This window comes from Pseudomonas sp. 2995-3, from assembly GCF_002742565.1.
GTDB classification, from domain to species: domain Bacteria; phylum Pseudomonadota; class Gammaproteobacteria; order Pseudomonadales; family Pseudomonadaceae; genus Aquipseudomonas; species Aquipseudomonas edaphica.
In genome coordinates, this window is sequence record NZ_LJSB01000178.1 from 57672 (window position 1) to 112469 (window position 54798).

Here is a 54798-nt window from a genome sequence, read left to right on the forward strand (position 1 = left end):
AGTCGCGCAAGTTGCAGATCGCCGAGTAACCTCCCTGCAGGAGCTGGTTCGCCAGCTCCTGCTGCTATATGCCTCGCTGACACCACTTGCGCCAGGTAAACCGCAACTGCAGCACCGCCGCCCTGGCCATCTCCCGATCCTGCTCCGTCAACCCCGACGGCTGCTCAAGTGCTTGAAGCAGTGCAGCACTTGGCCCATCCAGCATCCCCGCCGTTGCCAAGCCTGGCCCCGCGTGCCTGAGTATCACCGCCAACTGCCGCAGATAATCATCACGCTCGCCAGCCAAGGCGCCCTGGCTGCCCGCAAGGCTTGCACGCAACTCCAGCAACTCATCACCCAGGTCCAACCCGAGCAGGCCATTATCCCAATGAGTACGACGCTCGGCGGGCAAGGTTTGGCTGTAGCGTGACAGGCGAATCAAGCGATCGGCCATGCGCCCGCCAAACCAGCTCTCGGCTTGCTCCAGAGGGCGCGAAGTCAACTGCGCCAAATCGAACAACGAAGCCTTGAACATACGCCGGTAGTGTCGCTCGCCAGGGTTGAGCTGGATCAGGCGAAACACCAGCACTGCAATGCCGACGCCCACCAGGGTCGCGATAGCTTTGTTGAGAAAGGCGGCGATGTCGTAGCTCATGAGGTTGCTGGGCCCGACGTTGTTGACGAAAAAGATGCAAAACGCCGAGGCTGTGGCGGCCAGCTTTACCCGGCTCATGCACAGCGAGGCGAAAAACAACGGCACGCCCAACGCCACGCATAACAGCGCGAAAGCATCAAACCCGGGCAACAAGGCAAAGCGCACAAAGCCGGCTATCGGGATCGACAGCGCAATGCCCTTGAGAAAATTGAGGCCCGACGCAGAAGGGTTTTCCCGCGCGGCAAACAGGCTCAAGACCACGCCGCTGATCGACACTGCACCCAGGCCCGACGGCCAGTCGGTAAAAATCCAGAATGCCGCAACGGCCAGAAACGCCAAGGCACTGCGCAGCCCACCGAGCACGCCTTGCTCGATATCCCGATGCCAGGACAGGGCGCCTGGCGCACCGGGCGGCACCCTGCCAGCTTCGACGGCCGCCAGGGTCAATGCGCCCACATCGATCAAGCGCAGCACCTCGGCCAATTGCACCAGGCAAAAGTGCGCCTCCGCGCTCAAACCTGGATCACCCAGCGCCAACCTCAGGCGCTGCGAGAGTGCAGGCAGCGCATCGGGCCGCTCTTGCTGTAGCGTCGCGGCCACCTCGTCCACCCAAGGCGCCACGCGGGTCGCATCTTCCAGCATCAGTCGCTGCCGTGCCACGCCGCGGGCCGCGCGCAAGAGTCCCAGCAAGTCCCGGCTCAGCACCCGCAGCGCCTGGGATCTGCGCCGGCCCTTGGGGCCTTCGAACCAGGCATGGTCACGCTGGGCATCAACTGCAACCAAACGGCCCAGTGCTTCGAGCAACCCCTTGCGCTGATCGGTGCCCAGCAGCTCCGACGCCGCGGCGCGCAGGCCCGCCTGCCAGGCCGCACGGCCTTGAACCGCCAGCGTCTGCTCAACCCGGCGCGGCCATAAAATCGTGCTGGCGATAGACGCGCAGAGAATCCCCAGGCTGATTTCCTGGCAACGGGCTACCGCCTCATCGAAAACCCCAAGCGGCGCCGCAGTCGCAGGCAGCGCGATAATCGCCGTGGTGTAGCCCGCCAGCACAAACCCATAAGAGGCGTGATTGCGCAGCAACGACGCGCCTGTGGTGCAAAACGCCAACCACAACGCCATGCACAGTAGAAACAACAAAGGCGCTTGGCCGAAGACAGCAATCATCACCACCGAAGCCGCCGCGCCCACAAACGTGCCCAGTAACCGATAGGCACCCTTGGCCAAGACCATGCCGCTGGTGGACTGGCCGACGATAAATACCGTGGTCAGCGCCCATTGCGGCTGCTGCAAGTCCAAGCAAAAGGCCAGATACAACGCGACCCCGCCGGCGATCATGTTGCGCAACGCAAACAGCAGATCGTCCCGCGAGGGCGCCAGGGTGGCTTGCCAGAAGTCAGGCAGTTGAAACGTGGAAAGCTTCATTCAGCGAACACATAGATAGCTAGCTAATGATTAGCATAGTATCTATATGCCCGCCGAATGCCAATCTAGCGTTTCAGCGCGCGCCACACTTTGCCTACCAGTGAAACCACGGCCAGCACCAGCGCCCCGGCAATAATCCCGGCCACTGCGTTGAGCAACGTAGGCATCAACCACGCCGCCGCGCCGACACTCTGGCTGAGCGTCTCGATCCAGTGATGCACCGCCGGCACGCCATGGGTGAGTATGCCGCCGCCGACCATGAACATCGCCGCTGTGCCGATCACCGACAGACTTTTCATCATGTAAGGCGCGGCGCGCAAGATCGCCCCACCGATACTGCGAGCCGCCTGGCCGGGCTTTTGCGTCAGCCACAGACCCAGGTCATCGAGCTTGACGATACCGGCCACCAGCCCGTACACGCCAATGGTCATGACAATGGCGATGCCCGACAGCACTATCACTTGCTGCATCAAAGGCGCATCCGCAACGGTACCCAGGGTGATGGCGATGATTTCCGCCGAGAGGATGAAATCGGTGCGAATTGCACCTTTGATCTTGTCCTTCTCAAATGCCACCAAGTCAGTCGCCGGATCAGCCACGGCTTCAACCAGGTGAGCCTGTTCTTCGGTGCGTTTATGCAAGAAGGTGTGCGCAAGCTTCTCAAAGCCTTCAAAACACAAATAGGCGCCGCCGAGCATCAACAGCGGCGTGACCGCCCACGGCGCAAAGGCGCTGATCAGCAATGCCGCCGGCACCAGGATCAGTTTGTTGACAAACGACCCCTTGGCCACCGCCCACACCACAGGGATTTCCCGCTCGGCGCGCACGCCGGAAACCTGCTGGGCGTTAAGTGCCAAGTCATCGCCCAGCACGCCGGCGGTCTTCTTGGCGGCCATTTTGGTCATCAGCGCAACGTCATCGAGTACGGCGGCGATATCGTCGATCAATACCAACAAGCTGCTTCCTGCCATCAATCGGGCTTCCATAAGAATGAGAAACGCCGAGCATAGCGCGGCGCAAAGCTTTACGGGCGCATTCTTGAGGCTCGCGGATAGCCGGTGCTACCATGCACAACCGCCGATCTGGCAAGGAAACTCCTGGTTTATGAGCACCATTCGCGAGCGCAATAAAGAAAAGATCCTGCGGGCGGCCAGCGAGGAGTTTGCCGACAAGGGCTTCGCCGCGACCAAAACCAGCGACATCGCCGCCAAGGCCGGGCTGCCCAAGCCCAACGTCTATTACTACTTCAGGTCCAAGGACAACCTCTACCGAGAGGTGCTCGAAAGCATTATCGAGCCGATCCTGGCCGCCTCCACACCGTTCAACCCCGAGGGCGAGCCGTCGGTGGTGCTGAGCAACTACATCCGCTCGAAAATCCGCATCTCCCGCGATTTGCCGTTTGCGTCCAAGGTGTTTGCCAGCGAAATCATGCACGGCGCCCCGCACCTGAGCCCCGAGCAGATCGAGCAGCTCAACGCCCAGGCCAAGCACAACATCAACTGCATCCAAAGCTGGGTAGATCGCGGCCTGATCGCCGCCATAGACCCCAACCACCTGATGTTCAGCATCTGGGCGGCGACGCAGACGTATGCCGATTTTGACTGGCAGATATCGGCGGTGACCGGCAAAGCCAAGCTGGATGAGGCGGATTATGAGGCGGCGGCGCAGACGATTATTCGGTTGGTGTTGAAGGGGTGTGAGTTGGGTTGATGGGCCGAGGTGCCGGTGCTATTCGCGAGCAAGCCCGCTCCCACATTTTGATCCGCGCGAGACATAAATTGTATTAACACCGCAGACCCCATGTGGGAGCGGGCTTGCTCGCGAAAGCGCCCATCCAGACACATCCTGCCAAAAGCCTGCCGATCAGCGTCAGCCACCGAGATCTAGCCTCTCAGAACCCATCTGAAGAGAGGCCATGGAATGCCTGATCTAGCGACTTCACACCGCCTGCGCATCGGGCGGTTCAGCGAACCGAACCGCGTCTACCTGATCACCACCAACACCCAGGAGCGAGTCCCACTATTCGGCGACTTTCACCTCGGCCGCCTGGTTGTCTGGCAGTTCAGACTGGCCCAATACCAAGGCCTGGCTAATTCATTGGCCTGGGTGGTGATGCCAGACCATTTCCACTGGCTGATCGAACTGCAAAAAGGCTCGTTGGGGGATTTGATGTGTCAGGTGAAATCCAAAAGTACGCGATCGGTGAATGGTGCAACCGGGCGCAAGGGCCGGCTTTGGCAAACCGGTTTTCATGATCGGGCACTGCGCAGGGAGGATGATTTGGTAAAAATGGCCAGGTATGTGGTGGCCAATCCACTGCGAGCAGGGTTGGTAGAGCGGATTGGCGACTATCCGTTGTGGGATGCGATTTGGGTTTAAAGCCAAGACCGGGTCGCCGCCTTCGCGAGCAAGCCCGCTCCCACACTTGACCGAGTTCCACCTTTGGAATGCAGCCAAGTGTGGGAGCGGGCTTGCTCGCGAAGAGGCCCTTACAGTCACCACAGAATCAAGCAGAAACCCCCGCATCCGCCAACAACCCCACCCCCTCAATCGCCGTAATCGCGCACTGCTCATCGATATCCGAGGTATCTCCGCTGATCCCGATCGCCCCCAGCACTACCCCATCCTGATTCCGTATCAACACACCACCCGGTGCCGGCACCACGCTGCCCTGCCCCAGGCTGTTCAACGCGGCGATAAACGCCGGGCGCTGCTGTGCGTCCAGCGCCAGCAGGCGCGAGCCCTTGCCCAGTGCAATCGCGCCCCAGGCCTTGCCGATGGCGATTTGTGGGCGCAGCAGGCTGGCGCCGTCTTCGCGTTGCAGGGTGATCAAGTGGCCGCCGCTGTCGAGCACCGCGATGGTCAGCGGCGCAGCCGAGATCGTGCGGCCTGCGGTGAGGGCCTGGCTGGCGAGTTGGGTGGCAAGTTTCAAGGTTAAAGCGCTCATGGTGCCGTCCTTCTTTTGTTATTGGGAATGCGGTGGAGGTCTGTTTGATCAGATGCTCGATCAAACAAATAGAACACAATGACATTTATTTTTGTATACAATATTTTCGCCCAAAGGCTCCACACGTCGAAAAAAGTGCTTCCGACGAACGCCATGGCCACTTTGCAAAATGCATTGACCTTCGCCGCTCGCCGTGAATACACTTTGTCCAGACACCACTTGTATACAATTACAAAACGCAAGAGGCACCAAAACCATGAGCAAAATGAGAGCAATCGAAGCCGCCGTCCTGGTCATGCGCCGTGAAGGCGTGGACACCGCCTTCGGTATCCCGGGCGCCGCGATCAACCCGCTGTATTCGGCCTTGCAGAAGGTCGGTGGCATCGATCACGTCCTTGCTCGCCACGTTGAAGGCGCCTCGCACATGGCCGAGGGCTACACCCGCACCAAGGCCGGCAATATCGGCGTGTGCATCGGTACTTCCGGCCCGGCGGGCACCGACATGGTCACCGGCCTGTACAGCGCCTCGGCCGACTCGATCCCGATTCTGTGCATCACCGGCCAGGCCCCACGTGCACGGATGCACAAGGAAGACTTCCAGGCCGTGGATATCACCAGCATCGTCAAGCCGGTGACCAAGTGGGCGACCACTGTTCTGGAGCCCGGCCAAGTGCCCTACGCGTTCCAGAAAGCCTTTTATGAAATGCGCTCCGGCCGCCCTGGCCCGGTGCTGATCGACCTGCCGTTCGACGTGCAGATGGCCGAGATCGAATTCGATATCGACGCCTACCAGCCACTGCCGCTGGCCAAGCCCTTGGCTACGCGCATCCAGGTGGAAAAAGCCCTGGCGCTGCTGGATGCGGCCGAACGTCCCTTGCTGGTCAGCGGTGGCGGCGTGATCAATGCCGACGCCAGCGAGCTGCTGGTTGAATTTGCTGAACTCACCGGCATCCCGGTGATCCCGACCCTGATGGGCTGGGGCACGATCCCGGACGATCACCCGCTGATGGTGGGCATGGTCGGCCTGCAAACCTCGCACCGCTATGGCAACGCAACGATGCTCAAGTCGGACGTGGTGCTGGGCATCGGCAACCGCTGGGCCAACCGCCACACTGGTTCGGTGGAGGTATACACCGAAGGCCGCACGTTCATTCACGTCGACATCGAACCGACGCAGATTGGCCGCGTGTTCACGCCGGACCTGGGCATAGTGTCCGACGCCGGTTCTGCGCTGACGATGTTCATTGAAGTGGCCCGCGAGTGGAAAGCCGCCGGCAAGCTCAAGGATCGCAGCGCCTGGCTGCATGACTGCCAGCAGCGCAAGGCCACCCTGCACCGCAAGACCCACTTCGACAACGTGCCGGTCAAGCCGCAACGCGTGTACGAAGAGATGAACCAGGTGTTCGGCAAAGACACCTGCTACGTCAGCACCATCGGCCTGTCGCAGATTGCCGGCGCGCAATTCCTGCATGTGTACAAGCCACGCCACTGGATCAACTGCGGCCAGGCCGGTCCCTTGGGCTGGACCATTCCGGCGGCACTCGGGGTGGTCAAGGCCGACCCGAGCCGCAAAGTGGTGGCGTTGTCGGGCGACTATGACTTCCAGTTCATGATCGAAGAGCTGGCGGTGGGCGCGCAGTTCAAGCTGCCGTACATCCACGTAGTGGTGAACAACTCCTACCTGGGCCTGATTCGCCAGGCCCAGCGCGGGTTTGAGATGGACTACTGCGTGCAGCTGTCCTTCGACAACCTCAACGCGCCGGAACTCAACGGGTATGGCGTCGACCACGTCGCTGTCGCCGAAGGCTTGGGTTGCAAGGCGCTGCGCGTATTCGAGCCGGGCCAGATCCAGCCGGCGTTGCGCAAGGCGCAGGAAATGATCGAAGAATTCAAGGTTCCGGTGATTGTTGAGATTATTCTGGAACGCGTGACCAATATTTCCATGGGCACCGAGATCAACGCCGTCAACGAATTCGAAGATCTGGCCCTGGTCGGCAACGACGCGCCGACTGCCATTTCCCTGCTCGATTAAGGAGAACCCTATGCCGCGTTTTGCCGCCAACCTGTCCATGCTGTTTACCGAGCAGGACTTTCTCGCCCGTTTCAAAGCGGCCGCCGACGCCGGCTTCCAGGGTGTGGAATACCTGTTCCCGTACGAGTTCAGCTCCGCCGAGATCAAGGCGCAGTTGGATGCCAACGGCCTGACCCAAGTGCTGTTCAACCTGCCGGCCGGTGACTGGGCCAAGGGCGAGCGCGGTTTGGCGTGCCACCCGGATCGGGTCGAGGAGTTCCGTGCCGGGGTCAAGCTGGCCATCGCCTACGCCCAGGTGCTGGGCAATACCCAGATCAACTGCCTGGCCGGGATTCGCCCCGCCGGTGTGGATGACGAAACCGTAGAAAAGACCTTTGTCGCCAACCTCAAGTACGCCGCCGACAAGCTGCAAGCGGCGGGCATCAAGCTGGTGATGGAGATGATCAACACCCGCGACATCCCGGGTTTCTACCTGAACAACACGGCGCAGGCCCTGTCGATTCGCGAGCAGGTCGGCAGTGCCAACCTGTTCCTGCAATACGACATCTACCACATGCAAATCATGGAAGGCGACCTGGCCCGAACCATGGCCGCGCACCTGGGTGAGATCAACCACATCCAGTTGGCCGACAACCCTGGGCGTAACGAGCCGGGGACCGGGGAGATCAACTATCGCTTCCTGTTCGAGCATCTGGATCGGATTGGTTATGCCGGTTGGGTCGGTTGCGAGTACAAGCCGCTGACCACCACCGAGGCGGGACTGGGTTGGCTCAAAACCCATAACGCCATCTGACTGACACAACACAACAACACAACAGAATGTGGGAGCTGGCTTGCCTGCGATGCGGACACTGCGGTGTATCAGGCAAAACCGGGTGATGCCATCGCAGGCAAGCCAGCTCCCACATTTGGATCTTCAGTGTTTGGTGGACCGTGTCCGCCCTGCACCTAGAATAAAAAGAGGATGTTGATCATGGCTAAAATCGGATTTATCGGCACCGGCATCATGGGCCAACCCATGGCCGCCAACCTGCAAAAGGCCGGCCACCAACTGTTTCTGTCCGAGCATCACGGCAAGGCGCCCGAAGCCCTGATCGCGGCCGGCGCGGTGGCCTTGGCCAACCCGCAGCAAGTCGCCCAGGAAGCCGAGTTCATCATTGTGATGGTGCCCGACACCCCACAGGTGGATGACGTGCTGTTCCGCGCCGACGGTGTTGCCGCCGGCCTGTCGCCCAACAAAGTAGTGATCGACATGAGTTCGATCTCGCCCACCGCCACCAAGGCGTTCGCCGCGAAGATCAACCAGACCGGCGCGCAATACCTCGACGCGCCCGTGTCCGGCGGTGAGGTCGGCGCCAAGGCTGGCACCTTGAGCATCATGATCGGTGGCGAGCCGCAGACGTTCGAACGCGCCCTGCCGCTGTTCCAGGCCATGGGCAAGAACATCACCCTGGTCGGCGGCAATGGCGATGGCCAGACCGCCAAGGTGGCGAATCAGATCATCGTCGCGCTGAACATCCAGGCAGTGGCCGAAGCACTGCTGTTCGCATCGAAGAACGGCGCCGACCCGGCCAAGGTGCGCGAAGCGCTGATGGGCGGGTTTGCTTCGTCGAAGATCCTGGAAGTGCATGGCGAGCGCATGATCAAGGGCACCTTTGATCCGGGCTTCCGCATCAACCTGCACCAGAAAGACCTCAACCTGGCGCTGGCCGGGGCCAAGGAGCTGGGGATCAACCTGCCGAACACGGCTGGCACGCAGCAGGTGTTCAGCACGTGCACGGCGATTGGTGGCGGTAATTGGGACCACTCGGCGCTGATCAAAGGGTTGGAGCATATGGCGAATTTTTCGATTCGCGATAAGTAATTCGATTTGAAATGCAGGCCAATGTGGGAGCTGGCTTGCCTGCGATAGCGGTCTTTCAGTTAGACATTCATTGCCTGGTACACCGCTATCGCAGGCAAGCCAGCTCCCACATTTTGATCCCGTTTCAAGTCTTAACTCTAATAACAAGAATCCCCCCGGGAGCCCGCTTATGTCGGTCGATCCGCAACACCTGCTTCGCGAGCTGTTTGCCACAGCCATCGACGCCGCCCACCCCCGGCAAGTCCTTGAACCTTATCTGCCCGCCGACCGCAGCGGCCGTGTAATCGTGATCGGCGCCGGCAAAGCCGCGGCCGCCATGGCGCTGGTGGTCGAGAACTGCTGGCAGGGCGAAGTCTCGGGCCTGGTGGTCACCCGTTACGGCCACGGCGCACCGTGCAAGAAAATCGAAGTGGTCGAGGCCGCACACCCGGTGCCCGATGCGGCCGGCCTGGCCGTCGCCAAGCGTGTGCTGGAACTGATCAGCAACCTCACCGAAGACGACCGCGTGATCTTCCTGCTCTCCGGCGGTGGTTCGGCCTTGCTGGCCCTGCCCGCCGAGGGCATCACCCTGGCCGACAAACAAACCATTAACAAAGCCTTGCTCAAATCCGGCGCGACCATTGGCGAGATGAATTGCGTGCGCAAGCACCTCTCGGCCATCAAGGGCGGCCGGTTGGCCAAGGCCGCATGGCCGGCGACGGTGTACACCTACGCCATCTCGGATGTGCCGGGCGACCAGGCCACAGTGATCGCCTCCGGCCCCACCGTCGGCGACCCGAGCACCTCGCAGCAAGCCCTGGCGATTCTCAAGCGCTACGGCATTGAGGCGTCGGCATCGGTGCGCAGCTGGTTGCAGAACCCCGCCTCGGAAACCGTCAAACCCGGCGACCCGGTGCTCGCCCGCAGCCACTTCCAATTGATCGCCCGCCCGCAGCAATCGCTGGAAGCGGTAGCGGTGAAAGTTCGCCAGGCCGGGTTCAGCCCGTTGATCCTCGGTGACCTCGAAGGTGAAGCACGCGACGTGGCCAAGGTACACGCCGGTATCGCCCGGCAGATCGTGCAGCATGGCCAGCCCTTGGCGGCGCCGTGCGTGATTCTCTCGGGCGGTGAAACCACCGTCACCGTGCGCGGCAATGGCCGTGGCGGGCGTAATGCTGAATTCCTGCTGAGCCTGACCGACAGCCTCAAAGGCCTGCCCGGCGTGTACGCACTGGCCGGTGACACCGACGGCATCGACGGCTCCGAAGACAACGCCGGCGCAATCATGACCCCGTGCAGCTACCGCCGCGCCGAAGCCCTGGGCCTTAGCGCCAGCGACGAGCTGGACAACAACAATGGCTATGGCTACTTCGCCGCACTCGACGGTTTGATCGTCACCGAGCCGACCCGCACCAATGTCAATGACTTGCGCGCCATCCTGATTCTTGAGACTGCCAAACATGACGCCTGACAAGAAAGTCAAAATCCTCGCCACCCTCGGCCCGGCCACTGACGGCATCGATGACATCCGCGAGCTGGTGGAAGCCGGGGTGAATATCTTCCGGCTGAACTTCAGCCACGGCGAGCATGCCGACCACGCCCAGCGCTACCAGTGGATTCGCCAGGTGGAGCGCCAGCTCAACTACCCGCTGGGCATCCTTATGGACCTGCAAGGGCCGAAGCTGCGGGTCGGGCGCTTTGCCGAGGGCAAAGTGCAACTGGTGCGCGGCCAGGCGCTGCGCCTGGACCTGGACCCGACCCCGGGCGATCAGCGCCGGGTCAACCTGCCCCATCCCGAGATTATCGCGGCGCTGGAGCCGGGCATGGACCTGCTGCTGGACGACGGCAAATTGCGCCTGCGCGTGATCACCAAACATGCCGACGCCATCGACACCACCGTGCTCAATGGCGGCGAGCTGTCCGACCGTAAAGGCGTGAATGTGCCGCAAGCGCTGCTGGAACTCAGCCCGCTGACCGCCAAGGACCGCCGCGACCTGAGCTTCGGCCTGGAGCTGGGCGTGGATTGGGTGGCGCTGTCGTTTGTGCAACGTCCGGAAGATATCCGCGAAGCCCGCGAACTGATCGGCGACAAAGCCTTCCTGATGGCCAAGATCGAAAAACCCTCAGCCGTGCTGCGCTTGCAGGAGATCGCCGAACTGAGCGACGCGATCATGGTTGCAAGAGGCGACCTGGGTGTGGAAGTGCCCGCCGAGAGCGTGCCGCAGATCCAGAAAGACATCATCAGCACCTGCCGCCAATTGGGTAAACCGGTGGTAGTAGCCACGCAGATGCTCGAATCCATGCGCTTCTCACCGGCACCGACCCGCGCCGAAGTGACCGACGTGGCCAACGCCGTGGCCGAAGGCGCGGACGCGGTGATGCTCTCGGCCGAAACCGCCTCGGGCGAATACCCACTGGAAGCCGTACAGATGATGAGCAAGATCATCCGCCAAGTGGAAAACGGCCCGGATTACCAGGCGCAACTGGACGTGAGCCGGCCCAAGGCGGATGCCACGGTGTCGGACGCCATCAGCTGCGCGATCCGGCGCATCAGCAGCATCCTGCCAGTGGCGGTTCTGGTGAACTACAGCGAGTCCGGCAGTTCCAGCCTGCGCGCGGCGCGGGAACGGCCGGTGGCGCCGATCCTCAACCTCACGCCGAACCTGTCCACGGCGCGGCGGCTGAGTGTGGCCTGGGGCGTGCATTCGGTGGTCAATGACCGGCTGCGCCAGGTGGACGAGGTGTGCTCGACGGCGCTGGAGATTGCCCAGGCGCAGGGCATGGCGCAGCGCGGGGACACCCTGGTGATTACCGCGGGGGTGCCGTTCGGGCAGCCGGGGTCGACCAATTCGTTGCGTATCGAGACGTTGATTTAGCGTCTGTAAGGGCCTCATCGCGGGCAAGCCCGGCTCCCACAGTTGATTGGGTTCGCACCTCTTTATGTGTGAACACAGCCAACTGTGGGAGCTGGCTTGCCTGCGATAAGGGCAACTCGGTCTCACTGACTAACCACCATGCACAACCCAACCTGCCCCGACTGGGCCGAAGCCCTGCTCAACGGCTTCAGCCAGATATTCCTGCAGCGCCAGCCGTTGTGCGGCCTGCTGTGCCTGTTGGCCATCCTGATCGGCGCCCCGGCCTTGCTCGGCGGAGCGTTGCTGGGCGGCCTCGCCGGTTTGCTCACGGCCCAGCGCCGGGGTTATCCCAAGGCAGAGCGCCAGGCCGGCCTGTATAGCTACAACGGCGTGCTGCTGGGTGTGTTGATCAGCCAGCACTTCGCCTGGTCGGCGTTGTTGCCGCCGTTGATCCTGGCGTGCGGCGGCCTGAGTGCGATGCTCACGCGGCTATGGTTGAAACATACCCATCACCCGGATGACTTGTCCGCGTACACCGCGCCCTTTGTCGGCCTGGGTTGGCTGTTGATCGGCAGCGCGCCTCAGCCTACGTTTGCCTTGGTCGAGCCCAACTTCTTTGCGATTGTCAGCGCGCCCTTTATTGGCCTTGCGCAAGTCATGCTGCTGGACCAACCACTGGCGGGAGTCTTGATTGCCGTCGGCTTGTTGTTGGCCAACCGTCGCGCCGCCCTGTGGGCCTTGGTCGGTGCCACTGCTGGCGTGCTGGTGGCTCTACTACTCGACGAACCCGCCAGCGCCCTCCTCGGCCTGCACAGCTACAACCCGGCGCTGGCGGCACTGGCCTTGAGCCAGTCACGACGCCAGCCGTGGCTGCCACTGCTGGGCATCCTGCTGGCGATTATCCTCACACCCGGTTTTGCCATCCTGCACCTGCCCGCGTTGACTGCGCCGTTTATCCTCGCCTGCTGGCTGGTGCGCGCCACGCAGCGGATGTTCAAAGCCCGCGTGGACAGCCCGTTCGAATCCCCCTAGGCTTGCTCGATATTCGATTCAGGCGGGTTTTATGAACAGCAACAGCGACTGGCGCCAGCGCCTCTATGTCATGGTATTCCAGAGCGACACCGCAGCCGGGCGGCGCTTTGACGGCATCCTGCTACTGATCATTCTTGCCAGCATTGTGATCGTGATGCTCGACAGCATCGACGAAATCCACCAGAACTACGCCGATGTGCTGGCCTATATCGAATGGGGCTTCACGCTGATCTTCGCCATCGAGTACGGCTTGCGGCTGTACTGCTCGCCCAAACCCTTGCGCTACGCCTTCAGCTTTTATGGCTTGGTGGACTTGCTGGCCATCGTGCCCGGCATCCTCGCGCTGTATTACAGCGATGCGCAATACCTGCTGATTATCCGCATCATTCGGATGCTGCGGATTTTCCGCGTGCTCAAGCTCAGCCCGTACCTCAAGCAAGCCAACTACCTGATGGCGGCGCTGCGCGGCAGCAAGCAGAAGATCGTGGTGTTCCTGGTCAGCGTGTGCACCCTGGTGACGGTATTCGGCACCCTGATGTATGTGATTGAAGGCCCGGAGCACGGGTTTACCAGCATTCCCAAGGGCATTTACTGGGCGATCGTGACCCTCACCACCGTAGGCTTTGGCGATATCGTGCCGAAGACGCCGCTGGGCCAGGTGATTTCGTCGCTGGTGATGATCACCGGTTACTCGATCATCGCCGTGCCCACCGGAATTTTTACCGCTGAACTGGCCAGCGCCATGCGCGGTGAGCAGCTGGAACACGATTGCCCGGTGTGCAAGAAAAACAGCCACGAACCCAACGCAGCGTTTTGCTCGCGCTGCGGCAGCAACCTGTTTCATAAAGTGGAATAAGCACAGTACGTTTTAATCTTTAAACGCCTATGCAGGCCCGGCTATAGTCGCTGGCAAATTGCCCCCACTCTTCTCTCGAACAACAAGGAATGAGCAGTGAAAAAAATCCTCAGCGCCTCTCTTCTGGCCGCGGGCCTGGCCCTGGCCGGTGCCGTGCAAGCCGCACCGGTCACACTGCTTAACGTCTCCTATGACGTGATGCGCGACTTCTACAAGGACTACAACGCCGCCTTCCAGAAGCACTGGGAAGCCGAGCATCCGAACGACAAGCTGACGTTGCAGATGTCCTTCGGCGGTTCCAGCAAACAAGCGCGCTCGGTGATCGACGGCCTGCCGGCCGATGTGATCACCATGAACATGGCCACCGACATCAATGCCCTGGCGGACAACGGCAAACTGGTGCCGGACAACTGGGTGACCCGCCTGCCGAACAACAGCGCGCCGTTCACCTCCGCCACCGTGTTTATCGTGCGCAAGGGCAACCCCAAAGCCCTGAAAGACTGGCCCGATCTGCTCAAAGATGGCGTGCAAGTAATCGTGCCCAACCCGAAGACCTCGGGTAATGGCCGCTACACCTACCTGTCGGCCTGGGGTTATGTGCTGAAAAATGGTGGTGATGAAGACAAGGCGAAGAAGTTCGTCGGTGAATTGTTCAAACATGCACCGGTGCTGGACACTGGCGGCCGTGCCGCTACCACCACCTTCATGACCAACCAGATCGGCGATGTGCTGGTGACCTTTGAGAACGAAGCCGAAATGATCGCCCGTGAATTCGGCCGTGATCAGTTCGAAGTGATCTACCCAAGCGTCTCCGCCGAAGCCGAGCCGCCGGTGTCGGTGGTCGACAAAGTGGTCGACAAGAAAGGCACCCGTGTAGCTGCCGAGGATTACCTGAAGTACCTGTGGTCGCCGGAAGGCCAGGAAATTGCCGCCAACAACTACCTGCGCCCACGTGACCCGAAAGTGCTGGCCAAGTACACCGACCGCTTCCCGAAAGTCGACTTCTTGTCGGTGGAGAAGACCTTTGGTGACTGGCGTACCGTGCAGAAAACTCACTTCAATGATGGCGGGATTTTTGACCAGATCTATTCGGGACAATAACTGAAGGTACGCGGTAAAAAATGTGGGAGCTGGCTTGCCTGCGATAGCATCCCCTCGGTGTGTCAGTTACACCGAGGGGATGCTATCGCAGGCAAGCCAGCTCCCACACAAGCCAGCTCCCACATTTGTTTTGTGTTGGGTCCGTTACATCGGCGGTGTCACGCCATCCTTGCCGGCCGAGATCGCCTGGGCCGTAATGGTCCCATCCGCGCCCTGCGCCGCAAACAACACCACCTTCACGCCCGCCTTGAGCAAGCTGCGATCGCCCGGCTCCAGGTTCACGATTGGCACATCATCCGGCACCACAATCTTCTGCTCGCCGCCTTTGTACTTCACGGTCAGGGTGCGCCCGTTGCTGACCACCAGGTCGCCAACCGTGCCGTTGGTCATGCTGCTGCCTTCTTTCAAATCAAACGCGCGGTGCCCGTCACCCGTGCCGGCCATGGCCGGTGGGAATACGTGGACTTCCAGCGCAGTCAGGGTGCCATCGGCGTTCGGCATGGCAGCCGAGCCAATGTAGCTGCCGGGCTTGATCTCATCGATCTTGGCCAGGGTAACGGCGCGTACCTGGGTGGCCGGCGTCAGATGCACCACAACCTCTTCGCCACTGTTGACCTTGACGTGCATCGCGTCACCGTCCATCGCAGTAATGGCGCCGCGTACGCCGACCCGTGGGGCCTCGGCGGCGTTGGCCAGCCCGATGGCCATGGCCGCAGCCAGGGTGGAGGCCAGGAGCATCTTGTTCAGCGTGATTTTCATCGCAGTGGATTTCCTGTTTCGACAGTTATGCCTGAATGTATCATTGGCGCTCGCCCCAAAAGTTAACGATTCAGTCATTAATTTGCGGCATGAGTGATATCAATGCGCGCGCTCTACACCGGCGCAGACGTTGTCTTTACTCTCGCCCGCTACCTTCCTTCGCTTGAATGAGAACACCATGACCGCTACCTCACACGCTTCAAGCACCATGACCCGAGGCATGGTGATGCTGTTTGCGTTCTGTTGCGGCGCCATTGTTGCCAACATCTACTACGCCCAGCCGATCATCGAGTTGATCGCGCCGGACATCGGCCTGCCCCCGCCACTGGCGAGCCTGATCGTCTCACTCACGCAAATCGGCTATGCCCTGGGCCTGTTCTTTCTGGTGCCGCTGGGCGACCTGCTGGAAAACCGCAAGCTGATGATCATCACCAACCTGGTGGCCATCGCCAGCCTACTGGGTGCGGCGTTTGCCGAGCAGCCGAATGTGTTCCTGCTTGTGTCGTTGCTGATCGGCTTCAGTTCCGTCTCGGTGCAGATTCTTATCCCGCTGGCCGCGCACCTGGCGCCCGCCGAGTCCCGAGGCCGTGTAGTCGGCAGCATCATGGGCGGCCTGTTGCTGGGCATCCTGCTGGCGCGGCCGGTGTCCAGCCTGGTGGCTGACCACTTTGGCTGGCGTGCGATGTTCATGGCGGCGGCCGCGGTGATGGTGTTTATCAGTGCCGTGCTGATGCTGACTATCCCCAAGCGCCAACCCGACCACAGCGCCAGTTACGGCCAACTGCTGGGCTCGCTGAGCACCTTGCTGCGCAAGCAACCGCTACTGCGTCAGCGCGCCTTCTACCAAGGCTGCATGTTCGCCACTTTCAGCCTGTTCTGGACCGCTGCACCGTTGGAGCTGGCGCGTAACCACGGCCTGAGCCAAAGCGAAATCGCCCTGTTTGCCCTGGTCGGCGCCCTGGGCGCCATCGCCGCGCCTATCGCCGGGCGCCTGGCCGATGCCGGGCACACGCACCGCGCTTCACTGCTGGCTATGCTGTTTGCCGCGTTGAGTTTTCTGCCAGCCTTTGTGCACCCGTTGTACAGCGTGATCGGCCTGGCGGTGACCGGCGTGGTCCTGGACTTCTGCGTGCAGATGAACATGGTCCTCGGCCAACGGACCATCTACGCCCTCGACGCCAACAGCCGCAGCCGCCTGAACGCGCTGTACATGACCAGCATCTTCATCGGCGGCGCCTTCGGCTCGGCGATTGCCAGCAGCGTGTATGAACACGGCGGCTGGCTGGGCGTGATGCTGGTGGGCAGTGCGTTCCCGCTGGTGGCGTTGTTGCGGTTCCTGGGTGCTTCGCGCCAGGCCGAGGTGGCTACCGCTTAAGAACGCACCAACTTCTCCAACGCCGCATCCGCCAGAAACGACGAGCGGCTTTTGACCTTGTGCTCGCGCACATAGCGGTCGATGCGCTGAATGACATAACCGGGCAAGGTCACATTGACCTTTTCGGTCTTGCCCAGATAGGGCGAGATATCCAACTCCAGCATCCCCCAGCCCATGCCTGCGTAATCTTCGTGGGCATGGTGGTTGGCCACGGACGTCGGCATCGGAATCACCCCGCCTTCGGCCGCGATCTCTTGCAGCAGGATGTGGGCGATCTCTACCGCTGCGTTATACGCCTCTTCAAAACTGTCCCCGGCAGTGACCGCGCCTGGAATATCGGGGATCTGGATACCGGTGGCGGTGAAGTCATCGCCCCATTCGATACACATTGGGTATTGCATGCATGCTCTCCTTAAAACTGAAACAGCCCGGCGCGCTTTCTGATGCTGCGGACCGTGCCCATAGGCAGGTCCTTTTTGGGATGAGGCACCGGGATCGTGTACGGGTTATAGCGGTGGGTAAAAACATGATGACTGCCCGTGACCCGATCCAGCACCCAACCCGCCTCTAGCTCCTTGATCAATAACCTGCTTTGCACCCCAGCCTCCTTGGCTTGGCCCGAACAAAAGCAACCCTAGAGTTATCTTTACTCAAGCACAGTTTTTGTCAGTCGGACTGCCGGGTGTTTTGCTGAATATTGAAATGCAGAAGGGTTACTGGCTTAGCGCCGCAGCGCTGAACCTGGGGATACGGCCGTTAAGCGAGGGCCAGTAGCTGAACCGGCCAGCGTCCGCCAGCAAGGCAGGCTGATGACGCAACAAACCCAACAGCGCTTGCGCGGCGATCGTCAACGCCATCTGTTGGCCTGGGCACTGATGGCGCCCGATACCAAAGCTGAACAGACGCCGTTGCGTGCGCTCCAATTGGAAGCTATCAGGATTGGGGTTGGCCTCAGCGTCCCGATTGGCCGACGCCAGCAGAACTAAAACACTCTCTCCCGCCGCCAACACCCGGTTGCCGATGGTGCAGCGCGCCGCCACGAATCGCCGTGTGTTTTGCACCGGTGAATCGTAACGCGCCACCTCCTCCACCAGCGCCGTGGCGAGGGCTGGCGTGCGCATAATCTGCGCAACCCGCTCAGGGTGCCGCGCGAGCATCACCAGTGAGTTGCCGATCAACCCGGCGCTGGCTTCGCAGGTCTGCGACAACAGGCCGATCAAATTGGCCGTCAATACCTGCGCACTTTCCCAGTTGCCACTGCGGATATGAGCCATCAGCGCTGTTTCTTCCAACACCGCACAAAACATCTGCTGCAGCTGCGACGCGCCGGCCTGCGCATTGCACAACTGCGCTTCACTGCTCAGCGGTGAAAGGCCGGCGACAAACGCCCGCGTTAGCCCGGCGACACATGCCAGCTGTGGCGCCGGGCATCCCAGCAGCGACGCGACCACCGAGACGGGCAAGGTAAACATCAGTGCATCCAGGGTCTGCACGCTGCCGATCAACCGAGCGACCCGTTCAGCAATGGCCGACGCCTCCACTGCCGCCAACGCGGGTTCAATCGCCGCCCGCGGGCATCGATGCGCCGGGCCTTCGTTCATGCGCATCAACCGCGCAAAAACCTGTCCTGCCGCGCCCTGTGCAAGCGCCTTGGGCACCGGCTCATGCAACGGGCGTACGCGACAATCCGGGTGTGTCAGCACCGCCTCCACCGTCTTGGCGCGGCTGGCAACCCACAGGCCCAGCTCGGCATCGAACAGCAGTTCTTCATGGCGCCGCAGGCTTGCGTAATACGGATAGGGATCAACATGGGTAGCGGCTTGCAGCGGTGTCATCCGGGACGTCCTGTGCTTAAAGAAGCGTTACTATCAGCCCTCCCACGCGGCAATGATTCGTTCAGGAACGAAATATGAACGCCTTTGATGATGACGCGGCACTCTCACAAATCGCCGGTGCGATAGCAGAGCCTGCGCGCACAAAAATGCTCTGCGCGCTGATGGATGGCCATGCGCGCACCAGTACCGAGATGGCCGTGATTGCCGGCGTCAGCACCTCGACGGCCAGCGCCCACTTGGCCAGGCTCAAGGACGATGGCCTGCTCAAGCTGCACACCCAGGGCCGACACCGCTACTACAGCCTCGCCGGCGCACACGTGGCCCAGGCCATCGAAGGGTTGATGGTGATCAGCCGCAACACCGCCCAGGCATTTGTCCCCAGCACGCCCAACCGCCTGCAGCTCGCACGCACCTGCTACGACCACATGGCCGGCACGCTGGCGGTGCACCTGCACGACCATTTCATTGCCTCTGGTTGGCTGGTTGGCGACGGCACCTATGCACTGACGGCCCCCGGCGAAACCGCAATGATCGCGTTGGGGCTGAATATGCCTGCGTTACGCGCGCAACGTCGGCGTTTCGCCTGTGCCTGCCTGGACTGGAGCATGCGCCGCCCGCATTTGGCCGGGGCATTGGGCGCAGGTTTTTTGCAATGCGTGATCCATCGCGGGTGGGTGACTCAGGATCTGGACAGCCGCGCGCTGGGGGTCACGGCCAAGGGGCGCAAGGCGTTTGCAGCGCGCTTTGGAGTCGAGTGGTTGAAGCAAGAGCCAGATCAAGTGCAAAGCAAAAGCCTATCTACCTGATGCAACACAGTCTAAATGTGGGAGCTGGCTTGCCTGCGATGCAGACACCTCTGCACATCAGGCACACCGAGTTGATGCCATCGCAGGCAAGCCAGCTCCCACAGGGTTATGCGGTGTTCAAATAATCCGGCCATCCCAGGCCACCGTCACATGCCGTGGCAACTCGCGTCGGTGTTCCAGCAACCAGGCATCCAAGGTGTGCCCTACATGGGTCAGCACGCCCAATTTCGCACCCGTCTCCTCAATGCCCTGCAACGCCAACGTCAGGTCATTGTGGTTACGCGGCGCTTGCGGCTGCGGCGGCATGGAGCAGTCGAGCACCAACACGTCCAACGGCTGCCGTTGCAACCAGGCCAGCGTGGCCGGCGGCAAACCCACCGTGTCGGTGAGGTAGGCGATGCGCCGTCCCTCGCCTTCCAGCAGATAACCCAAGGTCGGTTTTGAATGTTGCAACGGCAATGCAGTGACGCTCAGCTCACCAAACTGCCGTGTTTCAAACTCGGCAAACGGCTGGCTGAAATCGAGGATGCCCGGATGTTTGTAGAGGTCGGACAAACCCTCCGGGTCGGCGGGGCCGTGTACCGGAATGATCAAGCCCTGGCCCCAGCGCAGGTGCAACAAACCCTGCGCATGATCGGCGTGATAGTGCGTCTGCAAAATCCCGTTGAAGCTGCGTGGCGGGAAGCGTTCACAGAGGTCGGGCAAGCCGCTGTCGATCAACCAGCGCTGCTCGCCGCACTCGATCAACGCGCTGCACGGGCGGCGGCGCAGGCTGGCGTCGCTGCGCGCCAGACCGCACGCCGCGCACTCGCAGCCATACACCGGAACCTGCCGCGCATCACCGGTGCCCAGTAAGGTCAGGCGCATGCCGTGTGCCCGTGATCGAGGCAGCACAGCAAGCGCTCGACGGTGTTTTCCAGCGGGCCGGAATTGTCGAGCACAAACAACCCGGCGCCATTACCCGCGATCAAATCGGCGGTGAACCGCGCATTGCGCGCCAGGCGTTCCTCGATATCGGCCTGGGACTCGCGCCCGCGTGCCATCAGGCGCTGGCGCAATACGGCCTGATCCACCGTCAACAGCAATACCAGCAAGCCCGGATAGCGCTCGCGGGTTTGCGCCAGGTGCGCACGCGAACCATTGACCAGCACATCGTCCCCCGCCGCCAGCCATTCGTCGATGGCCTTGGGAATGCCATACCACAACCCATTGGCCTGCCAACTGAGGGCAAACGCGCCCTCGGCCTGCATCGCGGCGAACTGTTCCGGGCTCACCCCTTGTGCGGCCTCGCCCACCGCTTCCGGCGAGCGGGTGATCACCCGGCGCACAATGCGGCAGCCGCGCTCGGCCAAGCGTGGGCGTGCGGCATCCAGCAGGCTGTCCTTGCCCGAACCGGATGGCCCGATGAGATAGATCAACCTGCCTGCCATCAAAACACCCTCTTCGCTTGTCGCCAGACTTGTTGCACCACAGGAAGCCCCTCGCAGCGGCGGGCTTGCACCAAATCCGCTCGCAGGCCAATGGCAATTTCACCGCGATCATTGAGGCCCGCCGCTTGTGCAGGCGCCAGGCTGATCATCTTGACGGCCCGCGACAGGTCGCCGCCGTCCTGTTGATCGGCCAGCACAAACGCCGCCTGCAACAGGCTGGCCGGGTAGTAATCACTGGAAAGTATATCCAGCAATCCCTCGGCAGCCAGCCCGGCGGCGGCCACATTACCCGAGTGCGACCCGCCGCGCACCACGTTCGGCGCGCCCATCAGCACTTTCATGTTCAGCGCCTGGCAGCCCTTGGCCGCCTCCAGCGTGGTGGGGAATTCAGCAATGGTCATGCCATAGCCCGCCGACTCCTCCACATGCGCCAGCGTCGCGTCGTCATGGCTGGCCACCGACAGGCCGCGCTCCAGGCAATGCGCAACAATGGCCGCGCGATAGCGGTCGCTGTATTGCTTGGAATTGGCCATTTGCAGCACGATAAACGCGTCCATGGTTTCGTCGTTGAGGTGGTACTTGCCCATGTAGTACTCACGGTACTTGGATTCGAGCACGAACTGGCGCTGGCCCGGCGAATGGTCCATCACCGACACCAGGCGCACCAGCGGGTTTTCCACCAGGTCGCGGAACACGCTGAGGGTGTCCGGGTGGCACAGCTCGCAGCGCAGGTGCAGGTGGTGTTCGGCGCGGGTCAAGCCGGCGTCTTCAGCCTGGGCGATCGCGTCGAGCATCGCCGGCAGCTTTTTCATGCGGTTGCCCTTGGGGTTCACATCGCCGATGGACACCGCGTCGAACACTGTAGTGATCCCCGCCGCGATGATTTGCGCATCATGGCTGAGCACCGCCGAGATCGACGGCCAATCCACGCCTGGGCGCGGGGTCATGTGTTTTTCCAGGTTGTCGGTGTGCAGCTCCACCAGGCCCGGCAGCAGGCAATCGCCGCCCAGGTCCTGGGCCTGGGGCAACTGGCTGCGGCCTTCGGCGAGGTCGACAATCTTGCCGTCGCGCAGCACCACCGTGCCCTGGAACATGCGCTCCGCCGTGACGACCTGGGCATGGGTGAGGATCTGTTCAGCGGGCATGGGCGTATTCCTCTTGGGCGACGGGCGATGGGGTCATGTCGAAATGGCGGTCGGCGACCGCTTCACGGGCGGCGCGGTCGTGGAAGATGCCGATCAGCGCCGCGCCGGCGGCCTTGGCTTCGTTCATCAGTTCCAGCACCACCTGGCGGTTGTTGTCGTCCAGGGACGCGGTAGGTTCGTCCAGCAACATCACCGGCCAGGCGACCATGAAGCCCCGGGCGATGTTGACGCGCTGTTGCTCACCACCGGAGAACGTGCCGGGCGCCAGTTGCCACAAGCGCTGCGGGATGTTCAGGCGCGTAAGCAACTGTTCGGCGCGGGCTTGCGCATCGGCCTTGGCCCAGCCACGCGCCAGGGCCGGCTCCATCACCACGTCCAGGCAGGCCACGCGGGGGATGACGCGCAGAAACTGGCTGACGTAACCGAGGGTCTGCTGACGCACCTGAAGAATGTCACGCGGCTCGGCGCCGACCAGCTCCAGCCACTCACCGGCATGCTGCACACGAATACTGCCGCCCGCCGGCAGGTAGTTGCCGTACAGGGTGCGCAGCAAGGTGCTTTTACCCGCGCCGGACTGGCCATGCAGCACCAGGCACTCACCGCCCTGCACACTGAACGCCACACCGCGCAACACGTTAAGCACCACGCCGTGTTGCTGATGCAGGGTGAAGGTTTTAGAGAGGTCACGGACCTCGATCAAGGCATTCATCATGGCTGCAATACCGAAGACACCAGCAGTTGAGAGTAAGGGTGCTGTGGATCGTCGAGGATCTGGTCAGTGAGCCCGGTTTCCACCACATGGGAGCGGCGCATCACCATCAGGCGGTCGGCGAGCAAACGTGCAACGGCCAGGTCGTGGGTGACGATCACCACCGCCAGATCCAGCTCACGTACCAGGCCGCGCAACAGGTCGAGCAGGCGCGCTTGCACCGACACATCCAGGCCGCCGGTGGGTTCGTCCATGAATACCAGGCGCGGGCTGGAGACGAGGTTGCGGGCGATTTGCAGGCGCTGCTGCATGCCGCCCGAGAAGGTGCGCGGCAAATCGTCGATGCGCTGCGGGTCGATTTCCACCTGGCCGAGCCAATCCAGACCGGCGCCGCGCAGTTGCGCATAGTTGCGCAGGCCTTGGGCCATCAGGCGTTCGCCGATGTTGGCGCCGGCCGACACGCCCATGCGCAGGCCGTCCCGTGGGTTCTGCTCGACAAAGCCCCACTCGGTGCGCAGCAAGGTGCGGCGCTCGGCTTCGCTGGAGCTGTACAAATCCAGCCATTCGCCGTCCTTGCTGCGATAGCCGATGCTGCCCGCTTGCGGCGGTAAACGGCCGCTCAGCAGCGAGAGCAAGGTGGATTTACCTGAGCCGGATTCGCCGACAATCCCCAACACTTCACCCGGGTAAAGATCAAAGCTGACGCCCTGGCAGCCCTTCTCCGGGCCGTAAAGCAACGACAGGTCACGTACTTGAAGCAAAGGCTGGCTCACTGGTTGTTCTCCTTGACCCGTTGGGCGCAATACCAGGTGTCGGAACACACAAAACTCTGGGTTCCCGCGTCGTCGAGAATCAGCTCGTCGAGGAAGGAATCGTGGCTGCCGCAGATGGCGCAGTTGTGTTCCCACTGCTGCACTTCGAACGGATGGTCTTCGAAGTCCAGGCTGGTGACCTGGGTGTACGGCGGCACCGCGTACAGGCGCTTTTCGCGACCGGCGCCGAACAGCATCAGCGCCGGGCTCATGTCGAGTTTGGGGTTGTCGAATTTGGGGATCGGCGACGGGTCCATCACGTAGCGCTCATCGACCATCACCGGGTAGGCGTAGCTGGTGGCGATGTGGCCGAAGGTGGCGATGTCTTCGTAGAGTTTGACGTGCATCACCCCGTAGTCATTGAGGGCGTGCATGGTGCGGGTCTCGGTTTCCGAGGGTTCGATAAAGCGCAGCGGCTCGGGGATCGGCACCTGGTAAACCATGATCTGACCGGCCTGCAGCGCCGTTTCCGGGATGCGGTGGCGGGTCTGGATCACGCTGGCGTCGGGCGTCGCTTCGGTGGTGGCAACCCCCGCCGTGCGGGCGAAAAAGCGCCGGATCGACACGGCATTGGTGGTGTCGTCGGCGCCCTGGTCGATCACCTTGAGCACGTCATCATCACCGAGGATCGCGGCGGTCAATTGCATGCCGCCGGTGCCCCAGCCGTAAGGCAATGGCATTTCGCGGCCGCCAAACGGCACTTGGTAACCGGGAATCGCCACGGCCTTGAGCAAGGCGCGGCGGATCATGCGTTTGGTCTGTTCGTCGAGGTAGGCGAAGTTGTACGCCGGGTCGCGCACAGCCGGTAGGGTCAAGTCATTCATGGCGGTTGCCCTCGGCCGGTTGGCGCAGTTTGCGGATCAGTTCCAGCTCGGACTGGAAGTCCACGTAGTGAGGCAATTTGAGGTGCGAAACAAACCCCGCCGCCTCGACGTTGTCGCAATGGGCCAGCACAAACTCTTCGCGTTGGGCCGGTGAGACGACTTCTTCGTTGTATTCCCCGGCGCGCAGCGAGCGGTCGACCAGCGCCATGCCCATGGCCTTGCGCTCGGCATGCCCGAACGCCAGGCCGTAACCACGGGTGAACTGCGCCAGCTCAGTGGCCGAGCCGACGAATTGGTTGACCATCTCGCACTCGGTGACTTCGATGCTGCCCAGGCAGATGGGAAAGCCCAACTCTTCGGGGTCGATCCACACTTCGACGTCGCCGATGCGAATCTCACCGGCAAACGGGTGGTTGCGGCCGTAACCGCGTTGGGTCGAGTAGCCCAGCGCCAGCAGAAAACCTTCGTCGCCACGGGCCAGGGCTTGCAGGCGCTCGGCACGGCTGGCCGGGTATTCCAACGGGTCGCGGGTGATGTCGGCAACGCTGGCGTTGTCGTCGGCTTCGTTTTTGATCAAGCCTTCTTTGGCGAGCAAACCGAGCACCCGTGGGCAGGCGTCAATCTGCGCGTCCGCCGTGGTCTGTGGGCCTGGGTATTGACCTTCGGCCAGCAGCGAAAAATCCAGCAGACGGTGGGTGTAGTCGAAGGTCGGGCCGAGCAGTTGACCACCGGGCACGTCCTTGAAGGTGGCCGACAAACGTCGGCTCAAGCACATCTGCGACGTATCAATCGGCAGGCTCGGGCTGAAGCGCGGCAGCGTGGTGCGGTAGGCGCGCAGCAGGAAGATCGCCTCGACCAAATCCCCTGCTGACTGCTTGATCGCCAGCGCAGCCAGCTCTTCGTCGAACAACGAGCCTTCGGTCATCACCCGCGCCACCGCCAGCGGCAATTGCTCGCGGATTTGCCTCACGCTGAGTTCAGGAATGGCGGTATCGCCCCGACGTTTTTTTGCCAGCAGGCGGTGGGCATTGTCGATGGCCTGTTCGCCACCTTTGACGGCTACGTACATCAGGCGTGCTCCTGTGCAATACGGCTGCTGCGCGGCAGGCCGATCAGGTGGTGGCCGGCGGTGAACACCAGGTCCAGACCACGCGGGAAGGCTTCGCGGCGTTGGCGCTCTTGCCAGAAGGCTTGCGGCACCGGCAGGTTGACCAGGCGCTGGGTTTTGATCCCTGGGCCGCGCCAGTACAGGCCGCGACCGGACTCCAGGTCGGTAAGCTGAACCAGCAAGGTGCAGGACTGATCCGGGTAACGGTCGTTGCCGTGGTCGAAGCCGCCGAGGTCGAGCAGGTCTTGCTCGCCGAGCAGCGCGAACACCGCGTCTTCGCGTTTATCGGTGAGCGGGCAACCGCAGTGGAAGGCCAGGTTGGCGCGGATCAGCGGCGTGTTGAAGCTCGGCGCCAGCCACAGCGGCGTGTCCATATCCAGCAGGGCCAGGCACAGCGCGTAGGTGGCGGGCGCCAGGCCGTCGAGGCGTGGCGCGGACGGCAGATGCTGGATCAAACCGGGTTCGGCCAGCGCCTTGAGGGCAGCACGAAAACCGCGTTGGGCATCCAGCACCGGCTCGACAAACGCCGGTTGCAACAGTTGAGCGTTCATCAGTTTTCTCCTCGTACCAGGGTGAAGAACTCGACCTTGGTGGCAGCGGTGTCGGCTTCTTTTTGCGCACGGCGCTGGGCCTGGGCAGTGGCCAGGGAGGTGATCAAGTCGCTGAGCCACAGGCTCGGTTGCGTGCCTTGCAGATGCGCATCGGCCAACGCGGCCAGCTCGGCATGCAGCTTGTCGCGCCCGGCCAGGTAGCTGTAGCCGGTGCGGCCGTCGGCCAGGCGCACCACGCAGCGGGTCACGCTCATTTCGCCGACGTTGAAGGCCGCGCCGTCACCGCCCATGCGCCCGCGTACCAGGGTCATGCCGATTTCCGGGGCGCGGATCAGTTGGTATTCGGCATCCTTCAAGGCGGACTCAAAGGGTTGCAATTCATTGAGCTGGGCGCGGGCTAATACGCCGATCCAATGTTGTCGCGGGGACACACTCATCATTCAAGTCACCACTTGGTACTGGAAGCGATCCGAACGGCTGGTGGACTGCGCCAGCTCCACCGGGCGGCCATCGCGATCGCAGGAAAGGGTAAACACCGTGAGGGCCGGCAAGTGCCGAGGCATCATCAGCAGCGCGGCTTCATCACGGTTGGGCAAACGCGCACCGATCAGGCTTTGGGTGCGGGTCAGCGGCAGCGCTCGTTCACGCAGGTACTGGCGCAGAGAGCCGCCGTTGTAATCGGCCAGCAATGGCGCACGGCTGGCGCAGTAGCGATGACGGATCAGGCTGACGGGCTGGTGATCAAGCTTGCGCAGGGTTTGCAGCTCGATCATCGGGGCCATCTCGGCGATGCCCAAATGCTCGGCTTCGTCGCGGCTGGCGTAGCAATAGCGGCGCTTGAGCAACACCGCCTGCACGCCGACGCCCTGGGCCGACAGCGATTGGCTGTAGGAGGTCTCGGCGCCCATCGAGTAAATCAGCGGGCGGTCGAGCACTTGAGTGCCCTTGCCCTGACGGCGCAACAGGCTGCCTTCAAACACCAACTCGTCGATGGCGCGGCGCAAGGTGTGGCGGTTGACGCCAAAGCGCTCGGCCATGTGCACCTCGCCGGGCAGGAAGTCACCGGCCTGGTAGCTGCTCAATTCACGGCGCAGGATATCCGCGAGTTCGCGGTACACCGGCTCATCTTGTCTAGACAACTGCATGCTTAAAAAAAGCGCCGCGCGGGCACCCCTCCGGCGTCAGATGAACTGCTTGCGCAGGCGTTGGGACAGCACGTCGATACAGCTCACCACCACGATGATCACCAGCAGCACCGCGCAGGTTTGTACGAACTGGAAAGCGCGAATGTTTTCCCAGAGGATCACGCCGATCCCGCCGGCGCCGACCATGCCCACCACGGTGGCTGAGCGCACATTGGCTTCGAAGCGATACAACGCGTAGCTCACCCACAGCGGCATCACTTGCGGGATCACGCCGTAGATCACTTCCTGCAGGGCACTTGCACCGGTGGCGCGCACGCCTTCTACCGGGCCTGGGTCGATGGCTTCGACGGCTTCGGCAAACAACTTGGCGAGCACGCCGGTGGTGCTGATCCACAAGGCCAATACACCGGCAAACGGACCGAGGCCGACGGCGACCACGAACAACATGGCGAAGACCATTTCATTGATGGAGCGGAAGGCATCCATCACGCGGCGCAGCGGTTGGTGGACCCACCACGGGGTGATGTTGTCGGCGCACAAGATGCCCAGCGGCACCGAGCAGACGATGGCCAGCACCGTGCCCCACAGGGCGATTTGTACGGTGACGATCATCTCCTTGAGGTAGGAGCGCCATTCGTGGAAGTCGGGCGGGAAGAAGTCGGCGGCGAAGGTCGCCATATTTCCGGAATCGCGGTACAGCGCCAGCGGGTTCATCTCGGCGCCGTGCCAGGCCCAGGCCAGCAGGACCAGGAACAGGCCCCAGCCGAGGTATTGCGGCCAGGTTCTTTTACCCACCGCTTCAGCATGTAAAGTCGTCATGGTTGTCCTCGATCAAAATGTGGGAGCTGGCTTGTCGGATCGCCGCACCGCTGCGATAGCGGTCTGTCAGTTACAAATTTGTTGGCTGATACACCGCAATCGCGGGCAAGCCCGCTCCCACAGGGGTTAGCCGTTTGCTGCGGTCTTCTTGTCCAGCTCGGAGATGCGCTGTTGCAGCTTGGCCAGGTCAGCATCGATGTCGGCGAGCTTCTTGGCCTTGTCGGCTGCCTCAAGCTTGTTGTCGGCACTGATGGTGGTGCGCTGCTTGAACAGCTCCAGCTGGCGGATCGGCAAGAGCTGGTCGTCGTTGGAGGCGAGGAACTTGCCCAACTGCATGTTCTTCAACACCGCCTTCTCTTCATCGGTGTCGCCGTAGTGGGCGAAGAAATCACGGATCTTGGTTTTCTCGCTGTCCGTCAGCGCCTTGCTCCACACCATCGGGTCGGCCGGAATCAGCGGCGATTTCCAGATCACCTTGAGCATTGCGGCTTTGTCCGGCTGGGTGACTTCCAGGCGGTCCCAGCTTTCGGTGTTGAAGGTGGCCACGTCCAACTGCCCCTTGGCCACGCTGAGTGCGTTGACTTCATGGCTGGAGTTGAGCGTGCGTTTGAACGCGGTGGCGGCATCCACATGGTTCTTGGCGAACACGTAGTAGCCCGGCACCAGGTAGCCCGAGGTGGAGTTCGGGTCACCGTTGCCGAAGGTCAGGTTCTTGGCGTTCTTGAGCATGTCGTCGACGTTGTTGATCGGGCTGTCCTTGCGCACGATCAGCACGCTCCAGTAACCGGCGGCGCCGTTGGCGGCGGCGGTCTGGGCGAAGATCTCGCCGTTGGAACGGTCCACGGCTTCCATCGCCGCCTTGTTGCCCAGCCAGGCCACGTCGACCTTGTTAAAGCGCATGCCCTGGATCAAACCGGCGTAGTCGGAGGCGAAGGTGGCGTTGATGGTCAGGCCTGTTTTCTTGTGCATGTCATCCAAAAACGGCTGCCAGATGCTCTTGAGGTTCTGCGAAGACTCGGTGGACATGATGCCGAAGTTGATGGCTTTGTCGGCGGCCTGGGCAGTGCCCATGGCGGCGCCGGCCAGCAACACCGCAGACAGAAACACTTGGCCGATACGGTTCAACATGGACGGGATTCCTGTGGGTCGTGAGTAGGGTTTCAAGCGCGCGCCATGGCCAGCCGAGGCGCGGCGACGGCTGTGCGGGTGTGGTCGGAAAACATCAGGCTGGTGTCGACGTCGGCACCGTACAAATCGTTGAGGAACTGGCTGCTCATGGCGCTGCCCTGCCCGTCGAAATGAATGCGGCCGCCTTTAAGGGCCACGGCACGCGGGCAATAACGCATGGCGTAATCGACTTGATGCAGGGTCACCACCACGGTCTTGCCGTCGCGGCAGTTGATGTCGGCGAGGATCTCCATGACCTTGCGCGCCGACTCCGGGTCCAGCGAGGCAATAGGCTCATCGGCGAGGATCACTTCGGCGCGCTGGGTCAATGCACGGGCAATCGCCACGCGCTGCTGCTGGCCGCCGGACAAGGTCGAAGCACGCTGCCCGGCCAGGTCAGCCAAGCCCACGCGGGCGAGGGATTCGAGGGCAAACGCCTTTTCCTCGGCATTGAACAAACCGAGGTTGCCGCGCCAGCGCGGCATACGGCCCAGGCAGCCGAGCAATACGTTGTCGAGCACGCTCAGGCGGTTGACCAGGTTGAACTGCTGGAAGATGTAGCCGATGTCTGCGCGCAACCGCCGCACCTTGCCATTCAAGCGCCCACTGGCCTGCACCTCCCGGCCCAACACCTTGACGCTGCCACCGTTGCTCTTGTCGCAACAGGCCAGGCCCGCCAAATGGCGCAACAACGTGGACTTGCCGGAACCGGAAGCGCCAATCAGCGCGACCATCTCACCTGCGGCAATGGTGAGTTCGAGGTCGACCAATGCGGACTTCTTCGCAAAGGTCTTGTTCAAGTGATCGACATGGATAGCGTGAGTCATGGGCTTCTCTGTCTGGTTTGAACAGCCACACAAGGGCTGCGGTTGAGTTCAAACGACAGTAGGCGCGGGAGGTGTCAGTGCTATTACTTGCACATGACTGCCGGGCGGCGGTTTGATGAAGGTTTTGTGAAAGGTTGGATGCGACCCTGAGAGGTCTTGTTGTGGCGAGCAGGCTTGCCCTGCGTTGGGCTGCGCAGCAGCCCCAATAAGACCACCGCGCTTATTCAGGCAGAACGCGTCCTCAGGTTTTAGGGCCGCTTCGCAGCCCAACGCAGGGCAAGCCTGTTCGCCACAGGGGATTGGCTTGCCTTAAGGTATTCAGTGTTGACCGATCGTTCCCACGCTCTGCGTGGGAATGCCGCCTGGGACGCTCTGCGTCCCGAAGCAGGCGAAGGTTTGCGCAACGGTGACGCAGAGCGTCACGGGATGCATTCCCACGCAGAGCGTGGGAACGATCGGTAGCCTGCGTATGGCTCTCTCTTCTTAGCAGCCCTCTTGTTAGGACATGCCCTACACAGATTTCGGGTTGCGTCCGAACATAGCTCACCGCTAACCTTCTCGAGTCGTTGCAAAATCAACGACCGGGTGTGGAAGCCCGAATGATCCAGGCGCCTTAGCGCCCACAGAAGTGAGCGCTTTTTTCATAACTCACGGAGTATCCGTATGAAAAAAGTAACGCCTAACCCAATATCGTCTACCCCGGATGAAACCTCACAAACCACAAAGAACATCATCTTCACCGTCCGCCCCGGCCTCAGCACCGAAGTTGCCTTGAGCAATGCCAGCGAAATGCTGGAATCGGCGACGGTGTGTGTGTGCCTATGACTGTGCCGAGCATTTGGACGGTTCAAGCCGCAAACAGGTGCTGGCGGTGGTGCAGATGGTTGAGATTGCGCAGTTGTTGGTGGATCAAGCGCTGAATCGGGAGTGTCCCGTGGCCTGATGGCTGAGGCGATCCGACAAGCCAGCTCCCACATTGCGTCCGCGTACATCAGGGGATATTTGCGTCACGCACGCGCAGTCGCGGGGTGACGAAATCCAGGAAGGCGCGCACTTTCAACGGCAATGGCGCCTGCCCTTTATGCACAAGGCTGATGGGCAATGCCGCTGATTCATAGGGCTGCAACACCACCTGCAAATCACCCTTTTGCACTGCGTCCGCCACTTGATACGACAGCACTCGAATCACGCCAACACCCAGTGTTGCCGCCGTGATCGCCGCTTCCGCCGTGTTTACCGACAGCCGCGAATGCACGGGCACGGTCTGTTGCGCTTTACCCGCCCCAAACACCCAGGCGCCCACCGAGGACAGCACTTCAAAGGTGATGCAACTGTGGTCCGCCAGCGCCTGCGGCGTGGTCGGTTCGCCATGGGTTTGCAGATAGTGGGGACTGGCACACACCACCCGCCGCACCGTGCCGACTTGCAGCGCCTTGAGCGAACTGTCCGGCAAGTCACCAATACGCACGGCCACATCGCACTGTTCTTCCATCAGGTGTACTACGCGGTCGGTGAGCACCAGGTTGACGCTGATCTCGGGGTATTGCGCCAGAAACTCCGCCACCACCGGCACGATATGCAGGCGCCCGAACACAATGGGCGCGGTCACCGTGAGCTCGCCTTTGGGCACGGCATATTCGCCGGTGGCGGCCCGTTCGGCTTCGCCGATCTCTTCGAGAATCCGCCGGCACGCCGCCAGATAGGAAGCGCCCACGTCCGTCAGCGACAACTGCCGCGTGGTGCGGTGCAGCAGCCGGGATTTCAGGTGAGCTTCCAGTTCCGCGACTTTACGGCTGACGGTGGCCAGCGGTATGCCCAACTGGCGCGCAGCCGCCGACAGGCTGCCCGCCTCCACCACCGCAACAAACACCGACATCGATTCAAGACGGTTCATAACGCCCTATCAAATTCTGGAAGGATGATTACCGATCCTAGGGGATTATCGATATAAACGCGACTGCGTAAGGTTGGCGACTCATCCCCCAGCGACATGAGGCAAACGCCATGACATCCGAGAATGCACCGCCGCGAGGCAAGATCATCATGATGGCGGTGATCGCCGGCGCGGTGGTCACCAACATTTACTGCACCCAGCCGGTGCTGCCGTTGATCGCCTCGAACATGGGCGTCGCAGTGTCGACGGTCAACCTGGTGGCAGGCGCGGCCTTGCTGGGGTTTGCCACCGGGTTGGCGTTTTTATTGCCCATGGGCGACCGCTTTGACCGGCGCAAGCTGGTACTCGGGCAGATTGCGCTGGCGTTCTGCTTTGCCTTGGCGGCGGCTTTTGCGCCGAGTATCTGGGCGTTGATCGGCGCCTCGTTCGGGCTGGGCGTGGTGTGTTGCGTTCCGCAGCAACTGGTGCCCTTTGCGGCAGTGATGTCGCAGCCCCACGAACGCGGGCGCAATGTGGGCACGGTGGTCAGCGGGATCATGTTGGGGATTTTGCTCGGCCGCACCATCAGTGGTGTGGTCGGTGAGGCGCATGGCTGGCGGGCGGTGTACGCCATGGAGGCGGCGTTCATGATCCCGGTGTGGTTTATCGCGGCCAGGCTACTGCCGCCGGGCGTGCCGAGTACGAACCTGTCCTACCCTCGGCTGCTGGCATCGCTGTGGCCGTTGATGCGCGATAACAGCCCGATTCGGCAATCAATGATGGTGCAGGCGTTGTTGTGGGCATGCTTCAACGCGTTTTGGGTGAATTTGGCCGGGTTGCTCGCCAATGGACCGTGGCAGTTGGGCAGTGCCTGGGCCGGTGGTTTCGGGATTATCGGCGCGGTGGGTGCGTTCGCGGCGTCGTATGGCGGCCGGGCGGCGGACAAACTGGGTTGTCGCAAGGTGATCGGGGCCAGCGTGGGGATTGTGACCTTGGCGTTTTTGCTGCTGGCGGGGGCGCAGACCTCGCTGATCTTGCTGGTGCTGGGCGTAGTTGTGCTGGATATCGGTGTGCAGGCCGGGTTGGTGGCCAATCAGACGCGGGCGTTTGCGGTGGACCCCAAGGCGCAGGGGCGGATTAACAGTTTGTATATGACCGCGACGTTTGTGGGTGGAGCGGTTGGGGCGACGGTGAGTGGGTGGTTGATGGCGCAGTTTGGTTGGGTGGGAATTGTGGAATTTGGGGTGGTGTTGGGGGTGGTGGCTGGGGTGATTCACTGGCTCGGAGCGCCGCGCCGCATTCAAGAACTGGCGTAAATCTCAGATCAAATGGAGATCAAAACTGTGGGAGCTGGCTTGCCTGCGATAGCGGTGAGTCAGTTGGCAGATGGGTAGCTGATACACCGCTATCGCAGGCAAGCCAGCTCCCACAGGGGATTGCATTTCAAGTTGAGTAATAAAAAAGGCGACCTTTCAAAGGTCGCCTTTTGTTATTGCGCGTATTGCTTGCTCAACCCCGGCGGCACGCCATGCACATCGGTGTCTTCCCACGGCCCGTTCGGGCTGATGGAGCGGCTCCAGCCGTTGCTCCAGCGGTAGTAGGTGCGTTGGCGGTAGAAGGTGTCGGGCTGTTCGTCGAGCACGTACACCTGCATCTTGCCGTCCCAGTGGCTGGCGGCGCCCGGTGGAGGGGCGAAGGTCGGCGACTTGCTTGGCACAGGTTTCGGCGGCGGTGTTACCGGGCCGGAAGGCTTGGTGCCCGGTTGGGTCGACGGGCCAGACGGTGGGATGGTCGGGCCGGTGGGTGCGGGAGGCCGATGGACCGCACAAGCGCTCAGCCCCAATACCAGGCTGAGCAAGGTGATACGTGCAAATGCGGTCATAGGCGTTTCCTCGATTTACTTGTCCGGAGTGTCAATGGTCAGTTGCTGCAGCGCAGTGGTAGTGCTGGCCAAAGGTTGGCTGCGGCCGATCCACTCGCCAGTGGTCGGCTGACCGGCCCGGGATATGCGCGCAACCAGTTGGACTTCGGGGAAGTTCGACAGTTTCAACTGCGGCATCATTGCGTCCGCATCGCCCAGTTCGACGGTGACCGGCAGTTCAGCCACGGTGACACGCTTGGCTGCCAGCGGCGCAGGCGGGCCGTTTACCGCACGGGCGAAGATGAACACGCTGTCGGTGGGCAGGGCTTTGGCCTTTACCTCAGGTGCCAGGTCCACGCGCACTTTCATCACGGTTTTTGCCGCGACGGTGCCACCGCTTTCCTTGAGCTTCTCGGCCGCGCGGTCGATACCGCCTTGCAGCGCGACACGGGAGTTGTCTTGCGCTGGCAACTGGGCCAACAGGCGGTTCCAGTAATCGATGGCTTCCTGATAACGCTGGCCTTCAAAGGCGGCGATACCCAGCAGGCCAAGGCTGGTGACTTCCTTGGGGTCGAGCTTCAAGGCTTCATCGGTCAGCGCCTGCACCTTGGGCGACCATTGTTTGTTGTCGGCAAAGTACTGCGCCTGGGCCCATTGGCCGAGCAGTTCGGGCTGGCGACCGGCGAGAGCGACGGTGCGCTCGAAGATTTTCGCGGCATCGGCGGAACGGTCCTGAGCCATGTAAGCGCGACCGAGGAAGTACAAGCCTTCCGCCGAGTCCGGCTGGGCGGCGGCGGCGCGCTCCAGGCGGCGGGTCATGTCTTGCATCGACACCGGCGGCTGGGAGAATTCGCGGGTCAGCTCGACCTTGTCGCTCGCCCCGTAATGCAGGTACAGCGCAACGCCCAGGACCGGCACGAGAAACGCCGCCAACAACGGCAGTGGTTTGCCCAGGCGCGATTCACGCGGCTTTTCCACGCCTTCGGTATCAGCCAGCAACTCACGCGCAGCCTCGGCGCGGCCGGTGTCGAGCTGGGCGGCATTCAGCACGCCTTCGTCCTGCTGCACTTGCAGCTCGGCTACGCGTTCCTGGTAGAGCGCCACGTTCAGTGCGGTGCGGTCCTCTTCACGCTGGGCACGGCGGCCGCGCAGTACAGGGATCAACAGAAAACTCAGGGCAATCAGGAGCAGCAACCCTGCTGCGAGCCAAAAATCAATCATCAGTCTTGGTGTCCAGCAATTGGTCGAGGCGTTTGCGTTCATCCGGGGAGAGCGCATCGGAACCATCAGTAGGCGCAGCGCGGCGACGGCGCACGATCACGGCCATCACCACCACGCCGGCCAGCAACAGCCCAGCGGGGCCGAACCAGAGCAACGCAGTCTTGCCGGTAAGGGCCGGTTTGTAGCGCACGAAATCACCGTAGCGGTCGACCATGAAGTCGATGATCTGCTGGTTGTCCTTGCCCTCCCCCAGCATGCGGAAAATCTCTTTGCGCAGGTCGGCGGCGATCGGGGCGTTGGAGTCGGCGATGTCCTGGTTCTGGCACTTGGGGCAGCGCAGTTCCTTGGTCAATTCGCGAAAACGCTCACGGTCACCGTCCTTGGCGAACTCGTAGGTGTCGATGGCCGCATGGGCGACGCCAACCAGTCCAAGTGCAAGAACCGCAGCGGCTAACAGACGCTTCATGGCTTGGCCTCATCGACCAGTGCCTGGTACTTGGCGGCCAGTTGCTCGCGCCAGACCACTTCGTCGATCACGCCAACATACTTGTCGCGGATCACGCCTTTGGCATCGATGAAGAAGGTTTCCGGCGCGCCGTATACACCGAGGTTGAGACCGAGGTTGCCGTCCTCATCGCGGATATCCAACTGGTAGGGGTTATGGAACTCGGCCAGCCACTTCAAGGCGGCAGCATTGTCGTCCTTGTAGTTGATGCCGTAGATCACCACGCCCTGCTCGGCCAGTTTGTTCAGTACCGGGTGTTCAACGCGGCAGGAAATGCACCAGGTGCCCCACACATTGACCAGCGCCGGTTTACCCAGCAGGTCGGCCTGGGTCAGAGTCTTGTCGCCCTGCACCGTCTTCAGGCTGAACGCCGGGAATGGCTTGCCGATCATCGCCGACGGCAACTCGGCTGGGTCCAGGTACAAGCCACGGTATAAAAACACTGCCATCACCAGAAAGGCCGCCAGCGGCAACACCATCAACCAACGCTTCATGCCGCCGCTCCTTGCAGGCCGAGGGCTTCACGCACACGGCTTTTGACCTTGACGCGATAACGCCGGTCCAGCGCGGCCAGCAACCCGCCGAAACCGGTGAGCAAACCGCCGAACCAGATCCAGCGCACAAACGGTTTGACGTGCACGCGCACCGCCCAGGCGCCGTCGCCCAGCGGCTCACCCAATGCCACATAGAGGTCACGGGTGAAACCGGCGTCGATACCCGCTTCAGTCATCATCGAGCTTTGCACGGTGTACAGGCGTTTCTCCGGGTGCAGCACCGCCACTTCCTTGCCGTTGCGCACGACACGAACAGTGCCTTTGTCGGACGTGAAGTTCGGGCCTTCGAAGTGCTTGGCGCCTTCGAAGATGAAGTGGTAACCGGCCAGGTCCATGGACTCACCCGGCGCCAGGCGCAGGTCGCGCTCGGCGCTGTTCTGGCTGGACAGCACCACGCCGAGGGCGCACACGGCGATGCCGATGTGGGCGACTTGCATGCCCCAGTAGCTGCGGGTCAACGTCGGCAAGCCTTTGATCAGGCCTTTGTGACGGGTCTTGTCGAAAATATCGCGCACGCCGGCCAGCAATACCCAGGCAGCCAGCAGGAAAGTGGCAAGCACCGCCCAATTGAAATCGCCGTAGGCGAACCCGGCGATCACTGCCAGGGCCACGCTGCCCAGCAGCACCGGCATCAGCATGCCGGCCAGCCATTTGACCGGCGTGTCTTTCCAGCGCACCAGCACACCAACGGCCATGACCACCATCAACAGGCCCATCAACGGGATAAACAACGCGTTGAAGTACGGCGGGCCGACGGACAGCTTGGCGCCGCTCAAAGCGTCCAGCACCAAGGGGTACAGGGTGCCGAGCAGGATCATCGACGCGGCCACCACCAGCACCAGGTTATTGCCCAGCAGCAGGGTTTCCCGCGACCACAGGTTAAAGCCGACCTGGCTCTTGACCACGGGTGCGCGCAACGCAAACAGGGTCAGCGAGCCGCCGACTACAAACAGCAGGAAGATCAGGATGAACACGCCGCGCTCCGGGTCGGACGCAAACGCATGCACCGAGGTCAGCACGCCCGAACGCACCAGGAAAGTACCCAGCAGGCTGAGGGAAAACGCGGCGATGGCCAGCAACACGGTCCAGCTTTTGAACACGCCGCGTTTTTCGGTAACCGCCAGCGAGTGAATCAGCGCGGTGCCCACCAGCCAGGGCATGAAGGAAGCATTTTCCACCGGGTCCCAGAACCACCAGCCGCCCCAGCCGAGTTCGTAGTAGGCCCACCACGAACCGAGGGTGATACCGATACCGAGGAACGCCCAGGCCACAATGGTCCATGGCCGCGACCAGCGCGCCCAGGCCGCATCGAGGCGCCCGCCGAGCAAGGCGGCGATGGCGAAGGCAAAGGCCACGGAGAAACCGACGTAGCCCATGTAGAGCATCGGCGGGTGCACGATCAGGCCGATGTCTTGCAACAAGGGGTTGAGGTCATGCCCATCCATCGGGATCTGCGGCAGGATGCGCGTGAACGGGTTGGAGGTCATGATCAAAAACAGCAGGAAGCCGATGCTGATCATGCCCATCACCGCCAATACGCGGGCCAGCATGACTTGCGGCAGTTGGCGCGAGAACACCGATACGGCAAAGGTCCAGCCGCCAAGGATCAAGGCCCACAGCAGCAACGAACCTTCGTGGGCGCCCCACACGGCGCTGAACTTGTAGTACCAAGGCAGCGCGCTGTTGGAGTTATTGGCGACATAGGCGACGGAAAAGTCGTCGGTCATAAAGGCGTAGGTCAGGCAGCCAAACGCGAACACCAAAAAGGCAAACTGGCCCCAGGCGGCCGGTTGCGCCAGGCTCATCCACAGGCGGTCGCCGCGCCAGGCACCGAGCAACGGCACCACGGCCTGGACGATGGCGAAGCACAGGGCGAGGATCATCGCCAACTGGCCCAGCTCCGGAATAAACAGTGCGGACGTCATGGCTTAGCCCTCCTTGGCAGGTGCTGGGGCCGATTGGCCGCTGTCTTTCAACGCCTTGGTCACTTCCGGCGGCATGTACTTCTCATCGTGCTTGGCGAGTACTTCGTCGGCCACCACCACGCCGTCGGCGTTGAGCTTGCCCAGGGCGACGATGCCCTGGCCTTCACGGAACAGGTCCGGGAGGATGCCGCGGTAGGTGATGGTCACGGCTTTGTTGAAGTCGGTGACCACAAAGGTCACGTCGAGGGAATCACCGGAGCGCTTCAAGGAGCCCTTCTCGACCATGCCGCCGGCGCGGATGCGCGTGTCGACAGGCGCTTCGCCATTGGCGATCTGGGTCGGGGTGTAGAACAGGTTGATGTTCTGCTGCAAGGCGCTCAGGGCCAGGGTCACGGCAATGCCGACGCCGGCCATGATGGCGAGGATGATCAACAGACGCTTTCTACGCAGCGAATTCACTTATCGGTCTCCCGGCGCAAACGACGCGCCTCTTGTTGCAGGTAACGCTTGCGGGCCAGGATCGGCGCGGCAACGTTGAGGGCCAGCACTGCCAGGCAGATGCCATAGGCCGTCCAGACATACAGGCCGTGATGGCCCATGGCGAGAAATTCACTGAACGAGTTGAAGTTCATCCGCGCGCTTCCAGGCTGTTTTGCACTTCGGTCTTGACCCAACTGGTGCGGGCTTCACGCTTGAGCACTTCGAGGCGCATGCGCATCAGCAGCACGGCGCCGAAGAAGCAGTAGAATCCCAGCACCATCAGCAGCAGCGGCGCCCACATTTCCACGGGCATCGCCGGTTTCTCGGTGAGGGTGAAGGTGGCGCCCTGGTGCAGAGTGTTCCACCACTCCACCGAGTATTTGATGATCGGGATGTTGATTACGCCGACAATCGCCAGCACCGCGCAGGCCTTGGCCGCGCTGTCGCGGTTGCTGATGGCATTGCCCAGGGCGATGAGGCCGAAGTACAGGAACAGCAGGATCAGCATGGAGGTCAGTCGCGCATCCCACACCCACCACGAACCCCAGGTGGGTTTGCCCCAGATCGCGCCGGTGACCAGCGCCACGGCGGTCATCCACGCGCCGATGGGCGCGGCACATTGCAGGGCGACGTCGGCAATTTTCATCTTCCACACCAGGCCGACGACGCCGCACACGGCCAGCATCACGTAGCAGGACTGGGCGAGCATGGCGGCGGGCACGTGGATATAGATGATGCGAAAGCTGTTGCCTTGCTGGTAGTCCGGCGGCGCGAAGGCCAGGCCCCAGACCAGGCCGATGCCGATCAGCAAAATGGCGGCGACGCTCAACCACGGCAGCAATTTGCCGCTGATGCCGTAAAACCATTTGGGCGAGCCGAGCTTGTGAAACCAGGTCCAGTTCATTGCTGTTTCCATCACGGTGGCTGTGCGTCATTGCGCAAAGCTCAGGGTCTTTACTGGCCAAGGCATAACACTTGGCCAGACCTCATTATTCGCCGACGCTGATCTTCAGGCCAGCCGCTATAGCAAAGGGTGTCAGGGTTACCGCCAGGGCGGTCAGGCTGCCAAGCCACAGCAGGTAACCGGTCGCCGGCATGCCCATGAGCGCGGCCTGCAAGGCGCCGCTGCCCAGGATCAACACCGGGATATACAAAGGCAGAATCAGCAGGGCCAGCAACAGGCCACCCCGCTTCAAACCGACGGTCAACGCTGCGCCCACCGCCCCCAACAGGCTGAGCACCGGCGTACCGAGTAACAAGGACAGGAGCAACACCGGCAGGCACTCAACGGGCAAGCCGAGCATCATCGCCAGCAGCGGCGAGAGCAATACTAGCGCCAAGCCGGAAAAAACCCAGTGTGCCAGCACCTTGGCCAGTACCAGAAGTGGCAAGGGGTGCGACGAAAGGACCCACTGTTCGAGGGAACCGTCTTCAAAATCACTGCGAAACAGCCCGTCCAGCGAGAGCAGCACCGATAAAAGCGCGGCTACCCACACCAATCCTGGGGACAAGGTTTGCAACAGTTTAGTCTCGGGGCCGACCGCCAGCGGGAACAACGCGATGACGATGGCGAAGAACACCAAGGGGTTGGCCAATTCGGCCGGGCGGCGGCACAGCAGGCGGGCTTCACGGGCGACTAACAGCGCGAACACACTCATGCCGACCACCGCCCTAAATCCAGCTCGCGGTAACCGGCGGGCCTGCGCACCAGCGTGTGGTGGGTGGTGAGCAGCACCAGGCCGCCCTGCTCGCAGTGCTGGGCCAAGTGTTCTTCGAGTTGGGCGACGCCCTGCTTGTCGAGGGCGGTGAAAGGCTCATCGAGAATCCACAGCGGCGGGCCAGGCAGATACAAACGCGCCAGCGCCACGCGGCGCTGCTGGCCGGCGGACAAGGTGTGGCAAGGGACATCTTCGAAGCCTTTAAGGCCAACAGCGGCCAAGGCTTGCCAGATGGCATCGCGGGGCGCCGGATGATGCAGGGCGCTGAGCCAGCTGAGGTTTTCTTCCGGCGTGAGCACGTCCTTGATGCCGGCGGCGTGGCCGATCCAGATCAGGTTGCGCGCAAGCTCGGTGCGTTGTTCGTTGAGGGGCTTGCCGTTGAGTCGAACCTCACCGGCCGTCGGCTGCATCAACCCGGCCAGCAGGCGCAGCAAACTGGTCTTGCCGCTGCCATTGGGGCCGCTGATCTGAACCATGTCGCCGCCCGCCAGCCGCAGTTCGAGGTGCTCGAACAGCAGGCGCAGGTCGCGTTCACAGGCAAGCGCTACGGCTTCTAGAAGAGGGCTGGTCAAAAGATCGCGGGCCTTTACGGTTCAAGTCGGCGGTGCAGCGGCCGTTATAGAGAAGTGCACAATAACGGCTTTGGCGACCGATTTTAGAGAGCTGGATCAAATAGTTGTGAGGTTTTTACCGCTCTCTTTGCAGACGGGCGGCATTATACATGTGATGCCCTACTCTAAAGAGGGCAATTTCCCCAGAGACGACGCGCACGATGACCGGTGAGATCAACCTTCCTACGCTGCCGCCAGCACCGACGCCCGGGCCTGCCCCGCTGCCGCCGACCGGCGAGTTGTTGAAACTGCTGGAGCCGCAGACCGGCCTGATCGACCCTGGCAAAACCGCGAACGCCGAGGTGATAGCGCTTAAACAAGGCGGCGATGCGTTTCAGCTGTTGCTCAAGTTGACCCTCGAAGGCGGCCGCCAGACATTGGTACAGGCCAGCAGCGCCCAGCCGTTGCCGCTGGGCAGCAACGTGGCGGTGAGCCAGACGCCGACCGGCAACCTGACCATCACCTTGCAGCAAGCCCTGAGCGCCAATGTGGCCGCCCTGACCCGCATCGACACCACGCAACTGCCGGTGGGCACGCTGTTGCAGGCCAAGGTGCTGACCACCCAGATGCTGCCGCAAGGCACCGCGCAACCGGCGATCTATCGCTCATTGGTCAGCGTACTCAATAACGCCCTGGCCGGCACCACGTTGAGTCTGGAAAGCCCGCAGCCGCTGCGGGTCGGCAGCTTGCTCAGCGCCGTGGTGCAAAATGCGCAAACCCTGAATTTCGTGCCGTTGAGCGGGCTGAAGGATCAACTGGCCGTGGCGCAACAGCTGTCGACCCAGCAAAGTCGACAAGGCTCGCTGGATGTGCTGTTCAACGCGCTGCAAAGCCTGCCTACCGATGACACCACCTCCAGCGACCTGCGCGCCGCCGCCGCGCGCTTGCTCAACGCCCTGCCCGACCTGGCTCAAGTCAGCAACCCCAAGGTGCTGGCGCAGTTGGTACAAAGTAGCGGCGTGTTTCTTGAAGCCAAACTGCTGGCCGGGCAAGACCCGCAAGTGCCACCGCTGGACATGAAAGGCAGCCTGCTGCGGCTGGTCGCCGAACTGCTGCCCGCCCTGCCCGCCGCCACTAATCTGAACGCCATCCTCGCCGCCAATACCCTGGCCCAGGTACTGCCCAACTTCGTGCGCAACCCGCTCAGCACCCTCGGCCAGATCGGCGCACGACAAGCCCCGGCGGGCTTTCCGCTGCCGGACCGGCTGATGGCCAAACTTGCAGGCGAAGGCGACCTGGAAAACCTGCTGCGCCTGGCCGCCGGGGCCATTTCCCGGCTGCAAAGCCACCAGTTATCGAGCCTGGAGCAAACCGGCACTACCGCCGATGGCCGCCTGCAAACCACTTGGCAGCTGGAAATCCCCATGCGCACCTTGCAGGACATTGTGCCGTTGCAGGTCAAGTTCCAGCGTGAAGAACCGCCGCCGGACAAGGACCAACCGGAGCGCAAGGACAAGAAAGACCCCAAGCAAATGCTCTGGCGCGTCGAGCTGGCCTTCGACATGGAGCCGCTGGGGCCGTTGCAGGTGCAGGCGCAACTGACCCAGGGCAAATTGTCCAGCCAGCTGTGGGCCTCGCGCCCGTTTACCGCCAGCCTGATCGAAAGCCATTTGGGCAGCTTGCGCGAGCGCCTGGTGACCTCGGGCATCAATGTCGGCGACCTGGACTGCCACCTCGGTACGCCGCCACGTGGGCCACGAACCGGATTGGAGCAACGCTGGGTGGATGAAACCGCATGAAAAACTCCCTTCCGCCACGCCAGGCGATTGCCCTCAAGTACGACGGCCAGCAAGCGCCAACCCTGACGGCCAAGGGCGACGATGCCCTGGCCGAAGCCATTTTGAAGTTGGCGCGGGAAAATGAAGTGCCGATCTATGAGAATGCCGAGCTAGTGAAACTGCTGGCGCGCATGGAATTGGGCGACAGCATCCCGGAGGAGTTGTACCGCACGGTGGCCGAGATTATTGCGTTTGCGTGGACGCTCAAGGGCAAATTCCCGGTGGGCTATGACCCGAATGCCGAGCCGGTGGAGCGGGATGTGACGGCACGTGGGGATGATTACTAGCTACACGCAAATCCAAATGTGGGAGCTTGCTTTGCCTGCGATGGCATCAACCGGGTGTACCTGACACTCCGAGGTGTCTGCATCGCAGGCAAGCCAGCTCCCACAGTCGGTCTCTATTGTCAGTTCAGGACTTCACTCAAGGGAATGAAATTGACGCGGTCGCCAATATCGAGTGTCGTCCCCTCCAACACCTCCACAAACCCTTCGGCCCACGCCGCGCTGCGTAGCACGCCGGAGCTCTGGTTGCGGTAGATAATCGCCCGGCCCTGCTCGATACGCCCGCGCAGGTACTCGCGGCGGTTGCCCGGCTGAGGCCACACGAACCCCACCGGCACTTCGAAGCGCAGCGGCGCCACGTCCTGCACGCCTTGGCGGCGCAGCAGATAGGGCCGGGCCAGCAGCGCAAAGGTCACCAAAGTCGACGCAGGGTTGCCAGGCAGGCCAATCACCGGCACACCGCGAAAGTGCCCGAAGGTCAGCGGTTTGCCTGGTTTGATCGCAAGTTTCCACAGGGCCAGTTCGCCCTCTTCGCGCAGGGCGATGCCGAGAAAGTCCGCCTCGCCGACCGAGACACCGCCGGTGGACAGGATCAGGTCGACACTGCCCAGGCTTGCCAGGCGTGTGCGGGTCTTTTCCAGGTCATCCGGAAGAATCCCGGCATCGATCACTTCACAGCCCATGCGCACAAGCCAGCTGCATAACACACGCCGGTTGCTGTTGTAGATCTGCCCCGGCCCCAGCGGCAGGCCGGGTTCGATCAGTTCATCGCCGGTGGACAGCACGGCCACGCGTACCCGGCGCACCACACTTAAACAGTCATGCCCGAGGGAAGCAGCCAGGCCCAGCTCTATCGGGCCAAGCCGGGTGCCTGCGTTTAGCACCAACTCGCCGACCGTGGTTTCCTGGCCTTGGGGGCGGATGTTCTGGCCGGCCCGCAAGCGCTCGGTGAAGCTCACGCGGTCGTCGGCGTGGACCACGGCGTTTTCCTGCATCTCTACACAATCGGCGCCTTCGGGCACGGGCGCGCCGGTAAAGATGCGCGCGCAAGTGCCGGCCGCCAGTGGCTGCGGTGCCTGGCCGGCGAAGATGCGCTGGCTCACGGGCAGCGGCTCGCCGGTCCAGTCCGACAGGCGCAGGGCGTAACCGTCCATGGCGCTGTTGGGCCAGGGCGGCAGGTCGAGGGTGGAGACCAAATCTTGCGCCAATACGCGGCCATCACACTCGGCCAAGGGCTGCACGTCGTGCTCGCGAATCGGCGTTGCTTCAGCCATGTCCAATAGTTGCTGCAGCGCTTGTTCCACCGGCATCAGTGCACCGGACTTGCCAGGCTTATCCACGGGATTCGCAGGGTTCGGCCTGCTTCAGGTGCGGCACAAAGTTGCACGGGCGGTGGCGGTTATCCAGTTGCTCGGCAAGGATGCCATCCCAACCGGTGCGCACCGCGTTGGTCGAACCCGGCAGGCAACACACCAGCGTGCCATTGGCCAGGCCGGCCAGGGCGCGTGATTGGACGGTGGAGGTGCCGATATCAGCCACGGAGATCTGGCGGAACAGCTCGCCAAAACCATCGACCTGCTTGTCCAGCAGGCAACTGACGGCTTCGGGCGTGCTGTCGCGGCCGGTGAAGCCGGTGCCTCCGGTGATCAGCACCACTTGCACCACGTCTTCGGCGATCCAGTGGGCGACCTGGGCGCGGATTTTGTACAGGTCGTCTTTGAGCAGCACGCGCTCGGCCAGGTTGTGGCCGGCGGCGGCCAGGCGATCGACGAAGACCTGGCCGGAGGTGTCGGTGTCCAGGGTGCGGGTGTCGCTGACAGTCAGCACAGCGATATTGAGGGGTACGAAGGGCGCATCAGCCTTGGCTTTCATGGCTTGGTCCGGTTGTCGAATGAACAGCCCGATGTTATATCACAGGCCCCTATTTGCCTGCCGCTGCGGAACCACCATGTCGCTTGATTCTTCGCCCCTGCCTTGTTCGATCCTGCTGCTGGCCGGCGGCCGTGGCCAACGCATGGGCGGCCAGGACAAAGGCCTGCTGCCCTGGCACGGCCAGCCATTGGTTGCACATTTGCAGCGCCTGACCCGACCGCTGACCGATGACCTGATCATCTCGTGCAACCGCAACCATGAGCAGTACGCGCCCTATGCCGACCAGTTGGTGAGCGACGACAGCCCGGACTTCCCCGGCCCGCTGGCGGGCATCCGCGCGGGCCTGGCCGCCGCGCGCCATGCGCATGTGCTGATACTGCCGTGTGACGTACCCAACATCGACGTGAGACTGTTGGCCGATTTGTGTGAGACGGCACACCGCAACCCGCAGGTGCCGGTAATGGTACGCCATGGCGAGTTCTGGGAACCCTTGATCTGCATCATCCCCACCCACCTCAAAACCCAGGTACAACAGGCATGGGACGCCGGTGAGCGCAGCCCGCGCAAGATATTCCTGCAGTTGGGCGGTGTGGGCCTGGAATGCCAAGCTGACGACCCACGCCTGGCCAATCTGAATACACCCGAGCTGTTGCACCCTGGGTCTGGCGTGTCAGAATGAACCTCGCACAAGGAACTTTGTCGACGCCATGCGCGTCACAAGGTCAGCTATTTAAAAGAATTCTCTTGGAGACAAACTCATGACTCAACGGACCATCGCCGCTCTCATGCTTGCACTGGGCCTCGCCACTCTCGCCGGTTGCGCTTCGCCTACAGTGATCACCCTGAATGACGGTCGCGAAATCCAGGCCGTCGACACCCCTAAATACGACAAGGCTTCGGGCTTCTACGAGTTCGAACAACTTGACGGCAAGCAGACCCGTATCAACAAGGATCAGGTTCGCACCGTTAAAGACCTGTAAGTCTTAAGCGTTTGCCCACAAGGCCCGCCATGTGCGGGCCTTGTCGTTTCTGGCGGTTACCAGTCGAGGGTGATGCGGCTGCGAAAATGGCGTTGTTCACCGGTCACCGGGTCAATAAAGCGCACGCCCTGGGCCAGCAGTTTGAGTGGGTTGGCGTAGTCGTCCTCGGCATCCTTGAGCACATCGGGGTAGAACGGGTCGTTGCAGATACTCGCCCCCAGCGCCGTCATGTGCACCCGCAGCTGGTGCTTCTTGCCGGTCACGGGGAACAGGCCGTAGCGCCACAGATCGCCATTTTTCTCGCGCACTTGCACCGCCGTTTCGGTGTTGCTGGCGCCCGGCCCTTCCTGCATGCGAAAGAACGGCTGGCCATCGACCAGGCGACTTTTATGCACCAGCGGGAAGGTCAGGTCGGGTAAGGCCGGGGCAATGGCTTCGTAGAATTTATCGATGCGCCGTGTGGGAAACAGCTGTTGATACGCCGACCGGGTTTGCGGGTTGGCCGAGAACAGCACCAGCCCCGCCGTGTGCCGATCAATGCGATGCAGGGGCACCAGCGCGGGGTTATCCAGGCGACGAATCAGGCGGCGCAACAGGGTTTGTTCGACGTATTCGCCGGCCGGGGTCACCGGCAGAAAGTGTGGTTTGTCGGCCACCACCAAGTGCTCATCGGCATACAGGATGCTTTCCTGAACCGGGATCACCTTCTCATTCGGCACTTCGCGAAAATAATAAATGCACAGGCCTTCCTTGTAGGCGAGGTCCAGGCTGATTGGCAGGCCATTGATGTCCAAGACGCGGCCACGGGCGACGCGGTCCAGCCAGTGTTCACGGCTGATCGCCGGAAAGTGCTCGCACAGGCAATCGAGCACTGTCGCCCACGGGCCGGGTGGCAGATACAAGGTGCTGGCTTGATGCTGGGACGCAGAGAAAGCGGATGTGGACATGCAATGCTCGAAACCTGGATAAACCGGCAGGCATTATCCCGCATGGAACGCGATTGGGCCTAGGTCGGATCTCAGGCCTTGGCCAATTGCGCTCGCAACACCGGCGAGGCGCTGGCCGCCTCGGTAAATTCCTTGAGCCAGCGCAACACGTCCACCGCTTCCCAGCGGCCGGGATCGTAGAGCGCGTACAACAAGCCCTGGTAACCCACCACGTCCAACTGCTTGTGGTAACCGGCGCGCTGGAACAACGCCTCGATCTCGGCAAAGCAGGTATTGAAATGCACTTTGTTAAACGGCGTCTTGCCTTCCGTGACCAGGCCGTCGAGGCGCAGCTCATTCACCGCGTCGCGCACGACGTCGGCGGACATGCGATTGACGCTGCTTTTCAGTTGTTCAACATTCACCACGGGCGTTCCCTCTATTCAATCGCTGTACAAACATACAGTAACTTAATATTCGGAAACTCGCCATCGCGAAAACGCGCCAGTGCAATCAAGACCACCCGTGCGCGACCAGTGGGCCTGCTCAGAGGTTCTGCAACTGAGCACTTATGCGCTGACAATGGCTGCGCAGCACATCCACAAAGTGAATGACGCTGGACGATTCAGGGCGGTGCAACGGCCGCACGACACTCACACAGTAAGAAATCGAATGGGAAAAACGTCGGATCTGCAAACCTCTGCCTACATAGTCCAGAGCGGTGAGCGGATTGACGATTGCTACGCCCACACCCAGGTTTACGGTCGCACACACAGCGCTGGCGTTATGCGTTTCGACCACCAGCCGTCTCTCAATGCCCGCCTGCTGAAAGATCGCGTCGGTTTTGATCCTGTAGGGGTCATCCGCCGCAAGGTAAACAAAGTTTTGCCCATTGAAGTCCTCTGGCGTGAGGACTGCTTTTGCATTGAGCACATGATGAGAAGGCAATACACACACCACATCAAGGTTTAACAAGGTTTCGCTGTGGGTTCCAGGTGGTGTCTCAAGGGTTTCAGTCAGCCCCAAATGATAACGCTGAGCCGTCAGTGACTCTTCCAGGGCAGGAGATTCCTGCGGCGTGACATTGATGCTGACACCCGGGAACTTAATACAAAAATCCTGGCAGACCTGTGGCAGCAAGGCATTCGAAAACGCAGGCTGGCAGGTCAGCGAAATTTGCCCATGGCGAAAGTGCCGGATGGCCTCAGCGGCGTTCTTGACGCGAGCCAGGCCCACATAGCTGCGCTGAACTTCATCGAAGAGCATCAGGCCATGCTCGGTGGGAATCAGTTTCGCGCCCGCGCGTTTGAACAAGGTCAACTGAGTCAAAGTTTCAAAACGACTCAGCTCGCGGCTGATAGTGGGCTGCGAGGTATGCAGCAATGCCGCGGCAGCGGTCGCACTGCCGGTGGTCATGACCGCCCAGAACACTTCCACATGGCGAAAACTGAAATTCATGAGCACACCCACGCGCTGAATTGAATGGGTCGAACCATATCAGAAATGAATAGATGGCCATCATTTTGATATTTTTTCTTTATTTTTTCGCCATGCACACTTGCATCGTCTGCGCCGAGAAAGTTGTCAGTGCGTTTAGTCGGAGTCATCCAATCGAGGTAGGAAGATGGACCATTTTAATTTTATCAACGGCCATTTACATGTAGAGCAAGTGGATGTAAGTGCCATTGTCGAACAGCACGGCAGCCCTGTTTATCTCTATTCAGCACAGACGCTGAAAAATCACTATGCCGTACTACAAAACGCATTTTCTGCACTGGCGCCTTTGATTTGTTTCTCGGTTAAAAGCTGCAGCAATCTCAGCGTCCTCAAGCTCTTGGTCGACCAAGGATCCGGCCTCGATGTGGTCAGTGGCGGTGAACTGTACCGGGCACTGATGGCAGGCGTGACCGCAGACAAGATAGTGTTCGCGGGTGTCGGCAAGTCCCACGAAGAAATCAGCTATGCCGTTGACGTGGGCGTATTCCTTTTCAATGTGGAGTCCGAGGCAGAGCTGCTGCGCCTGGATGCGGTAGCGTCGGCGGCCGGCAAGCGTGTAAAGGTGGCCATTCGGGTCAATCCGGATGTGGTGGATGCCGGTACCCATGAGAAAACGGCCACTGGCGGCCGCCAGACGAAATTTGGCATACCGATTGAACGCGCCTATGAACTGTTTACCCCAAAGCGTTACGCGAGCGTCGATGTCGTTGGCATCCATATACATCTCGGGTCCCCGATCCCATCGGCCCACACCTACTTGTCTGCCATCGACAAGATTGAAGAAATGGTCAACCGGCTTCAGGCCGCTGACTGCCCGATTGAGTTCATCAATATCGGCGGTGGGTTTCCAGCGCAATACAGCACCGAAAGCAATCCCGTCTGTTCACTGACTGAAACGGGAGCGCATATTTGTGGGCGTCTGCAAGAACTGAAACGTCGTGGTCTGCGCTTCATCATTGAGCCGGGCCGTTCGATCAGCGCGAACGCGGGCGTTTTACTCACCACGGTCGAGTACATCAAACAAGGCTGGGATCGCAAGATTGCGATTGTTGATGCGGGTATGAACGTCCTGCTGCGCCCCACTTTATACGGCGCGAATCACGTCATCTGGCCAACCCGATTTGGCGACTTTTCCGGCCATTGGACGGCGTTGAGCGAGAGCGTCCGTGAGGCGGGAGCCGCGCCTCTGGAAGAGGTCGACATTGTTGGCCCCATTTGTGAAACCGGCGATCACTTCGCATTAGGCCGGCCCTTGCCCGTACTGGAAGACGCAAGCTTGTTGGCGATTTTCTCATGTGGCGCTTATGGGATGAGCATGGCCAGCCAATACAACTCCCGAGGGCGCCCACCAGAAGTGCTGGTGGAGGGAGCACACGCCAAATTGATACGGCGGCGCGAAACCCACGATGACTTGATCGCGCATGAGCGCTGCGGTCTGGAGAACACTTAAAACGCTTGAACAACCAAAGCCTGGTGGTCGGCAAGCCACCGGGTTCGCGCTATTTAAGGAAGTTGACCACCTGTTCGCTCTCGAACGGCCAATCCAGCTCCGCCCCTGTATCGGCGCGCCGAAGCACCGGGATGCGCAGTCCGTAAACTTCAATGAGGTCGTCGGGGTCAGTGATATCCACCAACTCCACCAGCAACCCGCCCTCGACGAGCGGCATGATTTCGGCTTCAGCAAGCTCACAGAGATGGCAACCCAGGGTGCCGAACAACTGGCATTCAGGAAGCATGGCGAATGGACTCGATCAAAAACAGGCAACCATTCTAAGCCCACCCACCTGACTGTGGCGAGCGGGCCAGCCGGTTGCCAGGCAGCCGATTCAATCCTGGCTGACCGCGCCAATCTTGTGGATCGACAGGTCCGCGCCGTAATACTCCTGCTCCTGGCTCAAGCGCAGCCCGTGTACGCGCTTGATCACGCCGTATACCAGCAAGCCGCCGCCCAATGCCACGGCCACGCCCAGCGCGGTGCCGATCAACTGGCTGATCAGGCTGACGCCGCCCAGGCCACCGAATGCGGTCTGGCCAAAGATCCCGCAGGCAATGCCGCCCCACACACCACACAGGCCATGCAGCGGCCATACGCCCAGCACGTCGTCGATCTTCCAGAGATCCTGGGCGGCGATAAAGCACCACACGAACAGCCCACCCGCGACCACACCGGTGACCAGCGCGCCCACCGGGTGCATCAGGTCGGAGCCGGCGCAAATCGCCACCAGCCCTGCCAGCGGGCCGTTGTGCAGGAAGCCAGGGTCATTGCGGCCGATCACCAAGGCTGCGACCGTACCGCCGACCATCGCCATCAGTGAGTTGACGGCGACAAGGCCGCTGACACCGTTGAGGGTTTGCGCGCTCATCACGTTAAAGCCGAACCAGCCGACGATCAGAATCCACGAACCCAACGCCAGGAACGGAATGCTCGAAGGCGCAAACGCGACCAGCCGCCCTTCCCTGTAGCGCCCGTTGCGCGGGCCCAACAGCAGCACCGCCGCCAGCGCCAGCCAGCCGCCCATGGCGTGCACCACCACGGAGCCGGCAAAGTCATGGAAGCTGGCGCCAAAGCGCGCGAGCAACCAGGCTTGCAGGCCAAAATTGCCGTTCCACACCATGCCTTCGAAAAACGGGTAGATAAACGCCACGATCAGCGCGGTGGCACACAGCTGCGGGGCGAACTTGGCGCGTTCGGCAATGCCGCCGGAAATGATCGCCGGGATCGCTGCCGCGAAGGTCAACAGAAAGAAGAACTTCACCAGGCCATAGCCGTGATCGGCGCTGATCACCGCCGCCGGCTGCATAAAGCTCACGCCATAGGAGATCCAATAGCCTATAAAGAAATAAGCCAGGGTCGAGATGGCGAAGTCACTGAGGATTTTCGACAGGGCGTTGACCTGGTTTTTCTGGCGCACGGTGCCGACTTCCAGGAACGCGAAGCCGGCGTGCATGGCCAAGACCATGACCGCACCAATCAGGATAAACAGGGTATTGGAGCTGTGGACGAGGGTGTCCACTGCGCTTTGCAAATTTTCCATGGAGGTTGGCAGGCCTGCATTCAAGGCAAAAAGCACCAAACCGGTTCAAGCCAGGGTTGCGCGCACTAAATTGGCACCAACGGCACCGCCCCTCTTGAGAGGGCGTGAACCGCTTTAGCGCAGCGATCAACACAATGGGCCGTTGCCGACAGGGTTTTTCCGCGAGTTTGTGTGATTTAGGGTAAGGTTTTTCCAGGCATTGGCCTCGATCCGCCCCGACTCGGCGCAAGCCCCAGGGCCTGCGCACCAAGGCAAAGCAAAAGCTGTACCAGACAATTGAAGTGAACCTTCACCGAAACCGGTGACTCGAAACCACACGTACCAAACAGATCAGCCAATCACGGAGATACCCATGGCCAGAAGAACTGCAAAGACTGCTCAAGAAATACTGATGGCGGATTTCCAAACCCTGGTCAGTGACACCGAAAAGTTGCTCGACGATACCGCCGTGCTGGCCGGTGACCAGGCCGATGAGCTGCGCAGCAAGATTCACGAAAGCCTGCTCAAAGCCCGTGAAACCCTGCAACTGACCGAAGATTCCCTGCGTGAACGCGGCCAGGCGGCGGTCACGGCCACCGAAGATTACGTGCAGGCCAACCCTTGGCAGTCTGTAGGCATTGCCGCCGGCGTGGGCTTTTTGATCGGTCTGCTGGCTACAAGGCGCTAACTATCATGTCTATCGGCGAAACCGGCTCGTCCACGGGCACCAGTTCCACTTCACGACGCCTGGGCGCAGCCGTTCTGGGCTTGCTGCACAGCCACGTCGAATTATTTGGCATCGAGTTGCAGGAACAGAAGGCCCGCACCGTGAGCCTGCTGCTGTTTGCAGGCTTGGCGCTGGTGTTTGCGCTGTTATTGCTGGTGGGGTTGTCGACGTTGGTGATGATTCTGGTGTGGGACACCGGCTATCGTCTCACCGGGATTATCTGCCTTTGCGTGTTCTACAGCCTGGCCGCGGCCTTCTGCGGGGTGCGCTTGAAAGCGGCGGTGTTCGATGAGTCCACGCCCTTCCACGCCACCCTTGAAGAGTTGGCCAATGATCGGGAGCGCCTGCTGCCATGAGCATGACTGAAATCCCGCAAAACACCTCGCGCCGGGAAATGCGCAAGGCGTTGATTCGCCTGCGCATGGAAATGCATCGCCAGGAGATCCGTCACGAGTCCCAGCAACTGATGGCGCCGTTGAACAAAATGCGCGACATGCGCCACAACTGGCAAGACAGCCTGGGCATCAAGCACGCGCCGCTGTGGGGCGTGGCGGCGGTGACCCTGATGGGCTTTTTCACCGGCAAGGGCGCCAAGGGCGGCGGCATCAGCAGCCTGACGCGCCTGGTGCGGCTGGGTGCCGGTTTGATCCCGCTGATCAAATTGGCCATGCAGCGTAAAGGCTGAAGCTGGCTGGCTGCATTCTTGCAAACAGAATCGGCCCGGCCCTCGTCACTGAGGGCCGGGCCTTTTTTTCGCCAGCTCTCTTAAGGAGGCCCCGTGATCGACGGGCAACCGCTCGCCTGTTTCCAGCCATTCATCGACACCGCCACCGGGCGCATTGCCGGCGTCGAGGCCCTGGGCCGCTTGCGTCAGGCCGATGGTCACTTGCAGTCGGTAGGCCCGCTGTTTGCCGACCCACGCACACCGGGTGTGGCCCTGCGCCGTCTGGACCGGCAGATCCGCGAAAACGCCTTGAGCCGCCTGCATGAAGCCCCCGCCGACTGGTTTCTGAGCCTGAATATCTCACCGCGCTGGATCAACCGCCTGCGCCCTGGCCAAGCCTTGCCCAGCCTGAAACAAGTGCAGGCCCACAATGTCGATCCGCGGCGCATTGTGTTTGAAATCACCGAGCTGGGCGGCGACATCCAGCGCCTGGCCGAGGTGGTCGCACGCTATCGCGACGCTGGCGCACGCATCGCCATCGATGACTTCGGTGCCGGCTATTCGCAACTCGACCGCGTACTGGCGCTGCAGCCGGATATTCTCAAGCTCGACATGCGCCTGTTCCAGGAAGCCGCCAAAGGCGGGCCGAGCAGTGACGTGGTGCGGGCACTGGCGCAAATGGCCGAAAAAACCGGCTGCTGGATCATCGCCGAGGGCGTGGAAACCGAGGCGCAACTGAATTTTGCCCTGGAGTGCGGCGCACGTTATGTGCAGGGCTATCTGTTTGCCCAGGCCCAACTGGACTGGTTTGCGGCCGATGCGTTCGTCGCGCGCTTTGCCCAACTGCGCGGGGTTTACGTGCAACACAAACTCGCCGAGCGTGGCCGTGTGATGCAGTTGCGCGTGCAATTGGCCGAGCTGATGAGCATCCTCCAACGCTGGGCACAGGCCCGCGCGCCGCTCGATCAACTGCCCCAATTGCCGGACTTTCCATGGCTGCTGCGCTTTTACCAGTGCGACCGCCATGGCACCCAGCTGACGCCCAACTTCGAGTGGCGCCAGGATGCCTGGCAAGCCGACAGCCGCTACCTGGGCCACAACTGGTCATGGCGGCCATATTTCTATTACCTGCTCGCTGAAGGCTGGGAGGAGCGGCGCCTGACCCTGTCGTCGACCTACCGCGATGCCACTACCAACCAATACTGCCTCACCGCCGGGCAGTTCTTCGATAACGGTCAGCGCTTGCTGTTAATCGATATCGATGCGGCCGGCCTGTAGATTTTTGCTTGCCGATGCCGCGCTGAACCGGGAAGCTGGGAGGGTCATTCACCGCACGGAGAGTAACCGCCTTGGATTGGCCCACCCTGCTTACCCGCGAACGTCTTGGAAAACCCCTGCACAGCCCGGAAGAACTCGGCCGTAGCCCGTTCCACAAAGACCACGATCGGATTATTTTCTCCGGCGCGTTCCGCCGCCTGGGCCGCAAGACTCAAGTGCACCCGGTGTCCAGTAACGACCATATCCATACACGTCTGACCCATTCCCTGGAAGTCAGCTGCGTCGGCCGCTCCCTTGGCATGCGTGTCGGCGAAACCTTGCGCAGCGCCCTGCCCGACTGGTGCGAGCCAAGCGACCTGGGCATGGTGGTGCAATCGGCTTGCCTGGCCCATGACATCGGCAACCCGCCGTTCGGGCACTCGGGTGAAGATGCCATTCGCCACTGGTTCCAACAGGCGGCCGGACGCGGCTGGCTGGATGACATGAGCAGTGCCGAACGCAACGACTTCCTCAATTTCGAAGGCAATGCCCAAGGTTTCAGGGTGCTTACCCAGCTGGAGTACCACCAGTTCGACGGCGGCACACGGCTGACCTACGCCACCCTCGGCACTTACCTGAAGTACCCCTGGACCGCCCGCCACGCGGATTCGTTGGGCTACAAGAAGCATAAGTTCGGTTGTTATCAGAGCGAGTTGCCGATCCTTGAACAGATCGCCCACAAGCTCGGCCTGCCCCAGCTGGAAGAGCAACGCTGGGCCCGTCACCCGCTGGTCTACCTGATGGAGGCGGCCGACGATATCTGCTACGCCTTGATCGACCTCGAAGACGGCCTGGAAATGGAGCTGCTCGAATATGCCGAAGTCGAGTCGCTGCTGCTCGACCTGGTGGGTGATGATTTGCCCCAGACCTACCGGCAACTGGGCCCGCAGGATTCACGCCGGCGCAAGCTGGCGATCCTGCGCGGCAAGGCCATCGAGCACCTGACCAATGCGGCGG

The 54798-nt window shown here is 61.7% G+C and carries 63 protein-coding genes (2 of these 63 running past the window's edge); 25 read left to right on the forward strand and 38 right to left on the reverse strand.

Annotated features, from left to right (window positions below):
- A protein-coding gene (locus AOA62_RS14860; protein ID WP_017136246.1) for a VacJ family lipoprotein crosses the window boundary here: on the forward strand, positions 1-29 show its final stretch. The gene continues 760 nt to the left of window position 1, outside the view; only the last 29 of its 789 coding nucleotides appear in the window; the start codon falls outside the window, past its left edge; its stop codon occupies positions 27-29.
- 35 nt (positions 30-64) lie between these two features.
- On the opposite strand, the gene AOA62_RS14865 is transcribed toward AOA62_RS14860, so the two are convergent.
- Together AOA62_RS14865 and AOA62_RS14870 are read right to left on the reverse strand one after the other, a co-directional pair.
- Positions 65-2056: an FUSC family protein gene (locus AOA62_RS14865; protein WP_099549029.1), complete on the reverse strand. Its 1992-nt coding sequence runs from the start codon at positions 2054-2056 to the stop codon at positions 65-67.
- A 65-nt stretch (positions 2057-2121) separates the two neighbouring features.
- On the reverse strand, positions 2122-3027 hold the full coding sequence (locus AOA62_RS14870) for a DUF808 domain-containing protein (protein ID WP_017136244.1): 906 nt from the start codon (positions 3025-3027) through the stop codon (positions 2122-2124).
- A gap of 133 nt (positions 3028-3160) precedes the next feature.
- Here AOA62_RS14870 and AOA62_RS14875 point away from each other — a divergent pair, with 133 nt between their 5' ends.
- Together AOA62_RS14875 and AOA62_RS14885 are read left to right on the forward strand one after the other, a co-directional pair.
- The gene (locus AOA62_RS14875; RefSeq protein ID WP_017136243.1) at positions 3161-3766 is read left to right on the forward strand and encodes a TetR/AcrR family transcriptional regulator; all 606 of its coding nucleotides are present in this window, start codon (positions 3161-3163) and stop codon (positions 3764-3766) included.
- Positions 3767-3976: 210 nt separating this feature from the next.
- Positions 3977-4435 (forward strand): transposase, encoded by a 459-nt coding sequence (locus AOA62_RS14885; protein ID WP_099549031.1) that lies wholly within the window; start codon positions 3977-3979, stop codon positions 4433-4435.
- 127 nt (positions 4436-4562) lie between these two features.
- On the opposite strand, the gene AOA62_RS14890 is transcribed toward AOA62_RS14885, so the two are convergent.
- A complete protein-coding gene (locus AOA62_RS14890) occupies positions 4563-5003 on the reverse strand; it encodes a heme-binding protein (protein ID WP_017136241.1) in 441 nt (146 codons plus the stop codon).
- A 256-nt stretch (positions 5004-5259) separates the two neighbouring features.
- On the opposite strand from AOA62_RS14890, the gene gcl reads away from it, so the two are divergent.
- The 8 genes from gcl to AOA62_RS14935 all read left to right on the forward strand — a co-directional run bounded on the left by gcl (position 5260) and on the right by AOA62_RS14935 (position 14722).
- Positions 5260-7035 carry a glyoxylate carboligase gene (gcl, locus tag AOA62_RS14895; RefSeq protein ID WP_099549032.1) on the forward strand — a complete coding sequence of 592 codons (1776 nt, stop codon included), beginning with the start codon at positions 5260-5262 and terminating at the stop codon, positions 7033-7035.
- A gap of 10 nt (positions 7036-7045) precedes the next feature.
- Complete coding sequence (gene hyi / locus AOA62_RS14900) at positions 7046-7828, forward strand: hydroxypyruvate isomerase (protein WP_056857114.1); 783 nt, start codon at positions 7046-7048, stop codon at positions 7826-7828.
- A 180-nt stretch (positions 7829-8008) separates the two neighbouring features.
- Positions 8009-8899, forward strand: coding sequence for a 2-hydroxy-3-oxopropionate reductase (locus tag AOA62_RS14910; RefSeq protein WP_056857631.1), 891 nt, complete (start codon positions 8009-8011; stop codon positions 8897-8899).
- A gap of 169 nt (positions 8900-9068) precedes the next feature.
- Complete coding sequence (locus tag AOA62_RS14915; protein ID WP_099549033.1) at positions 9069-10349, forward strand: glycerate kinase; 1281 nt, start codon at positions 9069-9071, stop codon at positions 10347-10349.
- Positions 10339-11754 carry a pyruvate kinase gene (gene pyk / locus AOA62_RS14920; RefSeq protein ID WP_099549034.1) on the forward strand — a complete coding sequence of 472 codons (1416 nt, stop codon included), beginning with the start codon at positions 10339-10341 and terminating at the stop codon, positions 11752-11754. The genes AOA62_RS14915 and pyk overlap by 11 nt, the downstream gene beginning before the upstream one ends.
- A 138-nt stretch (positions 11755-11892) precedes the next feature.
- Positions 11893-12765 carry an urea transporter gene (locus tag AOA62_RS14925; RefSeq protein ID WP_017136236.1) on the forward strand — a complete coding sequence of 291 codons (873 nt, stop codon included), beginning with the start codon at positions 11893-11895 and terminating at the stop codon, positions 12763-12765.
- Positions 12766-12796: 31 nt separating this feature from the next.
- Entirely contained in the window at positions 12797-13621 is an 825-nt protein-coding gene (locus tag AOA62_RS14930) for an ion transporter (RefSeq protein ID WP_017136235.1), read from the forward strand.
- 96 nt (positions 13622-13717) lie between these two features.
- The gene (locus AOA62_RS14935) at positions 13718-14722 is read left to right on the forward strand and encodes a sulfate ABC transporter substrate-binding protein (protein WP_099549035.1); all 1005 of its coding nucleotides are present in this window, start codon (positions 13718-13720) and stop codon (positions 14720-14722) included.
- 144 nt (positions 14723-14866) lie between these two features.
- On the opposite strand, the gene AOA62_RS14940 is transcribed toward AOA62_RS14935, so the two are convergent.
- Complete coding sequence (locus AOA62_RS14940; RefSeq protein ID WP_017136233.1) at positions 14867-15481, reverse strand: DUF5666 domain-containing protein; 615 nt, start codon at positions 15479-15481, stop codon at positions 14867-14869.
- A 178-nt stretch (positions 15482-15659) separates the two neighbouring features.
- Between AOA62_RS14940 and AOA62_RS14945 the strand changes: the two genes are divergently transcribed.
- Positions 15660-16856 carry an MFS transporter gene (locus AOA62_RS14945; protein ID WP_099549036.1) on the forward strand — a complete coding sequence of 399 codons (1197 nt, stop codon included), beginning with the start codon at positions 15660-15662 and terminating at the stop codon, positions 16854-16856.
- Here the strand turns inward: AOA62_RS14945 and AOA62_RS14950 are convergent.
- The 3 genes from AOA62_RS14950 to AOA62_RS14960 form a co-directional block, all read right to left on the reverse strand.
- Positions 16853-17257, reverse strand: coding sequence for a type II toxin-antitoxin system HicB family antitoxin (locus AOA62_RS14950; RefSeq protein ID WP_099489991.1), 405 nt, complete (start codon positions 17255-17257; stop codon positions 16853-16855). The genes AOA62_RS14945 and AOA62_RS14950 overlap by 4 nt on opposite strands.
- Before the next feature lie 11 nt (positions 17258-17268).
- A complete protein-coding gene (locus tag AOA62_RS14955; protein WP_099549037.1) occupies positions 17269-17454 on the reverse strand; it encodes a type II toxin-antitoxin system HicA family toxin in 186 nt (61 codons plus the stop codon).
- A gap of 115 nt (positions 17455-17569) precedes the next feature.
- On the reverse strand, positions 17570-18691 hold the full coding sequence (locus AOA62_RS14960) for a cytochrome P450 (RefSeq protein ID WP_099549038.1): 1122 nt from the start codon (positions 18689-18691) through the stop codon (positions 17570-17572).
- A 74-nt stretch (positions 18692-18765) separates the two neighbouring features.
- Between AOA62_RS14960 and AOA62_RS14965 the strand changes: the two genes are divergently transcribed.
- Positions 18766-19497, forward strand: a complete 732-nt coding sequence (locus tag AOA62_RS14965; protein ID WP_099549039.1) for a helix-turn-helix transcriptional regulator — start codon at positions 18766-18768, stop codon at positions 19495-19497.
- 117 nt (positions 19498-19614) lie between these two features.
- On the opposite strand, the gene phnP is transcribed toward AOA62_RS14965, so the two are convergent.
- The 13 genes from phnP to phnC form a co-directional block, all read right to left on the reverse strand.
- The gene (gene phnP / locus AOA62_RS14970; protein ID WP_099549040.1) at positions 19615-20364 is read right to left on the reverse strand and encodes a phosphonate metabolism protein PhnP; all 750 of its coding nucleotides are present in this window, start codon (positions 20362-20364) and stop codon (positions 19615-19617) included.
- Positions 20355-20927 carry a phosphonate metabolism protein/1,5-bisphosphokinase (PRPP-forming) PhnN gene (phnN, locus tag AOA62_RS14975; protein WP_099549041.1) on the reverse strand — a complete coding sequence of 191 codons (573 nt, stop codon included), beginning with the start codon at positions 20925-20927 and terminating at the stop codon, positions 20355-20357. Before phnN ends, phnP begins: the two co-directional genes overlap by 10 nt.
- Complete coding sequence (locus tag AOA62_RS14980; protein WP_017136216.1) at positions 20927-22072, reverse strand: alpha-D-ribose 1-methylphosphonate 5-triphosphate diphosphatase; 1146 nt, start codon at positions 22070-22072, stop codon at positions 20927-20929. Before AOA62_RS14980 ends, phnN begins: the two co-directional genes overlap by 1 nt.
- Positions 22062-22781: a phosphonate C-P lyase system protein PhnL gene (gene phnL, locus AOA62_RS14985; RefSeq protein ID WP_099549042.1), complete on the reverse strand. Its 720-nt coding sequence runs from the start codon at positions 22779-22781 to the stop codon at positions 22062-22064. Before phnL ends, AOA62_RS14980 begins: the two co-directional genes overlap by 11 nt.
- The gene (phnK, locus tag AOA62_RS14990; RefSeq protein ID WP_256592331.1) at positions 22781-23554 is read right to left on the reverse strand and encodes a phosphonate C-P lyase system protein PhnK; all 774 of its coding nucleotides are present in this window, start codon (positions 23552-23554) and stop codon (positions 22781-22783) included. The genes phnL and phnK overlap by 1 nt, the downstream gene beginning before the upstream one ends.
- A complete protein-coding gene (locus AOA62_RS14995; RefSeq protein ID WP_099549044.1) occupies positions 23551-24417 on the reverse strand; it encodes an alpha-D-ribose 1-methylphosphonate 5-phosphate C-P-lyase PhnJ in 867 nt (288 codons plus the stop codon). The genes phnK and AOA62_RS14995 overlap by 4 nt, the downstream gene beginning before the upstream one ends.
- The gene (locus AOA62_RS15000; protein ID WP_099549045.1) at positions 24410-25486 is read right to left on the reverse strand and encodes a carbon-phosphorus lyase complex subunit PhnI; all 1077 of its coding nucleotides are present in this window, start codon (positions 25484-25486) and stop codon (positions 24410-24412) included. The genes AOA62_RS14995 and AOA62_RS15000 overlap by 8 nt, the downstream gene beginning before the upstream one ends.
- Positions 25486-26076, reverse strand: coding sequence for a phosphonate C-P lyase system protein PhnH (gene phnH / locus AOA62_RS15005; protein WP_099549046.1), 591 nt, complete (start codon positions 26074-26076; stop codon positions 25486-25488). Before phnH ends, AOA62_RS15000 begins: the two co-directional genes overlap by 1 nt.
- Positions 26076-26513: a phosphonate C-P lyase system protein PhnG gene (gene phnG / locus AOA62_RS15010; RefSeq protein ID WP_099549108.1), complete on the reverse strand. Its 438-nt coding sequence runs from the start codon at positions 26511-26513 to the stop codon at positions 26076-26078. The genes phnH and phnG overlap by 1 nt, the downstream gene beginning before the upstream one ends.
- 3 nt (positions 26514-26516) lie before the next feature.
- Positions 26517-27221, reverse strand: a complete 705-nt coding sequence (phnF, locus tag AOA62_RS15015; RefSeq protein ID WP_169985717.1) for a phosphonate metabolism transcriptional regulator PhnF — start codon at positions 27219-27221, stop codon at positions 26517-26519.
- 36 nt (positions 27222-27257) lie between these two features.
- Complete coding sequence (phnE, locus tag AOA62_RS15020; RefSeq protein ID WP_017136208.1) at positions 27258-28040, reverse strand: phosphonate ABC transporter, permease protein PhnE; 783 nt, start codon at positions 28038-28040, stop codon at positions 27258-27260.
- A 126-nt stretch (positions 28041-28166) separates the two neighbouring features.
- Entirely contained in the window at positions 28167-29168 is a 1002-nt protein-coding gene (phnD, locus tag AOA62_RS15025; RefSeq protein ID WP_099549047.1) for a phosphonate ABC transporter substrate-binding protein, read from the reverse strand.
- A gap of 32 nt (positions 29169-29200) precedes the next feature.
- Positions 29201-30034 (reverse strand): phosphonate ABC transporter ATP-binding protein, encoded by an 834-nt coding sequence (gene phnC / locus AOA62_RS15030; protein WP_099549048.1) that lies wholly within the window; start codon positions 30032-30034, stop codon positions 29201-29203.
- A 663-nt stretch (positions 30035-30697) separates the two neighbouring features.
- Here phnC and AOA62_RS32480 point away from each other — a divergent pair.
- Positions 30698-30859 carry a hypothetical protein gene (locus AOA62_RS32480; protein ID WP_256592332.1) on the forward strand — a complete coding sequence of 54 codons (162 nt, stop codon included), beginning with the start codon at positions 30698-30700 and terminating at the stop codon, positions 30857-30859.
- Between the two features lie 166 nt (positions 30860-31025).
- Here the strand turns inward: AOA62_RS32480 and AOA62_RS15045 are convergent, their stop codons facing one another.
- Complete coding sequence (locus tag AOA62_RS15045) at positions 31026-31928, reverse strand: LysR family transcriptional regulator (RefSeq protein WP_099549049.1); 903 nt, start codon at positions 31926-31928, stop codon at positions 31026-31028.
- A gap of 110 nt (positions 31929-32038) precedes the next feature.
- On the opposite strand from AOA62_RS15045, the gene AOA62_RS15050 reads away from it, so the two are divergent.
- Positions 32039-33223 (forward strand): MFS transporter, encoded by a 1185-nt coding sequence (locus AOA62_RS15050; protein WP_099549050.1) that lies wholly within the window; start codon positions 32039-32041, stop codon positions 33221-33223.
- 173 nt (positions 33224-33396) lie between these two features.
- Here AOA62_RS15050 and AOA62_RS15055 read toward each other — a convergent pair whose 3' ends face one another.
- From AOA62_RS15055 to ccmA, 10 genes are all read right to left on the reverse strand, one after another.
- Positions 33397-33789, reverse strand: a complete 393-nt coding sequence (locus AOA62_RS15055) for a hypothetical protein (RefSeq protein ID WP_099549051.1) — start codon at positions 33787-33789, stop codon at positions 33397-33399.
- Positions 33790-33804: 15 nt separating this feature from the next.
- Complete coding sequence (gene ccmI / locus AOA62_RS15060; protein WP_099549052.1) at positions 33805-34989, reverse strand: c-type cytochrome biogenesis protein CcmI; 1185 nt, start codon at positions 34987-34989, stop codon at positions 33805-33807.
- On the reverse strand, positions 34982-35455 hold the full coding sequence (locus AOA62_RS15065) for a cytochrome c-type biogenesis protein (protein ID WP_017136200.1): 474 nt from the start codon (positions 35453-35455) through the stop codon (positions 34982-34984). Before AOA62_RS15065 ends, ccmI begins: the two co-directional genes overlap by 8 nt.
- Complete coding sequence (locus AOA62_RS15070) at positions 35452-35988, reverse strand: DsbE family thiol:disulfide interchange protein (protein ID WP_017136199.1); 537 nt, start codon at positions 35986-35988, stop codon at positions 35452-35454. The genes AOA62_RS15065 and AOA62_RS15070 overlap by 4 nt, the downstream gene beginning before the upstream one ends.
- Positions 35985-37973 carry a heme lyase CcmF/NrfE family subunit gene (locus AOA62_RS15075; protein ID WP_017136198.1) on the reverse strand — a complete coding sequence of 663 codons (1989 nt, stop codon included), beginning with the start codon at positions 37971-37973 and terminating at the stop codon, positions 35985-35987. Before AOA62_RS15075 ends, AOA62_RS15070 begins: the two co-directional genes overlap by 4 nt.
- A gap of 3 nt (positions 37974-37976) precedes the next feature.
- Entirely contained in the window at positions 37977-38432 is a 456-nt protein-coding gene (gene ccmE, locus AOA62_RS15080) for a cytochrome c maturation protein CcmE (protein WP_099549053.1), read from the reverse strand.
- The gene (gene ccmD, locus AOA62_RS15085) at positions 38429-38605 is read right to left on the reverse strand and encodes a heme exporter protein CcmD (RefSeq protein WP_017136196.1); all 177 of its coding nucleotides are present in this window, start codon (positions 38603-38605) and stop codon (positions 38429-38431) included. The genes ccmE and ccmD overlap by 4 nt, the downstream gene beginning before the upstream one ends.
- Positions 38602-39357 carry a heme ABC transporter permease gene (locus AOA62_RS15090; protein WP_099549054.1) on the reverse strand — a complete coding sequence of 252 codons (756 nt, stop codon included), beginning with the start codon at positions 39355-39357 and terminating at the stop codon, positions 38602-38604. The genes ccmD and AOA62_RS15090 overlap by 4 nt, the downstream gene beginning before the upstream one ends.
- An 85-nt stretch (positions 39358-39442) precedes the next feature.
- On the reverse strand, positions 39443-40111 hold the full coding sequence (gene ccmB / locus AOA62_RS15095; protein ID WP_014717701.1) for a heme exporter protein CcmB: 669 nt from the start codon (positions 40109-40111) through the stop codon (positions 39443-39445).
- Entirely contained in the window at positions 40108-40743 is a 636-nt protein-coding gene (gene ccmA / locus AOA62_RS15100; protein ID WP_099549055.1) for a cytochrome c biogenesis heme-transporting ATPase CcmA, read from the reverse strand. Before ccmA ends, ccmB begins: the two co-directional genes overlap by 4 nt.
- 200 nt (positions 40744-40943) lie before the next feature.
- Between ccmA and AOA62_RS15105 the strand changes: the two genes are divergently transcribed.
- Together AOA62_RS15105 and AOA62_RS15110 are read left to right on the forward strand one after the other, a co-directional pair.
- Positions 40944-42521, forward strand: coding sequence for a flagellar hook-length control protein FliK (locus AOA62_RS15105; RefSeq protein ID WP_099549056.1), 1578 nt, complete (start codon positions 40944-40946; stop codon positions 42519-42521).
- Positions 42518-42847 carry an EscU/YscU/HrcU family type III secretion system export apparatus switch protein gene (locus tag AOA62_RS15110; protein ID WP_099549057.1) on the forward strand — a complete coding sequence of 110 codons (330 nt, stop codon included), beginning with the start codon at positions 42518-42520 and terminating at the stop codon, positions 42845-42847. The genes AOA62_RS15105 and AOA62_RS15110 overlap by 4 nt, the downstream gene beginning before the upstream one ends.
- Before the next feature lie 119 nt (positions 42848-42966).
- Here the strand turns inward: AOA62_RS15110 and glp are convergent, their stop codons facing one another.
- Entirely contained in the window at positions 42967-44154 is a 1188-nt protein-coding gene (glp, locus tag AOA62_RS15115) for a gephyrin-like molybdotransferase Glp (protein ID WP_050547735.1), read from the reverse strand.
- 22 nt (positions 44155-44176) lie between these two features.
- On the reverse strand, positions 44177-44716 hold the full coding sequence (moaB, locus tag AOA62_RS15120) for a molybdenum cofactor biosynthesis protein B (protein WP_017136189.1): 540 nt from the start codon (positions 44714-44716) through the stop codon (positions 44177-44179).
- A gap of 76 nt (positions 44717-44792) precedes the next feature.
- Between moaB and mobA the strand changes: the two genes are divergently transcribed.
- Positions 44793-45395 carry a molybdenum cofactor guanylyltransferase MobA gene (gene mobA / locus AOA62_RS15125; RefSeq protein WP_099549058.1) on the forward strand — a complete coding sequence of 201 codons (603 nt, stop codon included), beginning with the start codon at positions 44793-44795 and terminating at the stop codon, positions 45393-45395.
- 79 nt (positions 45396-45474) lie between these two features.
- Positions 45475-45696 carry a YgdI/YgdR family lipoprotein gene (locus AOA62_RS15130; protein WP_017136187.1) on the forward strand — a complete coding sequence of 74 codons (222 nt, stop codon included), beginning with the start codon at positions 45475-45477 and terminating at the stop codon, positions 45694-45696.
- Between the two features lie 56 nt (positions 45697-45752).
- Here AOA62_RS15130 and AOA62_RS15135 read toward each other — a convergent pair whose 3' ends face one another.
- The 3 genes from AOA62_RS15135 to AOA62_RS15145 form a co-directional block, all read right to left on the reverse strand.
- On the reverse strand, positions 45753-46643 hold the full coding sequence (locus AOA62_RS15135) for a pseudouridine synthase (RefSeq protein ID WP_099549059.1): 891 nt from the start codon (positions 46641-46643) through the stop codon (positions 45753-45755).
- A gap of 71 nt (positions 46644-46714) precedes the next feature.
- Positions 46715-47050, reverse strand: coding sequence for a hypothetical protein (locus tag AOA62_RS15140; RefSeq protein ID WP_003189932.1), 336 nt, complete (start codon positions 47048-47050; stop codon positions 46715-46717).
- Between the two features lie 118 nt (positions 47051-47168).
- Positions 47169-48080, reverse strand: coding sequence for a LysR family transcriptional regulator (locus AOA62_RS15145; protein WP_099549060.1), 912 nt, complete (start codon positions 48078-48080; stop codon positions 47169-47171).
- A gap of 166 nt (positions 48081-48246) precedes the next feature.
- Here AOA62_RS15145 and lysA point away from each other — a divergent pair, with 166 nt between their 5' ends.
- Positions 48247-49569 (forward strand): diaminopimelate decarboxylase, encoded by a 1323-nt coding sequence (gene lysA, locus AOA62_RS15150; protein WP_099549061.1) that lies wholly within the window; start codon positions 48247-48249, stop codon positions 49567-49569.
- A 49-nt stretch (positions 49570-49618) separates the two neighbouring features.
- Here lysA and AOA62_RS15155 read toward each other — a convergent pair whose 3' ends face one another.
- Together AOA62_RS15155 and AOA62_RS15160 are read right to left on the reverse strand one after the other, a co-directional pair.
- On the reverse strand, positions 49619-49855 hold the full coding sequence (locus AOA62_RS15155) for a glutaredoxin family protein (RefSeq protein WP_099549062.1): 237 nt from the start codon (positions 49853-49855) through the stop codon (positions 49619-49621).
- A 90-nt stretch (positions 49856-49945) separates the two neighbouring features.
- Entirely contained in the window at positions 49946-51154 is a 1209-nt protein-coding gene (locus AOA62_RS15160; RefSeq protein ID WP_099549063.1) for an ammonium transporter, read from the reverse strand.
- 352 nt (positions 51155-51506) lie between these two features.
- Between AOA62_RS15160 and AOA62_RS15170 the strand changes: the two genes are divergently transcribed.
- The 5 genes from AOA62_RS15170 to AOA62_RS15190 form a co-directional block, all read left to right on the forward strand.
- Positions 51507-51821: a YqjD family protein gene (locus tag AOA62_RS15170; RefSeq protein ID WP_017136182.1), complete on the forward strand. Its 315-nt coding sequence runs from the start codon at positions 51507-51509 to the stop codon at positions 51819-51821.
- Positions 51822-51826: 5 nt separating this feature from the next.
- Positions 51827-52216 (forward strand): phage holin family protein, encoded by a 390-nt coding sequence (locus AOA62_RS15175; protein WP_017136181.1) that lies wholly within the window; start codon positions 51827-51829, stop codon positions 52214-52216.
- Positions 52213-52545: a hypothetical protein gene (locus tag AOA62_RS15180; RefSeq protein WP_017136180.1), complete on the forward strand. Its 333-nt coding sequence runs from the start codon at positions 52213-52215 to the stop codon at positions 52543-52545. The genes AOA62_RS15175 and AOA62_RS15180 overlap by 4 nt, the downstream gene beginning before the upstream one ends.
- 93 nt (positions 52546-52638) lie before the next feature.
- The gene (locus tag AOA62_RS15185) at positions 52639-53802 is read left to right on the forward strand and encodes an EAL domain-containing protein (RefSeq protein WP_017136179.1); all 1164 of its coding nucleotides are present in this window, start codon (positions 52639-52641) and stop codon (positions 53800-53802) included.
- Positions 53803-53873: 71 nt separating this feature from the next.
- On the forward strand, positions 53874-54798 hold the 5' portion of the coding sequence (locus tag AOA62_RS15190) for a deoxyguanosinetriphosphate triphosphohydrolase (protein WP_017136178.1). Its footprint extends 407 nt past the window's final position; only the first 925 of its 1332 coding nucleotides appear in the window; the start codon lies at positions 53874-53876; its stop codon lies beyond the right edge, outside the window.

Coding starts and splice junctions, on each gene's coding strand:
- AOA62_RS15180 (WP_017136180.1), top strand. CDS start 52,213: ATGAGCATGACTGAAATCCCGCAAAACACCTCGCGCCGGGAAATGCGC.
- AOA62_RS14915 (WP_099549033.1), top strand. CDS start 9,069: ATGTCGGTCGATCCGCAACACCTGCTTCGCGAGCTGTTTGCCACAGCC.
- AOA62_RS15055 (WP_099549051.1), bottom strand. CDS start 33,789: ATGACCGCATTTGCACGTATCACCTTGCTCAGCCTGGTATTGGGGCTG.
- AOA62_RS15000 (WP_099549045.1), bottom strand. CDS start 25,486: ATGTACGTAGCCGTCAAAGGTGGCGAACAGGCCATCGACAATGCCCAC.
- AOA62_RS32480 (WP_256592332.1), top strand. CDS start 30,698: ATGAAAAAAGTAACGCCTAACCCAATATCGTCTACCCCGGATGAAACC.
- AOA62_RS14925 (WP_017136236.1), top strand. CDS start 11,893: ATGCACAACCCAACCTGCCCCGACTGGGCCGAAGCCCTGCTCAACGGC.
- AOA62_RS15145 (WP_099549060.1), bottom strand. CDS start 48,080: ATGAATTTCAGTTTTCGCCATGTGGAAGTGTTCTGGGCGGTCATGACC.
- moaB (WP_017136189.1), bottom strand. CDS start 44,716: ATGAAAGCCAAGGCTGATGCGCCCTTCGTACCCCTCAATATCGCTGTG.
- phnL (WP_099549042.1), bottom strand. CDS start 22,781: ATGAATGCCTTGATCGAGGTCCGTGACCTCTCTAAAACCTTCACCCTG.
- phnP (WP_099549040.1), bottom strand. CDS start 20,364: ATGCGCCTGACCTTACTGGGCACCGGTGATGCGCGGCAGGTTCCGGTG.
- pyk (WP_099549034.1), top strand. CDS start 10,339: ATGACGCCTGACAAGAAAGTCAAAATCCTCGCCACCCTCGGCCCGGCC.
- ccmD (WP_017136196.1), bottom strand. CDS start 38,605: ATGAACTTCAACTCGTTCAGTGAATTTCTCGCCATGGGCCATCACGGC.
- phnE (WP_017136208.1), bottom strand. CDS start 28,040: ATGACGACTTTACATGCTGAAGCGGTGGGTAAAAGAACCTGGCCGCAA.
- AOA62_RS15170 (WP_017136182.1), top strand. CDS start 51,507: ATGGCCAGAAGAACTGCAAAGACTGCTCAAGAAATACTGATGGCGGAT.
- ccmI (WP_099549052.1), bottom strand. CDS start 34,989: ATGATTGATTTTTGGCTCGCAGCAGGGTTGCTGCTCCTGATTGCCCTG.
- AOA62_RS15045 (WP_099549049.1), bottom strand. CDS start 31,928: ATGAACCGTCTTGAATCGATGTCGGTGTTTGTTGCGGTGGTGGAGGCG.
- AOA62_RS15175 (WP_017136181.1), top strand. CDS start 51,827: ATGTCTATCGGCGAAACCGGCTCGTCCACGGGCACCAGTTCCACTTCA.
- gcl (WP_099549032.1), top strand. CDS start 5,260: ATGAGCAAAATGAGAGCAATCGAAGCCGCCGTCCTGGTCATGCGCCGT.
- AOA62_RS15070 (WP_017136199.1), bottom strand. CDS start 35,988: ATGAAGCGTTGGTTGATGGTGTTGCCGCTGGCGGCCTTTCTGGTGATG.
- AOA62_RS15065 (WP_017136200.1), bottom strand. CDS start 35,455: ATGAAGCGTCTGTTAGCCGCTGCGGTTCTTGCACTTGGACTGGTTGGC.
- AOA62_RS14870 (WP_017136244.1), bottom strand. CDS start 3,027: ATGGCAGGAAGCAGCTTGTTGGTATTGATCGACGATATCGCCGCCGTA.
- AOA62_RS15130 (WP_017136187.1), top strand. CDS start 45,475: ATGACTCAACGGACCATCGCCGCTCTCATGCTTGCACTGGGCCTCGCC.
- AOA62_RS14940 (WP_017136233.1), bottom strand. CDS start 15,481: ATGAAAATCACGCTGAACAAGATGCTCCTGGCCTCCACCCTGGCTGCG.
- ccmB (WP_014717701.1), bottom strand. CDS start 40,111: ATGAGTGTGTTCGCGCTGTTAGTCGCCCGTGAAGCCCGCCTGCTGTGC.
- AOA62_RS14960 (WP_099549038.1), bottom strand. CDS start 18,691: ATGACACCGCTGCAAGCCGCTACCCATGTTGATCCCTATCCGTATTAC.
- AOA62_RS14910 (WP_056857631.1), top strand. CDS start 8,009: ATGGCTAAAATCGGATTTATCGGCACCGGCATCATGGGCCAACCCATG.
- phnD (WP_099549047.1), bottom strand. CDS start 29,168: ATGTTGAACCGTATCGGCCAAGTGTTTCTGTCTGCGGTGTTGCTGGCC.
- AOA62_RS14995 (WP_099549044.1), bottom strand. CDS start 24,417: ATGAATGACTTGACCCTACCGGCTGTGCGCGACCCGGCGTACAACTTC.
- hyi (WP_056857114.1), top strand. CDS start 7,046: ATGCCGCGTTTTGCCGCCAACCTGTCCATGCTGTTTACCGAGCAGGAC.
- phnC (WP_099549048.1), bottom strand. CDS start 30,034: ATGACTCACGCTATCCATGTCGATCACTTGAACAAGACCTTTGCGAAG.
- phnF (WP_169985717.1), bottom strand. CDS start 27,221: ATGCAGTTGTCTAGACAAGATGAGCCGGTGTACCGCGAACTCGCGGAT.
- phnN (WP_099549041.1), bottom strand. CDS start 20,927: ATGGCAGGCAGGTTGATCTATCTCATCGGGCCATCCGGTTCGGGCAAG.
- glp (WP_050547735.1), bottom strand. CDS start 44,154: ATGCCGGTGGAACAAGCGCTGCAGCAACTATTGGACATGGCTGAAGCA.
- AOA62_RS14885 (WP_099549031.1), top strand. CDS start 3,977: ATGCCTGATCTAGCGACTTCACACCGCCTGCGCATCGGGCGGTTCAGC.
- AOA62_RS14865 (WP_099549029.1), bottom strand. CDS start 2,056: ATGAAGCTTTCCACGTTTCAACTGCCTGACTTCTGGCAAGCCACCCTG.
- AOA62_RS15155 (WP_099549062.1), bottom strand. CDS start 49,855: ATGCTTCCTGAATGCCAGTTGTTCGGCACCCTGGGTTGCCATCTCTGT.
- AOA62_RS14980 (WP_017136216.1), bottom strand. CDS start 22,072: ATGCCCGCTGAACAGATCCTCACCCATGCCCAGGTCGTCACGGCGGAG.
- phnG (WP_099549108.1), bottom strand. CDS start 26,513: ATGAGTGTGTCCCCGCGACAACATTGGATCGGCGTATTAGCCCGCGCC.
- AOA62_RS15075 (WP_017136198.1), bottom strand. CDS start 37,973: ATGACGTCCGCACTGTTTATTCCGGAGCTGGGCCAGTTGGCGATGATC.
- AOA62_RS14965 (WP_099549039.1), top strand. CDS start 18,766: ATGAACGCCTTTGATGATGACGCGGCACTCTCACAAATCGCCGGTGCG.
- AOA62_RS14950 (WP_099489991.1), bottom strand. CDS start 17,257: ATGCAATACCCAATGTGTATCGAATGGGGCGATGACTTCACCGCCACC.
- AOA62_RS15160 (WP_099549063.1), bottom strand. CDS start 51,154: ATGGAAAATTTGCAAAGCGCAGTGGACACCCTCGTCCACAGCTCCAAT.
- AOA62_RS14945 (WP_099549036.1), top strand. CDS start 15,660: ATGACCGCTACCTCACACGCTTCAAGCACCATGACCCGAGGCATGGTG.
- AOA62_RS15135 (WP_099549059.1), bottom strand. CDS start 46,643: ATGTCCACATCCGCTTTCTCTGCGTCCCAGCATCAAGCCAGCACCTTG.
- AOA62_RS15050 (WP_099549050.1), top strand. CDS start 32,039: ATGACATCCGAGAATGCACCGCCGCGAGGCAAGATCATCATGATGGCG.
- mobA (WP_099549058.1), top strand. CDS start 44,793: ATGTCGCTTGATTCTTCGCCCCTGCCTTGTTCGATCCTGCTGCTGGCC.
- AOA62_RS14930 (WP_017136235.1), top strand. CDS start 12,797: ATGAACAGCAACAGCGACTGGCGCCAGCGCCTCTATGTCATGGTATTC.
- lysA (WP_099549061.1), top strand. CDS start 48,247: ATGGACCATTTTAATTTTATCAACGGCCATTTACATGTAGAGCAAGTG.
- AOA62_RS14875 (WP_017136243.1), top strand. CDS start 3,161: ATGAGCACCATTCGCGAGCGCAATAAAGAAAAGATCCTGCGGGCGGCC.
- phnH (WP_099549046.1), bottom strand. CDS start 26,076: ATGAACGCTCAACTGTTGCAACCGGCGTTTGTCGAGCCGGTGCTGGAT.
- AOA62_RS15105 (WP_099549056.1), top strand. CDS start 40,944: ATGACCGGTGAGATCAACCTTCCTACGCTGCCGCCAGCACCGACGCCC.
- AOA62_RS14890 (WP_017136241.1), bottom strand. CDS start 5,003: ATGAGCGCTTTAACCTTGAAACTTGCCACCCAACTCGCCAGCCAGGCC.
- AOA62_RS15110 (WP_099549057.1), top strand. CDS start 42,518: ATGAAAAACTCCCTTCCGCCACGCCAGGCGATTGCCCTCAAGTACGAC.
- AOA62_RS15090 (WP_099549054.1), bottom strand. CDS start 39,357: ATGAACTGGACCTGGTTTCACAAGCTCGGCTCGCCCAAATGGTTTTAC.